Origin of the sequence: Pantoea sp. R13S299 (assembly GCF_048515925.1) — a bacterium.
Lineage (GTDB): Bacteria > Pseudomonadota > Gammaproteobacteria > Enterobacterales > Enterobacteriaceae > Pantoea.
This window is the reverse complement of sequence record NZ_JBLYEF010000002.1, coordinates 346030-403700: the sequence shown is the minus strand read 5'-3', so window position 1 is coordinate 403700 and position 57671 is coordinate 346030. Positions and strand designations below refer to the sequence as shown.

53 protein-coding genes, 3 tRNA genes and 1 other annotated feature (2 of these 57 only partly in view) are annotated in these 57671 nt (G+C 57.0%); of the genes, 27 read left to right on the top strand and 29 right to left on the bottom strand.

From position 1 onward, the window contains the following. Both ileS and ribF read right to left on the bottom strand, forming a co-directional pair. Window positions 1-2004, bottom strand: partial view of an isoleucine--tRNA ligase gene (gene ileS / locus ACN1CO_RS12820; RefSeq protein WP_419139260.1) — the 5' portion only. The gene continues 813 nt to the left of window position 1, outside the view; only the first 2004 of its 2817 coding nucleotides appear in the window; it begins with the start codon at window positions 2002-2004; its stop codon lies beyond the left edge, outside the window. Window positions 2005-2033: 29 nt separating this feature from the next. Further along, a complete protein-coding gene (gene ribF, locus ACN1CO_RS12815; RefSeq protein WP_419139259.1) occupies window positions 2034-2963 on the bottom strand; it encodes a bifunctional riboflavin kinase/FAD synthetase in 930 nt (309 codons plus the stop codon). A gap of 306 nt (window positions 2964-3269) precedes the next feature. On the opposite strand from ribF, the gene rpsT reads away from it, so the two are divergent. Further along, entirely contained in the window at window positions 3270-3533 is a 264-nt protein-coding gene (rpsT, locus tag ACN1CO_RS12810; RefSeq protein WP_008925553.1) for a 30S ribosomal protein S20, read from the top strand. Between the two features lie 36 nt (window positions 3534-3569). Here the strand turns inward: rpsT and nhaR are convergent, their stop codons facing one another. The 4 genes from nhaR to dnaK all read right to left on the bottom strand — a co-directional run bounded on the left by nhaR (window position 3570) and on the right by dnaK (window position 8985). Continuing rightward, window positions 3570-4478 carry a transcriptional activator NhaR gene (gene nhaR, locus ACN1CO_RS12805; protein WP_419139258.1) on the bottom strand — a complete coding sequence of 303 codons (909 nt, stop codon included), beginning with the start codon at window positions 4476-4478 and terminating at the stop codon, window positions 3570-3572. 8 nt (window positions 4479-4486) lie between these two features. Beyond that, a complete protein-coding gene (nhaA, locus tag ACN1CO_RS12800) occupies window positions 4487-5659 on the bottom strand; it encodes a Na+/H+ antiporter NhaA (protein ID WP_419139257.1) in 1173 nt (390 codons plus the stop codon). 165 nt (window positions 5660-5824) lie between these two features. Then, a complete protein-coding gene (gene dnaJ, locus ACN1CO_RS12795) occupies window positions 5825-6970 on the bottom strand; it encodes a molecular chaperone DnaJ (protein WP_419139256.1) in 1146 nt (381 codons plus the stop codon). Between the two features lie 104 nt (window positions 6971-7074). Further along, complete coding sequence (dnaK, locus tag ACN1CO_RS12790) at window positions 7075-8985, bottom strand: molecular chaperone DnaK (protein ID WP_419139255.1); 1911 nt, start codon at window positions 8983-8985, stop codon at window positions 7075-7077. Between the two features lie 302 nt (window positions 8986-9287). On the opposite strand from dnaK, the gene satP reads away from it, so the two are divergent. Then, the gene (gene satP, locus ACN1CO_RS12785; protein WP_419139254.1) at window positions 9288-9857 is read left to right on the top strand and encodes an acetate uptake transporter; all 570 of its coding nucleotides are present in this window, start codon (window positions 9288-9290) and stop codon (window positions 9855-9857) included. Window positions 9858-9907: 50 nt separating this feature from the next. Here satP and ACN1CO_RS12780 read toward each other — a convergent pair whose 3' ends face one another. The 3 genes from ACN1CO_RS12780 to tal all read right to left on the bottom strand — a co-directional run bounded on the left by ACN1CO_RS12780 (window position 9908) and on the right by tal (window position 12989). Then, window positions 9908-11215: an MFS transporter gene (locus ACN1CO_RS12780; RefSeq protein WP_419139253.1), complete on the bottom strand. Its 1308-nt coding sequence runs from the start codon at window positions 11213-11215 to the stop codon at window positions 9908-9910. 106 nt (window positions 11216-11321) lie between these two features. After that, a complete protein-coding gene (gene mog, locus ACN1CO_RS12775; RefSeq protein ID WP_419139252.1) occupies window positions 11322-11909 on the bottom strand; it encodes a molybdopterin adenylyltransferase in 588 nt (195 codons plus the stop codon). A 126-nt stretch (window positions 11910-12035) separates the two neighbouring features. Continuing rightward, window positions 12036-12989, bottom strand: coding sequence for a transaldolase (tal, locus tag ACN1CO_RS12770; protein ID WP_013356716.1), 954 nt, complete (start codon window positions 12987-12989; stop codon window positions 12036-12038). Between the two features lie 209 nt (window positions 12990-13198). On the opposite strand from tal, the gene yaaA reads away from it, so the two are divergent. Further along, entirely contained in the window at window positions 13199-13972 is a 774-nt protein-coding gene (gene yaaA, locus ACN1CO_RS12765) for a peroxide stress protein YaaA (RefSeq protein WP_419139251.1), read from the top strand. 69 nt (window positions 13973-14041) lie between these two features. Here the strand turns inward: yaaA and thrC are convergent, their stop codons facing one another. From thrC to ACN1CO_RS12740, 5 genes are all read right to left on the bottom strand, one after another. Next, entirely contained in the window at window positions 14042-15325 is a 1284-nt protein-coding gene (gene thrC / locus ACN1CO_RS12760; RefSeq protein WP_419139250.1) for a threonine synthase, read from the bottom strand. A 3-nt stretch (window positions 15326-15328) separates the two neighbouring features. Further along, window positions 15329-16258, bottom strand: coding sequence for a homoserine kinase (gene thrB / locus ACN1CO_RS12755; RefSeq protein WP_283546301.1), 930 nt, complete (start codon window positions 16256-16258; stop codon window positions 15329-15331). Window positions 16259-16260: 2 nt separating this feature from the next. Further along, entirely contained in the window at window positions 16261-18723 is a 2463-nt protein-coding gene (gene thrA, locus ACN1CO_RS12750) for a bifunctional aspartate kinase/homoserine dehydrogenase I (protein WP_419139249.1), read from the bottom strand. A 26-nt stretch (window positions 18724-18749) separates the two neighbouring features. Beyond that, window positions 18750-18868 (bottom strand) — a sequence feature (Thr leader region). Continuing rightward, entirely contained in the window at window positions 18807-18875 is a 69-nt protein-coding gene (gene thrL / locus ACN1CO_RS12745) for a thr operon leader peptide (RefSeq protein ID WP_090964490.1), read from the bottom strand. It overlaps the preceding feature by 62 nt. Before the next feature lie 188 nt (window positions 18876-19063). After that, window positions 19064-19768, bottom strand: coding sequence for a tRNA/rRNA methyltransferase (locus ACN1CO_RS12740; RefSeq protein ID WP_419139248.1), 705 nt, complete (start codon window positions 19766-19768; stop codon window positions 19064-19066). A 609-nt stretch (window positions 19769-20377) separates the two neighbouring features. Between ACN1CO_RS12740 and arcA the strand changes: the two genes are divergently transcribed. Beyond that, window positions 20378-21094 carry a two-component system response regulator ArcA gene (gene arcA, locus ACN1CO_RS12735; protein WP_009092239.1) on the top strand — a complete coding sequence of 239 codons (717 nt, stop codon included), beginning with the start codon at window positions 20378-20380 and terminating at the stop codon, window positions 21092-21094. A gap of 70 nt (window positions 21095-21164) precedes the next feature. Here arcA and creA read toward each other — a convergent pair whose 3' ends face one another. Beyond that, window positions 21165-21638: a protein CreA gene (gene creA, locus ACN1CO_RS12730; protein WP_090964162.1), complete on the bottom strand. Its 474-nt coding sequence runs from the start codon at window positions 21636-21638 to the stop codon at window positions 21165-21167. 194 nt (window positions 21639-21832) lie between these two features. Here creA and robA point away from each other — a divergent pair, with 194 nt between their 5' ends. After that, window positions 21833-22717, top strand: coding sequence for an MDR efflux pump AcrAB transcriptional activator RobA (robA, locus tag ACN1CO_RS12725; RefSeq protein ID WP_419139247.1), 885 nt, complete (start codon window positions 21833-21835; stop codon window positions 22715-22717). Window positions 22718-22757: 40 nt separating this feature from the next. Here robA and gpmB read toward each other — a convergent pair whose 3' ends face one another. Next, window positions 22758-23405 carry a 2,3-diphosphoglycerate-dependent phosphoglycerate mutase GpmB gene (gene gpmB / locus ACN1CO_RS12720; RefSeq protein ID WP_419139246.1) on the bottom strand — a complete coding sequence of 216 codons (648 nt, stop codon included), beginning with the start codon at window positions 23403-23405 and terminating at the stop codon, window positions 22758-22760. Between the two features lie 129 nt (window positions 23406-23534). On the opposite strand from gpmB, the gene yjjX reads away from it, so the two are divergent. After that, on the top strand, window positions 23535-24053 hold the full coding sequence (gene yjjX, locus ACN1CO_RS12715; protein WP_419139245.1) for an inosine/xanthosine triphosphatase: 519 nt from the start codon (window positions 23535-23537) through the stop codon (window positions 24051-24053). Here yjjX and trpR read toward each other — a convergent pair whose 3' ends face one another. Next, window positions 24054-24374, bottom strand: a complete 321-nt coding sequence (gene trpR, locus ACN1CO_RS12710; RefSeq protein ID WP_419139244.1) for a trp operon repressor — start codon at window positions 24372-24374, stop codon at window positions 24054-24056. Window positions 24375-24419: 45 nt separating this feature from the next. Continuing rightward, window positions 24420-26339, bottom strand: a complete 1920-nt coding sequence (gene sltY, locus ACN1CO_RS12705) for a murein transglycosylase (protein ID WP_419139243.1) — start codon at window positions 26337-26339, stop codon at window positions 24420-24422. Window positions 26340-26608: 269 nt separating this feature from the next. On the opposite strand from sltY, the gene atzF reads away from it, so the two are divergent. From atzF to urtE, 8 genes are all read left to right on the top strand, one after another. Next, entirely contained in the window at window positions 26609-28405 is a 1797-nt protein-coding gene (gene atzF / locus ACN1CO_RS12700; protein ID WP_419139242.1) for an allophanate hydrolase, read from the top strand. Between the two features lie 2 nt (window positions 28406-28407). Beyond that, a complete protein-coding gene (gene uca, locus ACN1CO_RS12695) occupies window positions 28408-32025 on the top strand; it encodes an urea carboxylase (protein WP_419139241.1) in 3618 nt (1205 codons plus the stop codon). A 9-nt stretch (window positions 32026-32034) separates the two neighbouring features. Further along, window positions 32035-32736, top strand: a complete 702-nt coding sequence (locus ACN1CO_RS12690) for a GntR family transcriptional regulator (RefSeq protein WP_419139240.1) — start codon at window positions 32035-32037, stop codon at window positions 32734-32736. Window positions 32737-32763: 27 nt separating this feature from the next. Beyond that, the gene (urtA, locus tag ACN1CO_RS12685; RefSeq protein WP_031292851.1) at window positions 32764-34032 is read left to right on the top strand and encodes an urea ABC transporter substrate-binding protein; all 1269 of its coding nucleotides are present in this window, start codon (window positions 32764-32766) and stop codon (window positions 34030-34032) included. 97 nt (window positions 34033-34129) lie between these two features. Next, entirely contained in the window at window positions 34130-35695 is a 1566-nt protein-coding gene (gene urtB / locus ACN1CO_RS12680; protein WP_419139239.1) for an urea ABC transporter permease subunit UrtB, read from the top strand. After that, entirely contained in the window at window positions 35695-36768 is a 1074-nt protein-coding gene (gene urtC / locus ACN1CO_RS12675) for an urea ABC transporter permease subunit UrtC (RefSeq protein ID WP_419139238.1), read from the top strand. Before urtB ends, urtC begins: the two co-directional genes overlap by 1 nt. Continuing rightward, entirely contained in the window at window positions 36765-37556 is a 792-nt protein-coding gene (gene urtD, locus ACN1CO_RS12670) for an urea ABC transporter ATP-binding protein UrtD (protein WP_419139237.1), read from the top strand. The genes urtC and urtD overlap by 4 nt, the downstream gene beginning before the upstream one ends. 1 nt (window position 37557) lies before the next feature. Further along, window positions 37558-38256: an urea ABC transporter ATP-binding subunit UrtE gene (urtE, locus tag ACN1CO_RS12665; RefSeq protein WP_003854882.1), complete on the top strand. Its 699-nt coding sequence runs from the start codon at window positions 37558-37560 to the stop codon at window positions 38254-38256. 7 nt (window positions 38257-38263) lie between these two features. Here the strand turns inward: urtE and ACN1CO_RS12660 are convergent, their stop codons facing one another. Genes ACN1CO_RS12660 through rbsK form a run of 3 tightly spaced genes read right to left on the bottom strand, consistent with a single transcriptional unit; the run spans window position 38264 to window position 41526 of the window. Continuing rightward, window positions 38264-39277: an aldose 1-epimerase family protein gene (locus tag ACN1CO_RS12660; RefSeq protein ID WP_419139236.1), complete on the bottom strand. Its 1014-nt coding sequence runs from the start codon at window positions 39275-39277 to the stop codon at window positions 38264-38266. Then, the gene (gene fucP / locus ACN1CO_RS12655; RefSeq protein ID WP_419139235.1) at window positions 39274-40599 is read right to left on the bottom strand and encodes an L-fucose:H+ symporter permease; all 1326 of its coding nucleotides are present in this window, start codon (window positions 40597-40599) and stop codon (window positions 39274-39276) included. Before fucP ends, ACN1CO_RS12660 begins: the two co-directional genes overlap by 4 nt. 9 nt (window positions 40600-40608) lie before the next feature. Beyond that, window positions 40609-41526, bottom strand: a complete 918-nt coding sequence (gene rbsK, locus ACN1CO_RS12650) for a ribokinase (RefSeq protein WP_419139234.1) — start codon at window positions 41524-41526, stop codon at window positions 40609-40611. Between the two features lie 379 nt (window positions 41527-41905). Here rbsK and deoR point away from each other — a divergent pair, with 379 nt between their 5' ends. The 5 genes from deoR (at window position 41906) to ACN1CO_RS12625 (ending at window position 45361) form a co-directional block, all read left to right on the top strand. After that, on the top strand, window positions 41906-42670 hold the full coding sequence (gene deoR / locus ACN1CO_RS12645) for a DNA-binding transcriptional repressor DeoR (protein WP_419139510.1): 765 nt from the start codon (window positions 41906-41908) through the stop codon (window positions 42668-42670). A gap of 180 nt (window positions 42671-42850) precedes the next feature. Continuing rightward, a complete protein-coding gene (gene ettA, locus ACN1CO_RS12640) occupies window positions 42851-44518 on the top strand; it encodes an energy-dependent translational throttle protein EttA (RefSeq protein WP_008925533.1) in 1668 nt (555 codons plus the stop codon). A gap of 63 nt (window positions 44519-44581) precedes the next feature. Continuing rightward, window positions 44582-44746: a YhfG family protein gene (locus tag ACN1CO_RS12635; protein WP_283546321.1), complete on the top strand. Its 165-nt coding sequence runs from the start codon at window positions 44582-44584 to the stop codon at window positions 44744-44746. 12 nt (window positions 44747-44758) lie between these two features. After that, a complete protein-coding gene (locus tag ACN1CO_RS12630) occupies window positions 44759-45229 on the top strand; it encodes a Fic/DOC family protein (RefSeq protein WP_419139233.1) in 471 nt (156 codons plus the stop codon). A gap of 3 nt (window positions 45230-45232) precedes the next feature. Then, a complete protein-coding gene (locus ACN1CO_RS12625) occupies window positions 45233-45361 on the top strand; it encodes a hypothetical protein (protein ID WP_419139232.1) in 129 nt (42 codons plus the stop codon). Here the strand turns inward: ACN1CO_RS12625 and ACN1CO_RS12620 are convergent. Next, window positions 45342-46238: a LysR family transcriptional regulator gene (locus tag ACN1CO_RS12620; protein WP_135910184.1), complete on the bottom strand. Its 897-nt coding sequence runs from the start codon at window positions 46236-46238 to the stop codon at window positions 45342-45344. The two genes, ACN1CO_RS12625 and ACN1CO_RS12620, sit on opposite strands and share 20 nt — an antisense overlap. Window positions 46239-46333: 95 nt before the next feature. Here ACN1CO_RS12620 and ACN1CO_RS12615 point away from each other — a divergent pair, with 95 nt between their 5' ends. Beyond that, window positions 46334-47335 carry a zinc-binding alcohol dehydrogenase family protein gene (locus tag ACN1CO_RS12615; RefSeq protein ID WP_419139231.1) on the top strand — a complete coding sequence of 334 codons (1002 nt, stop codon included), beginning with the start codon at window positions 46334-46336 and terminating at the stop codon, window positions 47333-47335. A gap of 45 nt (window positions 47336-47380) precedes the next feature. On the opposite strand, the gene nadR is transcribed toward ACN1CO_RS12615, so the two are convergent. The 3 genes from nadR to serB form a co-directional block, all read right to left on the bottom strand. Then, entirely contained in the window at window positions 47381-48622 is a 1242-nt protein-coding gene (gene nadR / locus ACN1CO_RS12610; RefSeq protein ID WP_419139230.1) for a multifunctional transcriptional regulator/nicotinamide-nucleotide adenylyltransferase/ribosylnicotinamide kinase NadR, read from the bottom strand. Window positions 48623-48697: 75 nt separating this feature from the next. Next, window positions 48698-50080, bottom strand: a complete 1383-nt coding sequence (radA, locus tag ACN1CO_RS12605; protein WP_003854897.1) for a DNA repair protein RadA — start codon at window positions 50078-50080, stop codon at window positions 48698-48700. Between the two features lie 13 nt (window positions 50081-50093). Then, entirely contained in the window at window positions 50094-51071 is a 978-nt protein-coding gene (gene serB, locus ACN1CO_RS12600) for a phosphoserine phosphatase (protein ID WP_419139229.1), read from the bottom strand. Between the two features lie 107 nt (window positions 51072-51178). On the opposite strand from serB, the gene ACN1CO_RS12595 reads away from it, so the two are divergent. Then, window positions 51179-51829, top strand: a complete 651-nt coding sequence (locus ACN1CO_RS12595) for a YtjB family periplasmic protein (protein WP_008925530.1) — start codon at window positions 51179-51181, stop codon at window positions 51827-51829. A gap of 91 nt (window positions 51830-51920) precedes the next feature. On the opposite strand, the gene yjjG is transcribed toward ACN1CO_RS12595, so the two are convergent. From yjjG to ACN1CO_RS12580, 3 genes are read right to left on the bottom strand one after another with little or no spacing between them, the layout of a single operon-like run. Beyond that, window positions 51921-52601, bottom strand: coding sequence for a pyrimidine 5'-nucleotidase (gene yjjG / locus ACN1CO_RS12590; protein ID WP_419139228.1), 681 nt, complete (start codon window positions 52599-52601; stop codon window positions 51921-51923). Window positions 52602-52619: 18 nt separating this feature from the next. Continuing rightward, the gene (gene rimI / locus ACN1CO_RS12585) at window positions 52620-53060 is read right to left on the bottom strand and encodes a ribosomal protein S18-alanine N-acetyltransferase (protein ID WP_419139227.1); all 441 of its coding nucleotides are present in this window, start codon (window positions 53058-53060) and stop codon (window positions 52620-52622) included. After that, window positions 53032-53442, bottom strand: coding sequence for a DNA polymerase III subunit psi (locus ACN1CO_RS12580; protein WP_022625367.1), 411 nt, complete (start codon window positions 53440-53442; stop codon window positions 53032-53034). Before ACN1CO_RS12580 ends, rimI begins: the two co-directional genes overlap by 29 nt. 106 nt (window positions 53443-53548) lie before the next feature. Here ACN1CO_RS12580 and rsmC point away from each other — a divergent pair, with 106 nt between their 5' ends. The 4 genes from rsmC (at window position 53549) to ACN1CO_RS12560 (ending at window position 55050) form a co-directional block, all read left to right on the top strand. After that, a complete protein-coding gene (gene rsmC, locus ACN1CO_RS12575; RefSeq protein WP_419139226.1) occupies window positions 53549-54580 on the top strand; it encodes a 16S rRNA (guanine(1207)-N(2))-methyltransferase RsmC in 1032 nt (343 codons plus the stop codon). A 151-nt stretch (window positions 54581-54731) separates the two neighbouring features. Then, window positions 54732-54818 (top strand) — tRNA-Leu (locus tag ACN1CO_RS12570). Window positions 54819-54848: 30 nt separating this feature from the next. Next, window positions 54849-54935 (top strand) — tRNA-Leu (locus ACN1CO_RS12565). Window positions 54936-54963: 28 nt separating this feature from the next. Next, window positions 54964-55050 (top strand) — tRNA-Leu (locus ACN1CO_RS12560). 142 nt (window positions 55051-55192) lie between these two features. Here the strand turns inward: ACN1CO_RS12560 and ACN1CO_RS12555 are convergent. Next, entirely contained in the window at window positions 55193-55477 is a 285-nt protein-coding gene (locus tag ACN1CO_RS12555) for a DUF1435 domain-containing protein (protein WP_419139225.1), read from the bottom strand. A 231-nt stretch (window positions 55478-55708) separates the two neighbouring features. On the opposite strand from ACN1CO_RS12555, the gene ACN1CO_RS12550 reads away from it, so the two are divergent. Both ACN1CO_RS12550 and fhuF read left to right on the top strand, forming a co-directional pair. Continuing rightward, on the top strand, window positions 55709-56806 hold the full coding sequence (locus ACN1CO_RS12550; protein ID WP_419139224.1) for a diguanylate cyclase domain-containing protein: 1098 nt from the start codon (window positions 55709-55711) through the stop codon (window positions 56804-56806). 184 nt (window positions 56807-56990) lie between these two features. After that, window positions 56991-57671 carry the 5' portion of a siderophore-iron reductase FhuF gene (gene fhuF, locus ACN1CO_RS12545; RefSeq protein ID WP_419139223.1) on the top strand. It continues 114 nt past the right edge of the window, so the window shows 681 of its 795 coding nt (coding positions 1-681); the start codon lies at window positions 56991-56993; its stop codon lies beyond the right edge, outside the window.

Below are 57671 nucleotides of genomic sequence, written 5' to 3'. Positions count from 1 at the left end.
GCCGCTGAGGTTAGCCAGCAGGAAGCGTGCGGTGTTACGGATACGGCGATAGGCATCGGCCGAGCGCTTGAGGATCTCATCAGAGACCGCCATTTCACCCGAGTAGTCGGTTGAGGCCACCCACAGACGCAGAATATCGGCGCCCAGTTTGTTCATCACATCCTGCGGTGCGACCGTGTTGCCGATCGATTTCGACATCTTGCGGCCCTGACCATCCACGGTGAAACCGTGCGTCAGTACCTGACGATAAGGCGCTTTGCCCTTCATCGCCGTGGAGATCATCAGCGAGGACATAAACCAGCCGCGATGCTGATCGGATCCTTCCAGATAGAGGTCAGGTGCATGTCCGCCAAATTCAGGACGCGCATCAACCACGGAATAGCTTGTTGAACCGGAGTCAAACCAGACATCCAGCGTATCCGGCACTTTAACGTAATGATCGGCGTCGTCGCCCATCAGTTCGCGCGGGTCGAGATCCCACCAGGCCTGAATGCCTTCCTGCTCAACGCGCTGCGCCACTTTCTCCATCAGCGCCAGCGTGTCCGGGTGCAGCTCTTCGCTCTCTTTATGAACAAACAGCGCCATCGGCACGCCCCAGGTACGCTGACGGGAGATGCACCAGTCAGGACGGTTCGCCACCATGGATTCGATACGCGCCTGGCCCCAGTCCGGGATCCACTGCACGCCTTTGATCTCTTTCAGCGACTGCGCACGCAATCCTTTCTGATCCATGCTGATGAACCATTGCGGCGTAGCACGGAAGATGATCGGCGTTTTATGACGCCAGCAGTGCGGGTAGCTGTGCAGCAGTTTCTCAACGTGCAGCAGCGCGCCTTTCTCTTTCAGCAGCTCAACGATCATGTCGTTGGCTTTAAAGACGTTGACCCCATCCAGCGTCGGATAAGTGCCTGGCAGATAGGTACCATCCGGTCCGACCGGGTTAGCGGTTTCGATGCCATATTTCTGGCCGATGACATAGTCATCCGGACCGTGGCCTGGTGCGGTGTGAACAGCACCGGTACCCGCGTCCAGCGTCACGTGATCGCCCAGCACTACCAGCGACTCCAGCGCCAGGAACGGATGCTGGAACTTCTGCAACTCCAGCGCAGCGCCCTGACATTCACCCAGTACCTGCCATTCGCTGACACCGGCACGCTTCATGACGCTTTCCACCAGCTCTTTCGCCAGGATCAGGGCGCGGCCCTCGATCTGGATCAGCTGATACTCAAATTCTGGATGCAGGGAGATGGCGCGGTTAGCCGGTAATGTCCACGGCGTCGTCGTCCAGATGACCAGTGAGATCGGGCCATTGACCTGTGATACGCCAAATGCCTGACGCACCGCGTCGGCATCGATGGCATTGAACATCACATCAATCGACGGAGAGGTTTTGTCGTAATACTCGACTTCCGCTTCTGCCAGAGCAGAACGGCAATCCAGGCACCAGTGCACTGGCTTCGCGCCTTTATGCAGGTGGCCGTTGCCGATGATTTTACCCAGCGCACGAATGATGTTGGCTTCGGTGCCGAAGTCCATGGTCAGGTAAGGACGATCCCAGTCGCCCAGCACGCCCAGACGGATAAAGTCCGCCTTCTGGCCTTCAACCTGTTCAGCAGCGTATTTGCGGCATGCTGCGCGGAATTCAGCAGCGCTGACTTTCTCGCCTGGCTTGCCGATCATCTGCTCAACTTTGTGTTCGATTGGCAGACCGTGACAGTCCCAGCCCGGCACATATGGCGAGTCATAACCCGCCATGCCTTTCGACTTAACGATAATGTCTTTCAGAATCTTGTTAACGGAGTGACCAATATGAATGCTGCCGTTCGCATACGGAGGGCCATCATGCAGGATAAAGGTTTTTTTCCCTTTTTTGGCTTCGCGGATGATGCCGTACAGGTTGTCGGCATACCAGCGTTGCAACATTCCCGGTTCGCGTTTGGCCAGATCGCCACGCATCGGGAATCCCGTTTCCGGCAAATTCAGGGTAGATTTATAGTCACTCATCAGATTCTCGATTCCGTTTTTCGCTCAGGTTAAAGCAGCCCGAAGAACTGCCGGGCCGTTACCACATCGTTCGCAATTTGTTCTTTCAACGCCTCCAGTGAGGCAAAGCGCTGCTCGTTTCGTATTTTCTGTTTCAGCACCACATCAATGTGACGACCATAGAGATCCATATTGATGTCGAGCAGGTGAACTTCAAGCTGCTGGCGTAAACCTTTTACGGTCGGGCGGGTGCCGATATTGGCGACACCTGGCAGTGGCTCGGGCGTCAGACCCTGTACTTCCACTGCATAAACCCCTTTCACCGGCGTGACGCTGCGGCGTAAAGGAAGGTTCGCAGTGGGGAAACCCAGCGTGCGTCCCAGTGCATCACCGTGCACGACGCGGCCGGAAATAGTGAAAGGATGACCTAACAGCGACTGCGCCAGCGCTAAATCATCTGCAGCCAGCGCCTGACGCACGGCGGTACTACTGATTCGCTTACCGCCATCACAGAAGGTTTCGGTGCTGACGACCTCAAAGCCATACTCCGCACCGGCTTTCTGTAATAACAGGAAATCCCCCTGGCGACCAGCGCCGAAGCGGAAATCATCGCCTACCGCAAGGTACTTTACGTCCAGCTTGTCGACTAACAGGTCACTGATAAAACGCTGGGCGGACAAGGCCGCAAAGCGACGGTCAAACCGCACGCACAGCACTTTATCGACACCCGCTTCCGCCATGTATCGCAGCTTTTCACGGAGGCGTGTCAGGCGAGCCGGGGCTTTATCACCGGCAAACAGCTCCAGCGGCTGTGGCTCAAACACCATGACCACGACCGGCAGATTACGCTTACGCCCCTCTTCACACAGACGCGACATCAGCGCCTGATGCCCACGGTGCACGCCATCGAAATTACCAATGGTCAGAACGCAGCCGCGATGCTGCTCGTTAAGATTATGAATACCGCGGATAAACTTCATGGCTGGCCCAAACCGGTGGAAATCGGCGGATTATACCCTTGAAAGCGACTCAGGTTAACCCGTCAGCACGCCTTTCATGCTTTAGGCGCTGCATTTCCTGTTGCAGATGCGCATGTTAAGAATTTTGTCGCGAAATACTGTATTCAGCGAGGGGAAGCTGGTAGAATCTTGCGCCATCAAATACGTAACCGAGTGCCGCTCTTAGGGCGACGCTTATTTGCACAAATCCATTGACAAAATCAGGTTAGAAGGGCATAGTCCTCGGCCTTTGATTTGTCTCTATAGAACACATTTGGGAGTTGGACCTTGGCTAATATCAAATCAGCTAAGAAACGCGCCGTAACATCTGAGAAACGCCGTAAGCATAACGCTAGCCGCCGCTCAATGATGCGTACCTTCGTTAAGAAAGTATACGCGGCGATCGCTTCAGGCGACAAAGCTGCTGCGCAGAACGCATTCAATGAAATGCAACCACTCGTGGATCGTCAGGCCGCTAAAGGTCTGATCCACAAAAACAAAGCTGCACGTTATAAATCTAACCTGACTGCACAGATCAACAAACTGGCTTAATCGCCTGTTGTTAATCGCTTTGTTGAAAAAGCCGGCTTACGCCGGTTTTTTTTCGTCTGTACTCTGGCGGGGAAAGAGTCCGCTGAAGTCTGCGTGACAGAGACGCTGCACCGCCGGATGCTGAATCATCCGCTCTGCGAAGAGGATGTGATATTCCTCTGACACCGCATCAAGCCGCCCGACTTCATAGATGCCCGCCTGCTGACTCATCTCCAGCGCAGGCGAGACAAAAATCGCCTTCTGCCGCGCACCAAACGCCTTCATCAGTGCCGCATCATCAAACTCACCGAGAATCTCCACGTGCAATCCCTGGGCCGTGATCCAGTTGAGGATTTTGCGTCCCAGCATGGAGCGGCGTCCCGGAATCAGCAGAGGTCGCATCTCCAGACAGGCCGGAAAAGAGCGTTCGGTGAGCGGCTGGGTGGACCAGAAACTGATCGGACACTCCCCCAGCTTCACCGAAAACAACCCTTCCTGTTGGGTGGGATCGATGGAGCAGTCAGAAATAATCATATCCAGCTTATGCTGACTGAGCTGCTCCAGCAGCATCTCGTGGGTCGATTCAAAACAGCGCAGGTGAATCTTCTCCTCTGCCACCACCGCGGTTTCCAGCACCTTGCTGACCAGTTTCTTAGAGAGCGCATCTGCCACGCCGACATCCAGCAGCAGATGGGACTCTTTGCGGTAGTTAACGATATCCAGCATCTCCTGACCCAGCATAAACATGCGATCTGCGTAGCGGAACACCAGCTGCCCCAGTTCAGTGGGCACCAGACCCCTTCCCTGACGCCGGAACAGCTTGCCCTGCAGGCGCTCCTCGAGCGCCTTAATCTGCCCGGTAATCGTCTGCGGCGTCAGTGAGAGGGCCTCTGCGGCCGCCGTAATGGATCCCGCACGGCAGGCGTGCCAGAAATAGTAGAGATGATTGTAATTAATATGCGCCATAAGATGCTCTACGCCGGACGCTGTTTCAGACGCCAGCCAAGAATGACATAGCCCAGCACCGCCGACAGAATCGAGCCTGACAGAATCCCCAGCTTCGCCAGCGTCATCAGTTCAGCGCTGATGTCGCCATAGGCCAGCGAGGCGATAAATATCGACATGGTGAAGCCAATGCCGCACAGCACGCCCACTGCCGCGATATCTTTGATATCGGTATTTTCCGGCAGCTTCGCTAAGCCGGTTTTGTCTGCCAGCCAGCAGAACAGCGTGATGCCAAGAGGCTTACCAATCAGCAGCCCGGCGATGATGCCCAGCGGCAGCAGCGAGAACAGGCTGCCAAACGAGACACCCGTCAGCGACACTCCCGCATTGGCAAAGGCAAACAGCGGCAGAATGACCCAGCGCACCCAGGGATGGAGCGCATGCTCAAGATGGATCGCCGGAGAGTGCCCCTCTTTCTTCGCCAGCGGGATCAGGAAGCCGACTACCACGCCCGCCAGCGTCGCATGAACTCCGGACTTCAGCACGGCCACCCACAGCACCAGCCCCACCAGCAGATAGAGACCGGTGTTTCGCACGTTGAGCAGGTTCATCAGCGCCAGCACGGCAATAGCAGCAGCGGCAACGCCCAGCGAAGCCATCGAAAGATGGTGAGTGTAAAACAGGGCGATAATCACGATGGCGCCGAGATCGTCGATGATCGCCAGTGCCATCAGGAAAATCTTCAGCGCGGGCGGCACGCGACTGCCCAGCAGCGCCAGAATCCCCAGCGCGAAGGCGATATCGGTGGCGGTCGGGATCGCCCAGCCGCTACGGGTGCCCGGATCGGCACCGTTAAACAGCAGAAAGATGAGCGCCGGGGCCATCATGCCACCCAGCGCCGCAATCAGCGGGAACAGCGCCTGTTCACGCTTAGCCAGCGCGCCCATCACCAGTTCGCGTTTGACCTCCAGCCCCACCATCAGGAAGAACAGCGCCATCAGCGCATCGTTTATCCACAGCAGCAGGTCTTTACTGATATCGAGACTGCCAAAGCGGAATTCCACCGGAATTGCCAGCAGATCGCGATAGCCCTGTTGCGTTGCGCCGCTATTGGCCAGCAACATCGCCAGTGCGGCAGCAATAATCAGCACCACACCGCCGGTAGCGTCGCTTTCAAGGAGTTTTTTCAGTCTGATGTTCACACGCGTTATCCTTTTCCAGAGGTCAATCAAAGTGCTTAAGAGTAACGGGAATGACAGCTCGAAAAAAACAGTTTATTTAGCGGGGATCGTTCGGAAATAACGAAGCGTTGATCGCAGGCAAAAAAAAAGCCAGCGGCTGAGCGCTGGCTTTTTGAGAAGATGAACTTAACGGGTTAAGTCATCAAAGAATTTTTTCACGCCGTCGAAGAAGCTCTTGGAGCGCGGGCTGTTATGCTCGCCGCTTGGGCCGCCAAAACTCTCTTCCAGTTCACGCAACAGCGCTTTCTGTTTTTCATTCAGGCTGACCGGTGTTTCCACCACGACGCGACACAACAGGTCGCCGACCGCGCCGCCACGTACCGATTTGACGCCACGTCCGCGCATGCGGAACAGCTTGCCAGTCTGCGTTTCTGACGGCACTTTCAGCTTCACGCGACCATCCAGTGTCGGCACTTCAATCTCACCGCCCAGCGCCGCCATCGCAAAGTTGATCGGCACTTCACAGTAGAGATTGTTCTCTTCACGCTCGAAGATCGGGTGTTTCTTAACCGATACCTGAACGTAGAGATCGCCAGCCGGTGCGCCCTGCTCGCCCGCTTCGCCTTCGCCACTCAGACGAATGCGATCGCCAGTGTCGACCCCTGCAGGGATTTTCACTGACAGCGTCTTCGACTTCTCAACGCGGCCATGACCATGACAGGCGTTGCACGGATCTTTAATTACCGAGCCACGACCATGACAGGTCGGACAGGCCTGCTGTACGGTGAAGAAGCCCTGGCGCATCTGCACCTGGCCTGCACCGTGACAGGTTGAACAGGTTTGTGGCTGCGTTCCCGCTTTCGCGCCGCTGCCGTGGCAGACATCACACTCTTCCAGCGTTGGAATGCGGATCTCTTTGGTCACGCCGCGTACCGCTTCTTCCAGCGACAGCTCCATGTTGTAGCGTAAATCGGCGCCACGGGATGCGCGCTGACGGCGTCCACCACCAAAGATGTCACCGAACACGTCGCCAAAGATATCGCTGAATTCTGCACCGCCGCCACCAAAGCCGCCGCCGCCGAATCCACCGCCACCCATGCCGCCCTGTTCAAAGGCTGCATGACCATACTGATCGTAAGCTGCACGCTTTTGCGCATCGGTCAGGATTTCGTACGCTTCCTTGACCTCTTTGAATTTAGCTTCGGCATCTTTATCACCGGGATTACGGTCCGGGTGAAATTTCATTGCCAGGCGTTTGTAGGCCTTTTTGATTTCACGCTCGTCCGCGGATTTGGCGACGCCTAAAATCTCGTAGTAATCACTCTTCGCCATGTTTATTTAGCCCTTAACATGATCGCACGGGCGTGGAGAGATCTCCTACGCCCGTGCTGGTTTCAACGGCTGTCAGGTCAACCGTCGCGCCCGGTCAGGGGCAATTATTTCTTGTTGTCTTTCACTTCTTCGAATTCAGCATCGACAACGTCGTCATCTTTCTTCGCTGACGCGTCACCGGCATCCGCTGCACCCGCCTGAGACTGCTGTGCTGCTTCCATCAGTTTGCCGGACACTTCCATCAGCGCCTGCATTTTGGCGTCGATTTCAGCTTTGTCTTCGCCTCTCAGCGCAGTTTCCAGCGCGGCCAGAGCGGCTTCGATTGGCGCTTTATCATCCGCTGACAGTTTGTCGCCTGCTTCATCCAGCTGCTTACGCGTGCTGTGGGCAATCTGATCACCCTGGTTACGCGTCTGTACCAGCTCTTCGAACTTGCGGTCAGACTCAGCGTTCGCTTCCGCATCACGCACCATTTTCTGGATCTCTTCATCGCTCAGACCTGAAGAGGCTTTGATGGTGATCTTCTGCTCTTTACCGCTGTTCTTGTCTTTCGCAGACACGTGCAGGATACCATCCGCATCGATGTCGAAGGTCACTTCGATCTGCGGCAGACCGCGTGGCGCGTTCTGGATACCGTCGAGGTTGAACTGGCCCAGTGACTTGTTGTCATTGGCACGCTTACGCTCACCCTGCAGCACGTGAATGGTCACAGCTGACTGGTTATCTTCAGCCGTCGAGAAGACCTGGCTGTGCTTGGTTGGGATAGTGGTGTTCTTGGTGATCAGCGAAGTCATCACGCCACCCATGGTTTCGATACCCAGTGACAGCGGGGTAACGTCCAGCAGCAGCACGTCTTTCACGTCGCCACCCAGTACACCACCCTGAACCGCAGCACCGACAGCAACCGCTTCGTCCGGGTTCACGTCTTTACGTGGCTCTTTACCGAAGAACTCAGTGACTTTGGCCTGAACCAGTGGCATACGCGTCTGACCACCAACCAGGATAACGTCATTGATGTCTGAAACAGACAGACCCGCATCCTGCAGCGCAACTTTCAGAGGCGCGATTGAGCGTGCAACCAGATCTTCAACCAGTGACTCCAGTTTAGAGCGGGTCACTTTGATGTTCAGGTGCTTAGGACCGGTCGCATCTGCCGTGATGTATGGCAGGTTAACGTCGGTCTGCTGTGCAGAAGAAAGTTCGATTTTCGCTTTCTCTGCCGCTTCTTTCAGACGCTGCATTGCCAGTGGATCGTTGTGCAGATCGATGCCCTGGTCTTTCTTGAATTCAGCAACCAGATAGTTAATCAGGCGGCTATCGAAGTCTTCACCACCCAGGTGGGTATCACCGTTGGTCGCCAGAACTTCAAAGGTTTTTTCGCCGTCAACTTCGTCGATCTCAATGATTGAGATATCGAAGGTACCGCCACCCAGGTCATAAACCGCGATGGTGCGGTTGCCCTGGCCTTTATCCAGACCGTATGCCAGTGCAGCAGCAGTCGGTTCGTTAATGATACGTTTGACTTCCAGACCTGCGATACGGCCGGCATCTTTGGTCGCCTGACGCTGCGCATCGTTGAAGTAGGCCGGTACGGTAATAACCGCTTCAGTCACTGGCTCACCGAGGAAATCTTCGGCGGTCTTTTTCATTTTCTTCAGCACTTCAGCAGAGATCTGCGGCGGTGCCATTCTCTGGCCTTTCACTTCCAGCCATGCGTCGCCGTTGTCAGCACCGGTGATTTTGTACGGCATGATTTTAATATCACGCTGTACTTCTTCGTCCTGGAAGCGACGACCGATCAGACGCTTGATTGCGAACAGGGTATTCTGCGGGTTGGTCACTGCCTGACGTTTAGCCGGTTGACCGACCAGAATTTCGCCATCCTGTGTATACGCAATAATTGAAGGCGTGGTGCGATCGCCCTCGGCATTTTCCAGCACGCGTGCTTTAGTGCCATCCATGATCGCAACACAAGAGTTGGTTGTACCCAGGTCAATACCAATAATCTTACCCATCTAAACATCTCCCACTTAAATTCGTTGCCAATTTGGGTTGTGAACCTTTTATGTGGGCGGGTTGTTTGCATTCAACTGCCAGCACATGCTTTTTTTCCAACGTTCACAACGCTCGATGACAAGTAAATGGGGCCGCTTCGATGCGCATCAAGGGCTAAACCAAAAAAAAATTTTTAACTCTGGCCCTGTCGTGATCAAAGAACGCGGCCACAACGCTGAATATGATGCGTCGCCTTGTTCCACTCAGGGAACAAGCGGGAATCCGTTTATTCCATCAACGATCATCTTACTGCCGAGGAACTATGGCAAATTCAACGCTGGCTAACCCTGCCCCGCTGGGCTTAATGGGATTTGGCATGACAACCATTCTGCTGAACCTCCACAACACAGGCCTGTTTGGCATGGACGTGGCGATTTTAGCGATGGGGATTTTTTATGGCGGGATCGCACAGGTGCTGGCCGGTCTGCTGGAGTTCAAAAAGAACAACACCTTTGGGCTGACCGCCTTTACCTCTTATGGCATGTTCTGGTTAAGCTTTGTGGCGATCCTGCTGTTACCGGGAATGGGTCTGGCGAAAGCACCTGACGAACGCTTCCTGGGCGCCTGGCTGGCACTGTGGGGCATCTTCACGCTGTTTATGTTTATTGGCACGCTGAAAGGTGCGCGGATGCTTCAGTTTGTGTTCGGCTCGCTCACGCTGCTGTTTCTGCTGCTGGCCGTGGCGCATCTCATGCACCTGCCTGCGCTGGTTGTCTCTGCGGGCTGGGTCGGGATCATTTGTGGTGCCAGCGCCTGCTATCTGGCGATGGGTGAAGTGCTGAACGAAACCTTTGGCCGCACCCTTCTGCCGATTGGCGCGAAAGCGCTTTAAGCCTGCCTTTGCGCATAAAAAAACGCGGAGCCAGGCTCCGCGTCATCCTCTTACAACGACTTAATCCCCTGATTCAGTCCCGGCTCGTGGCTGACATCACGCCGCAGCCAGATCCCCGTCAGCAATCCCACCACCGCCAGCGCCATCACATACCAGCACGGTGCCATCACTGAGACATTCATCAGCAGCGACACAAAAATCGGTGTCAGTCCGCCAAAGATTGCGTAGGAAAGATTGTAGGAGAACGAGAGTCCGGTAAAACGCACCTCTGCCGGAAAGGCGCGCACCATCACAAACGGCACCACACCTACGATACCAACGCTGAGTCCCGCCATGCCATAAAGCAGGAAGAGCTGCTGCGGATAGAGGACGCTCAGGTGATAAAACTGCCAGCTACAGATCGCCAGCAGCAGGCTGCCGACACACAGGGTACGACTGGCACCAAACCGATCGGCAGCGAGTCCGGCAATAATGCAGCCGATGCAAAGCATCACGGTGGCGATACTGTTGGCCTGCAGGGTCAGGGCGGGCGCGATGCCCTGCTGCTTCTGCAGCCAGACCGGCGACATCAGGATCACCACGACGATGCAGGCGGAGAGCAGCCAGGTCAGCAGCATAGAGATCACAATCGACTTTTTATGTTCCGCCAGCACGGTTTTCAGCGGCAGGGTTTCAGCCAGCGCTTTACGCTGCTGCATCTCAATAAAGACCGGGGTTTCATGCAGCCAGCGGCGCAGGAACATCGCAATCAGCCCAAAGACGCCGCCAAGGAAGAAAGGAATACGCCAGCCGCCGTCATGAATAGCCTGCTGCGACATCGAGGTATTGATCAGCGTCGCCACCAGCGACCCCAGTAAAATGCCGATAGTCAGCCCGGCCGTCAGCGTGCCACAGGCGATGCCGATACGTTTGTAAGGCACGTGCTCCGCGACAAACACCCAGGCGCCCGGCACTTCGCCGCCTATCGCCGCGCCCTGTAACATCCGCATCAGCAGCATCAGCAGTGGCGCTGCAATACCAATCGTCTGCCAGGTCGGCAGAGCGCCCATCATCAGGGTCGGCAGCGCCATCAGCAGAATGCTCAGGCTGAACATCTTTTTGCGTCCGAGTTTGTCGCCAAAATGCGCCATCACGATGCCGCCCAGCGGACGTGCCAGGTAGCCTGCGGCAAAAATGGCAAACGTCTGCAGCTGACGCAGCCATTCCGGAATATCTGAGGGGAAGAAGAGTTCGCCAATCACGGTGGCGAAGAAGACAAAGATGATGAAGTCGTAAAATTCCAGCGCGCCGCCCAGCGCGGCCAGCGCCAGGGTTTTGTAATCCTTACCGGTCAGACGCTGTGTATGAGTCGGATTCATAATATTCCAGAGGCAAAAGAGACAAGGTTGTAAAGTTACCCTTACTATATCGTCAATCTTTTGCCACACCAGCAAGGCTATAGCTTATGCCTGAAATGGGGAATATTTAGTTATTTATCTCACGTATCGCGCTTTTAGGCCGAAATGCTGCTACCACATCGGCATGCGTTTCGACGTAAGGTCCTTCCAGTAACTGTAAACAATAAGGTACAGAGGCGAAGATACCGTGAACTTTTACCTTGCCCTGCTCATCCTTCAGCCCTTCCAGCGTCTCTTTGATCGACTTCGGCTGACCGGGCAGATTGAGGATCAGCGACTGTTTGCGGATCACCCCAACCTGACGCGACAGAATCGCGGTCGGCACGAACTGCAGGCTGATCTGGCGCATCTGCTCGCCAAAGCCAGGCATCTCCCGATCGGCAACCGCTAAGGTGGCGTCGGGCGTGACATCGCGTCGGGCCGGACCGGTGCCGCCGGTGGTTAACACCAGATGGCAAAAACGTTCATCGACCAGCTCGCAGATTGCGTGCTCAATCATCGGCTGCTCGTCGGGCACCAGCCGGGACTCAATCTCAAATGGGCTGCTGATTGCGCGACTCAGCCAGCTCTCCAGCGCGGGAATCCCCTCATCCTGGTAGATGCCGTTCGCGGCGCGATCGGAGACCGAGATCAGCCCAATGCGTAATGTATTCATGATTAGCTTCGCTGTGATTTACCGCGGTGCGGTGGAGTAAAAAGGGGAATAGCAGAGAGGATAATATAAAGTGAAAGGGTCGGAAAAGGGAAAACCGTGGCAGCCTGCGCCGCCACGGTCAGCCGATTACAGCAGTTCTGCCAGCATCTTCTCAAGTTTGCCCTGATCAACGGCAAAATTGCGGATACCTTCTGCCAGCTTCGCAACCGCCATTGGATCCTGGTTGTGCTGCCACAGGAACTCAGACTCGGTCATGCGGGCCGGACGCGCTTTAACTTCGCCGCTGTAGCTCAGTTTACGCTCCAGGGTGCCTTCGCTCTCTGCCAGCTCTTTCAGCAGCGCAGGAGAAATGGTCAAACGGTCACAGCCAGCCAGCTCGATGATTTCGCCGACGTTACGGAAGCTCGCGCCCATCACCACAGTTTCATAGCCGTGCTGCTTGTAGTAGTTGTAGATTTCAGAAACAGAAACCACACCTGGATCTTCGTGTGCGGCATACTCTTTCTTATCGGTGTTGGCTTTGTACCAGTCGAGGATACGGCCAACAAACGGAGAGATCAGGAACACGCCCGCTTCGGCACAGGCACGCGCCTGAGCAAAGGAGAACAGCAGGGTCAGGTTACAGTTGATACCCTCTTTTTCCAGCTGCTCTGCAGCACGGATGCCCTGCCAGGTAGAGGCCAGTTTGATCAGGATGCGGTCATTGCTGATACCGGCATCATTGTAGAGTTTGATCAGGCTACGGGCTTTAGCGATGCTGCCTTCAGTGTCGTAAGAGAGACGTGCATCGACTTCAGTCGAGATACGGCCTGGGATCAGTTTCAGAATTTCCAGACCAATGTTCACGGCCAGCTTGTCAGAAACCAGCTGCAGCTGCTCTTCTTTGTTGCTGCTCTGCTCACGCGCCCAGCCGATCGCTTCATCGATCAGTTTACGGTATTCAGGGATTTGTGCGGCGTTGAGAATCAGAGAAGGGTTGGTGGTGGCGTCTTGCGGCTGATACAGCTTCATGGCTGCGATATCACCGGTGTCGGCAACTACGGTAGTGAGCTGACGCAGGGAGGTAAGTTTGTCCGTCATGTTCTTTTCTCTTAGTTAACTGTCAGTGTGAAAAAAGGCTGTTGCGATAATATCACGCGGCAACGGTGGCGCAAGGTCAGGGAATGCCGTTTACGATAGCGCGAACAAATAGGTGTGATTCGTCATTCTTTCCGGCTTTTTTGGTACACTGCGTAGCCTGATAAGCTGCCAATACCCTGTTAAACCAGGCATTAACCGAGGAAGCAACTATGTTGATGGTGATCTCTCCCGCCAAGACGCTGGATTATGAAAGCCCGCTGGCGACAACGCGTTTCACCCAGCCTGCGCTGTTAGAAAAGTCACAACAGCTGATTAAGATTGCGCGCGATTTGTCACCCGCCAGCATCGCCTCGTTAATGGGCATCAGCGACAAACTGGCGCACCTCAATGCCGATCGCTTTAACAGCTGGCACCCCGATTTCTCACCGCAGAATGCCCGTCAGGCTATCCTGGCGTTTAAAGGTGATGTCTACACCGGTCTGCAGGCTGAAACTTTCAGCGATCAGGATTTCGATTTTGCTCAGCAGCATCTGCGCATGTTGTCAGGCCTGTATGGCGTGTTACGTCCGCTCGATCTGATGCAGCCTTACCGGCTGGAGATGGGCATTCGTCTGGCGAATCAGGCGGGCAAAGATCTCTACACCTTCTGGGGCGATCTGATCACTGAAACGCTGAATGCCGCGCTGGCAGAACAGGGTGATGAGGTGCTGATCAACCTCGCCTCGGACGAATATTTCAGATCGGTGAAGCCGAAGAAGTTGCAGGCACAGCTAATTAAGCTGGTATTCCTCGATGAGAAGAACGGCAGCTATAAAGTGATTAGCTTCTATGCCAAAAAGGCGCGTGGATTGATGAGTCGCTATGTGATTCAGCAGCGCCTGACAAAGCCGGAACAGCTTAAGGCGTTTGATGTGGATGGCTATCGTTTTGATGGAGCCAGCAGCAGCGAGAGCGAACTGGTGTTTAAGCGCGCGGAGCAGTAACGCCCCCGCACGCTCTGTGCTTCTCACATCACAAACAGGCTTCCCGCAACCGGGAAGCCTTTCTCAGCCCTACTTCAGCAGGAACGCCCGCAATGAGGCGAAGTCACCCTTCATCTGATGCGACAGCAGCGGCAGATCGGCACGCTCCGCTAACTCCGGCGGCAGCGTCAGGGTCTGCTCAAGAATCGCTTCCACGCTTTCGCGGAATTTCGCCGGATGCGCGGTTCCGAGGAACACACCATACTCCCCTTCCTGCAGCTGATCGCGCAGCAGACGCCAGGCGATGGCAGCATGTGGCTCGGAAACATAGCCAATCTCTGCCAGTTCACGCATTGCGGCGCGTGTGGTCTCATCAGTGACGGCGCCACAGGCGAGATCGGTTAAGCGCCAGGTTTTACGACGGAACAGCTCTTCCACACGTGGCCAGTTATTAGGCTGGCTGACATCCATGGCGTTCGACAGCGTAGAAACCGTCTGGTTAGGCTGCCACTCGCCGTTACCGAGGAAGCGCGGCACCGTATCGTTCGCGTTGGTGGCGGCAATAAAGCGTTTAATCGGCAGGCCCAGCGATTTCGCCAGCAGACCCGCCGTCAAATCACCAAAGTTGCCGCTCGGCACAGAGACCACCAGCTGATTACGTTTTTCCTGCGGTAGCTGCGCCACCGCTTCGAAGTAGTAGCAGATCTGCGCCAGCAGGCGGCTGATGTTGATGGAGTTAGCCGAGTTCAGGCCAATCGTCTTTTTCAGCTCTTCATCATCAAATGCCTGTTTGACCAGCGACTGGCAGGCATCGAAATCGCCGTCGATAGCGATGGTTTCGATGTTCCCGCCCAGGGTACAGAAGAGTTTTTCCTGCAGCGGACTGATTTTGCCTTGCGGATAGAGGATTACCACGCGCACGTTCTTCATGCCGTAGAAAGCATGCGCCACGGCTGCGCCGGTATCACCGGAGGTCGCGGTCAGAATCGTAATCTGTTCATCTGAGCCTGAGACATACGACAGCATCTGCGCCATAAAACGGCCGCCGAAATCTTTAAACGCCAGCGTCGGGCCGTGGAACAGCTCCAGACAGGCGATATCTTCGCTGACGGCTTTCACCGGAGCCGGGAAGGCAAAAGCGGCTTTAACACGCTCATGCAGCTGCTGGGCCGGAATCTCGTCACCAATAAAAGCCGAGAGAATTTTGCTGCTGCGGCTGACAAAATCCATCTCCAGCATCGCATCGATGTCGGTCAGTTCAAACTCTGGCAGTTCCAGCGGAAAGAACAGACCCTGCTGTGATCCCAGACCCTGTTTCACCGCCTGGGCGAAGCTGACCTGCTCGTTGTGATCCTTAAGATTGTAGAGTTTCATGCGTTATCCCAATTGTCGTGCGCCAGCCGTGTCGAGACGGCAGATATGGACGAAGCCTTCATCATTTTGCAGATAGTGCTGGCTCAGCCAGTCAGCCATCCGCTGTGCCGTTTCCATCTGATTGCAAACGGCGAAAAGTGTCGGACCAGAGCCGGAGATACCGCACGCCAGCGCGCCAATATCTTTAGCGGCCTGCCGCGCCTCGGCAAAGCCTGGCAGCAGCCGGGTCCGGTAAGGTTCGGCAATCACATCCTGCATAAGTTTAGCTGCCAGCTGCGGCTGACGCGTATGGCAGGCGTGAATGAAGCCGGCCAGCAAACGGCCATGCTTGATGCAGTCCTCTTTGCGGTACTGCGCCGGTAAAATGGCGCGCGCTTCTGCGGTTGACACTTTAATGCCCGGATAGGCCATCACCCACAGCCAGTCGTCAAAGCCCGGCACCGCCTGGCTGATGATGTCATTTTCCTGCAGCATCAGTTGAATGCCACCGAGGAAACAGGGAGCGACATTATCATAATGCACGCTGCCGGAGATCCGTCCTTCCAGCTCGCCCATCAGCGTCAGTAACGTGCTGTCGCTGAGTGGCTTGCCGCAAAACTCGTTCATCGCCATTAAACCGGCCACTACCGAGCAGGCGCTGGAACCCAGACCGGAGCCGATGGGCATATTCTTCTCCAGGGTCATCGCCACCGGGATCTCTTTGCCTACCGCCTCGCAGAAAAGCTGCCAGCACTGATAAACGATATTCTCTTTGGGATCGGCGGGCAGCTTACTGACAAAACGTCCGGCGTTGGTCAGTGAAAACTGCTCTGCCGCTTCCACGGAGACGCAGTCACCCAGCAGGGAGCCATCTACCGGCGATACCGCCGCGCCCAGCACATCGAAGCCGACGCTGACGTTGCCAATCGAGGCTGGTGCGTAAATTTTTACCATGATTAAACTCCCAACTTCCATGACAGCGTACGCAGCAGGTCGGCAAAGACACCGGCCGCTGTGACATCATTTCCTGCACCGTATCCGCGCAGCACCAGCGGAATCGGTTGATAGTAGCGGCTGTAAAACGCCAGGGCGTTCTCACCGTTTTTCACTTTATAGAGCGGATCGTTGCCGTCAACGGCGTCGATCTTCACTTTGCAGACGCCACCCTCTTCGATCACGCCAACGTAGCGCAGAACCTTGCCCTCATTCTGCGCCTGTGCAACGCGGTCGGCAAAGGCGTTATCCAGTTCTGGCAGACGCTGCATAAACTGCTCAACATCCTGGATTTCGGTCAGGCTGGCGGGCAGCAGCGGCTCGATCTCAATATCGCTCAGCTCCAGCTGATGACCTGCTTCACGTGCCAGGATCAGCAGCTTACGCGCCACATCGGTGCCGGCGAGATCGTCACGCGGATCGGGCTCGGTGAAGCCCATCTCACGCGCCATGTTAGTGGCCTGCGACAGCGAAACCCCTTCATCCAGCTTGCCGAAAATAAACGACAGCGAGCCAGAGAGGATACCGGAGAAGCGCAGCAGTTCATCACCCGCGTTCATCAGATTCTGCAGGTTTTCGATGACCGGCAGTCCGGCACCGACGTTGGTATCATAGAGGAATTTACGACGCGATTTGGCGGCAGCGGCGCGCATCTGCTGATAGTAATTCCAGGAGGAGGTGTTAGCCTTTTTATTCGGCGTCACCACGTGGAAGCCTTCGCTGAGGAAATCCGCATACTGATCGGCAACTGCCTGGCTGGAAGTACAATCCACAATCACCGGGTTGAGCAGATGATACTCTTTCACCAGACGAGTCAGACGGCCCAGATTAAACGGCTCTTTCGCTTCGGCTAATGCCGACTGCCAGTTGCTTAAATCGATGCCGTGGACGTGGGTTAACAGCGCATGCGAGTTAGCGATGCCGCAGACACGCAGGTCGATATGCTTTTTCTTCAGCCACGCCTGCTGACGATGCAACTGATCCAGCAGCGCACCGCCGACTCCGCCCACGCCGACCACAAACACTTCGATGACCTGATCGGTGGCGAACAGCATCTGATGCACTACACGCACGCCGGTGATCACTTCGTCATTGTTCACCACGACCGAGATTGAACGCTCTGAGGAGCCCTGCGCAATCGCCACGATGTTGATATTGGCGCGCGCCAGCGCCGAGAAGAACTTGGCTGAGATGCCGCGCAGGGTGCGCATGCCATCGCCCACAACCGAGATCACCGCCAGGTTTTCAATGATATCCAGCGGATCCAGCAGGCCATCTTTCAGCTCCAGATAGAACTCTTCTTCCAGCACATGACGCGCCCGCGCCAGCTCGCTCTGTGGCACGCAGAAACTGATGCTGTATTCGGAAGAGGATTGGGTGATGAGCACCACTGAGATACCGGTGCGCGACATCGCCGCAAAGACTCTGGCCGCCATTCCGACCATCCCTTTCATGCCGGGACCGGAGACGTTGACCATCGCCATATTATTCAGGTTGGTGATGCCTTTTACCGGACTTTCATCCTGTTCACCTTCGGCTCCAATCAGGGTGCCGGGTGCCTGTGGATTGGCAGTATTTTTGATCAGGCAAGGGATCTGGAACTGGGCAATCGGCGCGATGGTGCGGGGATGCAGCACTTTGGCGCCGAAATAGGAAAGCTCCATCGCCTCCTGATAGGACATCGACTTCAGCAGACGCGCATCCGGCACCTGACGCGGATCGCAGGTATAGACGCCATCCACATCAGTCCAGATTTCACAGCAGTCGGCCCGCAGACAGGCGGCCAGCACGGCGGCTGAATAGTCTGAACCGTTACGGCCCAGCACCACCAGCTCGCCACGCTCGTTACCCGCCGTAAAGCCAGCCATCAGGATCATGTTCTGCGGTGGGATCTGGCTCGCTTCGATGCGACGGGTTGATTCGGCGATATCAACCGTGGATTCGAGGTAGTGACCAATCGCCAGCAGTTTCTCCACTGGATCGATCACGCTGACTTCATGGCCGCGTGCCTGCAACAGCGCTTCCATGATCGCAATCGAGAGCTTCTCACCGCGACAGATAATCGCCGCGTTAACGCTGTCCGGGCACTGTCCCAGCAGGCTGATGCCGTGCAGGACCTGCTTCAGTTGCGCAAACTCCAGGTCTACGCGGGTTTTAAGTCGATCAAAATCAAAGCCCGGCTGTGCGTCAGCCAGTCCCTGTAGCAGCTCGCTGAAGATGCGCTCGGCGTCGCTGATATTCGGCAGAGCATCCTGACCACTGATGGTTTTTTCAATCATCGCCACCAGATGGTTAGTGATCTTTGCTGGCGCAGAGAGCACGGTTGCAACCTGTCCTTGTTGCGCATTACTTTCCAGAATGTCAGCGACGCGAAGAAAACGCTCCGCATTCGCTACCGAGGTCCCGCCGAATTTCAGCACTCGCATGATATAAACTCTCCTGAATTTAAGCCGAAAAAAAAGCCCGCACTGGTTAGGTGCGGGCTTTTTTTCTGTTTTTCCTGTATGCGTCAGCCCGCACCGTTACCTGGGGTAATGGTGGTGGTAATAATTGTGGTGTTCAGGCTGATTTTACGCATTTAGATTTATTTTCTGTCTGTTTTTGTCTGTCCGTCTTGCTTCCAGAAGTAAAGCAAAGCGCACGTTAAGTCAACCCGATTTGTCCGGCGGACAGATTTCAACCACTGCGCACAGCCACCGGTGAAACCGGGAAACGGTGTTCGATCGTTTGCGATGCAGAAATTCCCTGCGATCTGTTGCTATAAAATCAGCTTTTTGCCGAGGATTTATCTGTGAGTTTTTTTTCAATATCGTGCAGCAGACGATGCAGCATCGCACTGTCGCGCTGTTCCAGCAGGCCCACGCGCTGATCGATCCAGTCTGACAGCTTCTCATCATCACTGACCTCCAGTTGCGCCAGCAGCTGATGGAAACGCTGACGCAGCGCCTGCAGCTGCTGCCCATCGGCAGCCGACGCGACGGGTGCCTCAACCTGATTCAGCTTCGATAGCTGGTAACAGTAAACCATTACCGCCTGACCGAGATTCAGTGAGGGATAGTCATTCGCCATCGGGATGCCGGTCAGCAGGTCAACCTGCTCCAGCTCCTCATTGGTCAGTCCGCTATCTTCCCGGCCAAACACCAGCGCCATACTGTTGACCCACTGGCGCTTCTCCAGTAGCTGCGTTTCAACCTGCTCCGGTGTGGCATAGTAGCGAAACTTTGCCCGGCTGCGCGCGGTGGTCGCCACCGAAAAATCGATATCTGCTAACGCGTCGGCCAGGGTTTCAAAGGTCTGAACGTTATCGAGAATCTCGCCAGCACCATGCGCCACCCGACGTGCAGCGGGATCCTGCCAGGCGTCGCTGGCAACAATGCGAAGCTGGCTGAATCCCATGGTTTTCATGGCACGCGCCGCAGCGCCGATATTTTCTGGCCGCGCGGGCGAGACGAGAATCAGGGGAAAAAGCATATTTATTCCATTGGTCCATTTACATAACGCCATATTAACATGGCTGTTAATGATTCAGGCGTCAGAAGCTAATAAGAAAATCTTGTGTTAACGATGTTAAAACCGGGTAAAACTCATGGCCCGAATCTTTTTATCACTGAAACCATGCTTATTAAAGAAAACATTATTTATTCATTTAACTTCAACGGGATAGAATGTGATTTCCAGCGGGTTTTATTTTGGCTTGCCTGCATTAAAAATGTAACGAAAATGGTGCTTTTTGTGAGCTAAACAGGCAATCTGCGAGAAGTTTTTCACAAAAGTGTTAACGTGCTACAATTGCATTTGATATAAGTCAACGAAGCGTTGTTTTTATGCTTATCGGTTGTAGTTGGTGCTGTTAGGTTGCTGTTAATACAGTTAGGATATGCGCCATAATCATTAACGCCCGGGGCATGCAATTTTCATCCTGACTGGCTGAGCTAATACTGTTGTTGACGTTGATAGATGGCTTATCAAAATATGATTTCGTACAACGGTTCTGCGCGGCCCACCGCTCTCGATGATGGAGAACGCCATACCGCTGTACGCCCTGTTTTCAATTTGTTGGCAAATTTTAGGTAGCTAAACATGCAGACCCCGCACATTCTTATCGTTGAAGACGAACTGGTCACGCGTAATACCCTCAAGAGTATTTTTGAGGCGGAAGGTTATGTGGTGTATGAGGCGACTGATGGTGCTGAAATGCATCAGGTGCTGACCGACAATGACGTTAACCTGGTCATCATGGACATCAACCTGCCCGGTAAAAACGGCCTGTTGCTGGCCCGTGAACTGCGTGAGCAGGCCAATGTCGCCCTGATGTTCCTGACCGGCCGTGACAACGAAGTCGATAAAATTCTTGGTCTGGAAATTGGCGCCGACGACTACATCACTAAACCGTTTAATCCGCGTGAGCTGACTATTCGTGCCCGTAACCTGCTGTCGCGCACCATGAATCTGGCGATGCCAGGTGAAGAGCGCCGTCAGGTAGAAAGCTACAAATTCAATGGCTGGGAGCTGGATATCAATAGCCGCTCACTGATCAATCCCAATGGCGAGCATTACAAACTGCCACGCAGTGAGTTCCGCGCCATGCTGCACTTCTGCGAAAACCCGGGCAAGATTCAGACCCGTGCTGATCTGCTGAAGAAAATGACCGGCCGCGACCTCAAGCCACACGATCGCACCGTCGATGTCACCATCCGTCGTATTCGCAAGCATTTCGAATCCACACCGGACACGCCAGAGATCATCGCCACCATTCATGGTGAAGGTTATCGCTTCTGCGGCGACCTGCACGAATAAGCAGTGCCAGATGCAGCGAATAAAAAACGCCCCTGCGGGCGTTTTTTTTGTCCTCATTATGACGGCAGCGTTAATGCCACGGCATAATCGGCACGGCGCTGAGCGCATTTTTCGGAGAGCCATCGACCACTTTATCGGAGTAAGTCAGGTACACCAGAGCGTTGCGCTTTTTGTCGAAGAAGCGTACAACCTGCAGCTTCTTGAAGATTAAAGAGGTGCGCTGGCGGAATACCACTTCCCCCTCCGCTTTGCCCTGCGCAATTTTATCACTCAGTTCGACCGGCCCCACCTGCTGACAGGAAATGGCGGCATCAGAGGTATCTTCTGCCAGACCCAGTCCGCCTTTGATACCCCCGGTTTTCGCCCGGCTGATATAACAGGTTACATTTTTAACGTCCGGGTCATCGAACGCTTCAACAACAATCTTGTGGTCAGGCCCGAATATCTTGAACACCGTATCAACAGAGCCAATCTGTTCGGCAAACAGCGGGCTGGAAAAGGTCAGCGTGGTCAGCGCAGCGATCATAAGACGACTTATTGTCATGGAGTTACCATTGCAAATGGAATAGATGAGAATGTAATGTACTGTTAATCGAATCAATGACCAAACCAAAACGGGTTTTAGCCCGTACTGATTTAGCACAACCTTCCCCGAGAAACGGCCCACGTCTTTTGAGCAATGAGTGCTAATATTCTTCGAATGCTTTTAGCTGTACCACCAGAGTATGAGGATGTTTTATGGACCAAGCCGGTATCATTCGCGATTTGCTTGTCTGGCTGGAGAGCCATCTGGATCAACCCCTTTCACTGGACAACGTTGCCCAGAAAGCCGGTTACTCTAAATGGCATTTACAGAGGATGTTCAAAGACGTGACCGGACACGCAATCGGCGCCTATATCCGTGCCCGTCGTCTGTCTAAGGCCGCCGTGGCGCTGCGCCTGACCAGCCGCCCGATTCTGGACATCGCACTTCAGTATCGTTTTGATTCACAACAAACTTTTACTCGCGCATTCAAGAAACAGTTTGCTCAGACACCAGCCTGGTATCGTCGCTCTTCCGAATGGAACTCGTTCGGTATTCGTCCCCCGATTCGTCTGGACGATGAGACGCAGCCGGAACCGGCTTACGTCACCCTGCCGGAAACAGTGCTGGTAGGACAAACCCAGAGCTACACCTGTATTCTGGAGCAGATTTCCAGCTACCGCGACGAAATGCGTATGCACTTCTGGAAGCAGTTCCTGCTGGAGACCGACACGGTGCCACCGGTGCTGTATGGCCTGCATCAGGTGCGAGCCAGCCAGGATAAAGATGACGAGCAGGAGATTCTCTACACTACTGCGGTACCTGCTGACAGCGCGGCCAATCTGCATTCCGGCCAGAACGTTATTCTGGAAGCGGGCGATTACGTGCAGTTCACCTACACCGGTCCGCGCGTCAATCTGCAGGAATTTATCCTGCTGCTCTACGGCACCTGTATGCCGACGCTGGGGCTGACCCGTCGTGAGGGACAGGATATCGAACGCTTCTATACCCATGGCGGTAAAAAGCTCGCTGAGCCACCGACTGAGATCCGCTGCGAATATCTGATTCCGATTCGCCGCCAGCAGGCCGAAGCCAGCTAATTTTAAAGCTGCCGTCATCGCGACGGCAGCTTTAACGCAATCAGCGCTGCAGCTCGTCGAGCGAAGGCGCATCCAGATGAGAAATATCCCCCGCCATCTCCACAATCCAGCCTTTTGCCAGCCAGGCACTCTCCTGATAATCGACCCGCGAAAGTGAGCAGTTGCGCAGACGCAGGCGACGTTCCGCATAGGCGGGCAGACCCAGAATCGTACTGACCAGCGATCCCAGCGCCATACCGTGGCTGACCAGCAGCGGACGACTGCCAGCAGGCAGATCGAGACAGGTATTCAGCGCGGCATGCATACGCGTCGCCATCTCCGTCATCGACTCCCCTTCAGGAATACGGCCGCCTTCGGTGCCGTTGACCAGCGCGGCGCGCCACTGCTCTTCTTCAGCCGTTAAGCCATCAAGCGGGCGCTTTTCCAGCACCCCCATATTCAGCTCACGCAACCGCGCATCAAGCGTCACTGAGCAACCGCAGGCATCCGCGATAATCTCGGCGGTGCGGCGCGTACGCCCCAGATCGCTGGCAATAATATGCGTGATGCCCAGATGCTTCACGCGCTCACCCACCTGCCAGGCTTGTTGCTCACCTTTTTCCGTCAGCGGACTGTCGGACTGACCCTGAATGCGTCGTTCCGCATTCCATACCGTTTCACCGTGACGAACAAGATAGACCTGTAACATGTTAGTTTCCGTTATACTGCGACAAAAATCGCTTTAGACACTGTCCCATCAGGCGTCCTTGTTGCAGGCATTCCGGACACAGACAGCGCGATGGGCCAGGCACTTAATCACCTGAGGGTTCAATCAATTATGTACCATGTTGTCGCAGCCACAACCAACCCAGCGAAGATTAACGCGATTGCTCAGGCTTTCAGCGACGTTTTCGGCGAGGGATCCTGCCATATTGAAGGGGTCGAGGTCGATAGCGGCGTTGCAGCACAACCGTTAACCCATCTCGAAACGCGAACGGGCGCACGTCAGCGCGTGATGAATGCCCGGCAGGTCCGGCCTGAAGCGGCGTTCTGGGTGGCCATTGAGGCGGGCATCGAAGATGACAGCGCGTTTGCCTGGATGGTGGTGGAAAATCAGAAGCAGCGCGGCGAATCGCGATCGGCCAGTTTTACCCTGCCGCCGGTGGTGCTGGCGGGTCTGCGTGAAGGCCGCGAACTCGGCGAAGAGATGGCGCGGTTAACCGGCATCGACAATATCAAACACAAGGGTGGCGCAATCGGGGCGTTCACGAACGGCCTGCTCAGCCGCTCCAGTGTCTATCATCAGGCACTGATTCTGGCGCTCTGCCCGTTCGTCCATCCGCTCTATCAGCAGTAATCAGGCGCGTCTGAGATGCGCTTCCAGCCAGCGTTTCAGCTCCGGCGGCGCCTCTTTAAGGCTATTCGATCCACGGGTAATCGTCGCGATGCCGACGCCGAGCTCATTTTTAAGCTCGCGCTGGCTCATCTCGCCGTTCATTAACTCTTCGATAATCCGCAGACGGGTGCCAAAAGCTTCCCGCTCATCGGGCGTCATCATCAGCTGCATCAGGGGCAGTGCATGGCCATCAGCAAAGGCCTGCTGCATCAGCACGACAAAGCGCTGCCAGCTATCTTCTGCCGGATGTGCATCGGTAGAGGGAGAATCAGGATGGGTCATGAAGAGGCTTCCGTACTCACTAAAGAGTACGGAAGCTTAGCACAGCTAGTAACGGCGATTCCACTCAGCATCTGACAGGATCTTGTCAGGCTTGCCCATGAAGTAACGATAGTAGGCGTCATACGCCAGCACACTCTTCACGTAGCCGCGCGTTTCAGAGAACGGAATGGTCTCGATAAATGCCACGGCGTCGAGATTGCCCGCACTGGTTTTCAGCCAGCTTCGCACCCGGCCAGGGCCGGCGTTGTAGGCCGCAGAGGCGAAGATCCGGTTCTGGTTGAACTGCTGATAGACATACTCCAGATACTGCGTGCCGATCTGGATATTGGTTTCCGGATCAAGCAGCTGGCTGGTGTTACTGTAGCCAGGAATGTTGTACATCTTCACAGTATGCGCCGCCGTAGCAGGCATAATCTGCATCAGACCACTGGCACCGACCGGTGAACGTGCTTTCGGGTTCCAGGCGCTCTCCTGACGCGAAATCGCCATCGCATAGCTTGGCGGAATCTGCTTCACCTCGGTGTTGCGCTCATAGACGCTCTGCCACGCCAGCGGGAAACGCTCTTTCAGGCTGTCCCACATTTTGGCGGTGATCGTCGCCTGTACGCTAAGATCCCACCAGTCCTGCTCATTGGCGTAGCGCGCCAGCATCTGCTGCTGCGTGTGCGTCCGGCTGCCGATCAGATTGCTCCACTCGCTGCGTGCCAGGTTATCCAGCCCCCAGTACATCAGCTCGCGAACGCGGGCCAGTTCTGGTCCCTGAATAGTGGCGCTGTCAGGCTTCGGCGCTTCATCAATCTGCAACGGGTAGTCAACGCCCAGCCGCTGTGCCGCCACCATGGGATAGAAGCCACGCTCCTTCATCAGCTTGCGCAGGATCTCTTCGGCTTCCTCTTTACGATCTTTCTCAAACAGCAGATCGGCCTGCCAGTATTGCCACTCATCTTTCTCTTTGGCTTCCAGCGGCAGACGGGCGATCCAGGTGTTCAGGCCGCGTCGGTCATGCTGAGAGAGCGCCAGTCGCACCCGGCGTTCCACCAGCGCGGTAGATTCACTGTTCATCACCACCGCATCGCGCCAGCGCGACTGCTCAGAGGTGAGATCGCTGCCCATCATGCGCCAGACCACAATCTCCTTCAGCGCCTGCTCATCTTCCGGTCCCATCTTCTGCGCCCGGACCAGAATCGGAATCAGGCTACGGGCATTTTCAATGTCCTGCCGCGCCACACGCGTAAAGGCGTAAATCGTGGCCTGGCGGGTGAAGTCGGTTGGTCCGACGGCGCTGGCAAATGAACTGACCGTTAACGGGTCCTGCTGCAGGGTCTGTATCGCGTCAGACATGGTCTGATAATCGGCAGGCAGCGTTTTCGCCAGATAGCTCACCAGGCTGTCGTTGCCGGCTTTCATTGCCAGCCGGATACGTTCCAGGATAGTAATAGGCGAAATCTGACCGGAAGCCTGCCAGACAGAGAAGAGCTTATCGCAGTCCGCGGGCAGCGCCGTGCCGCGCAGCCAGATCTGCTTCGCGCCGTCAAACGCGGCCTGCTGCTGACCGGTGGCCCATTTGGCGTAATACCAGTTACAGCGCGCCTGCACCGGCTTGGGTTCGGTCGGGCTGAAGTTCAGCACGCCCTGCCAGTCCTGTCGGTAAGCCAGCACGTTGATAAAGCGGGTGCTGAGCGATCGGGCCGGTGGCAACGTCGGATACTGGCGAATAAAATTCTGTACGGCCAGGGTAGTTTCCTGATCGAGATCCTGAGCCAGCAGACGATATTGCAGATAAGGATAGAGCGGATAGTCCTGTAGCGTAGGCAGCAGCTGATCCACGGTGGCCATCTGGTTACTGTCCCAGGCCTGTTTAATTTGTTGATAACGTTGCCGTTGTTGATCAATCGAATCGGCCCATGCGCTGCTGGCCGTTCCGGCCAGGCAGATCCCTATCATCCAGTTACGCCACTTCACCACGTAAATCTCCTCTGTTGCTGGGGCCGGCGAGTTGCCAGACAGTATTCATGCTAACCGGGCCATCGGACTCTTGCCATGTTCTTCACAAAATTTACGCACACAGACATTAAACGCACCGTCATCGCTCAGCGTGCGCGCCGTGATTGTGCAAATTATCATCAGAAAATCTTATCACCGAACCTATTAAACTGTTGAATCATCGCGTTAAAAAAGTGGCACAGCCTTTGCTCTGTTGAATTCCATCTTGTATACCAGCTGGAATTCTTCCTATGACTTCAACTATCGGCCTGACGCTTTCCGCCTGGCAACAGCGCTATCAGCAGGCTCCGCAACAGATTAGCGCACTGCTGAGCGCACACCTGGCGGCTCTCGACACCCGTGATAATGCCTGGATCTATCTGGCGACGCCGGAACAGTTAGCGGCACAGATTGAACCGCTGCTGGCGGACTACCAGCGCGACCCCGGCTCACTGCCGCTGTTTGGTGTGCCTTTCGCCGTTAAAGACAACATCGATGTGGCGGGCTGGCCGACCAGTGCCGCCTGCCCCGCCTTTACCTATACCGCCAGCGAAGATGCGGTTGCCGTCGCCCGGCTGAAAGCCGCTGGCGCAGTCGTCATCGGCAAAACCAATCTCGATCAGTTCGCGACCGGTCTGGTCGGCACCCGCTCGCCGTTTGGTGCGGTCAGTAATACCTTTGACGCGGATTACGTCAGTGGCGGCTCCAGCTCCGGCTCCGCGTCGGTGCTGGCGCGCGGGCTGGTCGCCTTTTCACTCGGCACCGATACCGCCGGTTCGGGCCGCGTACCGGCGGGTTTCAACAATATTGTCGGACTGAAGCCGACCAAAGGCTGGTTCTCTGCACGCGGCGTAGTGCCCGCCTGTCGCCTCAACGACACCATTTCGGTCTTTGCGCTGACGGCAGAAGATGCGTTTAGCGTTGCCAGCGTCATGGGTGGCTATGACGCCGGTGATGCTTATTCGCGAGTGAATCCGCGCACCGCTCCGGCCAGCCTGCCGGTTCATCCCCATTTTGCTGTCCCGGCGAACCCGGAGTTTTTTGATGATGCTGCCGCCGAAGCGGCATGGGATCAGGCACTGGAAGGATTACAGGCGGGCGGCGCGACGCTGCACCCTATCGACTTCACCCCATTCCGGAAACTGGCTGAACAGCTCTATTACGGCGCCTGGGTCGCTGAACGCACCGCAGCGGTAGGTGGAATGCTCGATCGCCCGGCGGAAATGGACCCGGTGGTACATGAGATCGTCGCCAGTGGCCTGAAATACAGCGCGGTCGATGCCTATAAAGCCGAGTATCTGCGGGCCGAACTGACGCGCCAGATTCAGGATACGCTGGCAAAGTTTGATGCGCTGGTGGTGCCAACCTCGCCTACTATCCACACCCTTGAGGAGATGAAGCAGGAGCCGATTCACTTCAATTCGCAGTTCGGCACCTATACCAACTTCACGAATCTCGCCGACCTCTCTGCCCTGGCGCTGCCCGCGCCGTTCCGCAACGACGATCTCCCGGCAGGCATCACGCTGATTGCACCAGCCTGGCACGATCGCGCGCTGGCTGAGTTTGGCATTCGCTGGCAGCAGCAGCTCGCTCTGCCGCTGGGCGCGACCGGCCTGCCGTGCCCGACCCGGCGCGCCACGCTGCCCGTCTCACCCGGCCATGTCCGGCTGGCGGTAGTCGGCGCGCACCTCACCGGCATGCCGCTTAATTTCCAGCTCACCGAACGCAATGCCGTCTGGGTCGAAGAGACGAAGACCGCGCCACACTATCGCCTGTTCGCCCTGCTGGAGGGCGCGATCAAAAAGCCCGGCCTGATGCGTGACGATCAGGGTGCGGCGATCACCGTGGAGCTGTGGGATATCCCGGTCGCGCGCTTTGGCGAGTTTGTGGCGGAGATCCCCGCCCCGCTGGGTATCGGCAGCCTGACACTGGCCGATGGCCGCATTGTTAAAGGCTTTATCTGCGAAGGCTCAGCGCTGAAGAGCGCGCTGGAAATCACTGAGACGGGCGGCTGGCGCAACTGGCTGGCATCACAGGGGAGTCACTGATCATGTTCACTACCGTACTGATTGCCAACCGCGGCGAAATTGCCTGTCGCGCCATCCGCACCCTGAAGCGCCTCGGCGTGAAAAGCGTCGCGGTCTATTCCGACGCTGACCGCAACGCGCAGCACGTAAAGCAGGCGGATATCGCTATCGCGCTGGGCGGCGAGAAAGCCAGCGACAGCTATCTGCGCATCGACAAAATTCTGGCGGCGGCTCAGCAGAGCGGCGCGCAGGCGATCTGGCCCGGCTATGGTTTTCTTTCCGAAAGTCAGCCGTTTGCCGAAGCCTGCGACGCGGCGGGTATCGCTTTTATCGGCCCCACCGCGCAGCAGATTGGTGAGTTCGGCCTGAAGCACCGCGCCCGTGAGCTGGCAGCCAGTGCGGGTGTCCCGATGACGCCAGGCACACCGCTGCTTGCTTCGCTGGAAGAGGCGCTGCAGGCAGCCGATAAGATTGGCTATCCGGTGATGCTGAAAAGCACGGCGGGTGGTGGTGGCATTGGCCTGACGCGCTGCGCCGACGCCGGGGCGCTCGCCAGCGCCTGGGAGAGCGTGCGCCGTCTTGGCGAGCAGTTCTTCAGTGATGCAGGCGTGTTTCTGGAGCGCTGTATCGATCGCGCCCGCCACGTTGAGGTGCAGATTTTTGGTGACGGCAAAGGCAAAGTGGTGGCGCTGGGCGAGCGTGACTGCTCACTGCAGCGCCGCAATCAGAAGGTGGTGGAAGAGACGCCTGCGCCCGGCCTCTCGCAGGCCACGCGTGACGCCCTGCTCGCCTCGGCAGTGCGGCTCGGCGAGCGGGTGAACTACCGCAGCGCAGGCACCGTGGAGTATATCTACGACGTCAGCCAGCAGGCCTTTTACTTTCTCGAAGTGAACACCCGCCTGCAGGTGGAGCATCCGGTCACCGAATGCGTCACCGGACTCGATCTGGTGGAGTGCATGTTGCAGGTGGCGGCGGGCGATGCCGTGGACTGGTCACGTCTGCAGCAGGCTCCGCAGGGCGCGGCCATTGAAGTGCGGCTCTACGCGGAAGATCCGCTGAAGAACTTTCAGCCCAGCCCCGGCCTGTTAACCGGTGTCACCTTCCCGGACGGCGTGCGGGTCGACAGCGGCATCGAAACCGGCAGCGAGGTCTCCAGCTTCTACGACCCGATGATCGCCAAGCTGATTGTGCATGCCGACACCCGTGATGCGGCGCTGGAAAAACTTCACCATGCGCTGGATGCGACTCAGTTGCATGGCATCGCCACCAACCTCGACTATCTGCGCCAGATCACCAGCAGCGACGCCTTTCGCAGCGGCAACGTCTGGACGCGCTATCTCGACAGCGTTGTCCCTGCCGCCTCCGTGGTGGAAGTGCTGCAACCCGGTACCTTCAGTTCGGTTCAGGACTATCCTGGCCGCCTCGGCTACTGGGATATCGGCGTGCCGCCTTCCGGCCCGATGGATGACTTCGCGTTCCGGCTGGCGAACCGCATCGTCGGTAACCATGAGTCGGCCGCAGGCCTGGAGTTTACCCTGCAGGGACCGACGCTGCGTTTCCACTGTGATGCTATTGTGGCCCTGACCGGCGCGGACTGCGACGCCACGCTTGATGGCGAACCGGTCAGCGACTGGCAGCCGCTGACGGTGAAAGCGGGACAGACTCTGGCACTGGGACGCGCCCGCCACGGCTGCCGCAGCTATCTGGCGGTGCGCAACGGCTTCGACGTGCCGGAATATCTGGGCAGCCGCAGCACCTTTTCGCTGGGACAGTTTGGCGGTCACGCCGGTCGTACTCTGCGGGTTGCCGATATGCTGGCGATCTCCCGGCCTGAACGGGCAGCCTGCACCACGCCAGCCCCGGTCAGCGACCCGCAGCCGCTCGATGCGGCGCTGATCCCGCACTACGGCACCGAATGGCGCATCGGCGTGCTCTATGGCCCGCACGGCGCACCAGATTTCTTCACCCAGGCCGCCATCGACGAGTTCTTCGCCAGCGACTGGCAGGTGCACTACAACTCCAACCGTCTCGGCGTGCGGCTGGTCGGCCCAAAACCGACCTGGACCCGCGCCAACGGCGGCGAAGCGGGCCTGCATCCCTCTAACGTTCACGACTGTGAATATGCTATCGGCGCGGTCAATTTCACCGGCGACTTCCCGGTGATTCTGACGCACGACGGCCCGAGCCTCGGCGGTTTTGTCTGTCCGGTGACCATCGCCAAAGCCGAGCTGTGGAAAGTGGGCCAGGTCAAACCTGGCGACACCATCCGCTTCCACCCGATTACAGCAGACGATGCGCTGGCGCGGGAAAAAGCGCAGATGCACCTGATTGAAACCCTGCGGCCGGAACATCCACCGACCTTTGCCGTGCCGTCGCTGGCCGAAACCGCCCACGGCTCCGCCACGATTCTGGCCGCCATTGAGGCCACCGGCAGCACGCCGAAAGTGGTCTATCGCCAGGCGGGCGACAAATATGTGCTGATTGAGTATGGCGATAACGTGCTGGATCTGGCGCTGCGTCTGCGCGTGCACCTGCTGATGAATGCGCTGACGGCGCAGGCGGAGCCAGGCGTGGAGGAGCTGTCGCCGGGCGTGCGCTCACTGCAGGTGCGCTACGACAGCCGCATCATTCATCAGTCCGCGCTGATGTCACTACTGCTGGCGCTGGAGGCGACGCTGGGCGATGTCAGCACGCTGAAAGTCCCGTCACGCGTGGTATGGATGCCGATGGCGTTTGAAGACAGCGCCACGCTGGGTGCGGTCAGCCGCTATCAGGAGACGGTGCGTGCCAGTGCGCCCTGGCTGCCAAACAATGTGGACTTTATCCAGCGCATCAACGGCTTAAGCAGCCGCGATGAGGTGCGCGACACCCTGTTCGACGCCAGCTATCTGGTGCTGGGGCTGGGCGATGTCTACCTCGGCGCGCCCTGCGCCGTCCCGATCGATCCGCGCCATCGCCTGCTGAGTTCCAAATACAGTCCGGCACGCACCTTTACCGCCGAAGGCACCGTCGGTATCGGCGGCATGTACATGTGCATCTACGGCATGGATTCACCCGGCGGTTATCAGCTGGTGGGCCGCACGCTGCCCATCTGGAATACCTTCCTGAAAAATCCGCAGTTCGCGGCCGATGCGCCGTGGCTGCTGCGCTTCTTCGATCAGGTGCGCTTCTATCCGGTGAGTGAAACCGAGCTGAACCAGCTGCGCGAAGATTTCCGTGAAGGTCGCGCCAGCCTGCGTATTGAAGAGACGCAGTTTGATTTTGCCGCCCACCAGCAGTTCCTCGCCGACCACGCCGTTGAGATTGCCGCGTTCCGCCAGCGCCAGGCCACCGCCTTTGAAAAGGAAGTGCAGCTCTGGGCGCAGGAAGAACAGAACGCGCCAGCGGCGGAAGAGGCGCAGGCCAGCGTCAGCGCGGAGGAGGAAGCCGGGCTGGCGGTGCAGGCGGATCTCAATGGCAACATCTGGAAAGTGCTGGTACAGCCGGGCGATGAGGTCAGCGCCGGACAGACGCTGATAATCGTCGAGGCGATGAAGATGGAGCTGGCGATTGTCGCGCCGCAGGCTGGTCGGGTAACGCGGATCGCCTGTCAGGCGGGCCGCCCGGTCAGCCCTGGCGATAACCTGCTGTGGCTGGAATAAGGAGCGCTGATGACAACCCAACCTCAATCCCCTAAAGCGCGCCCGGAAGCACTGGCCGAACGGGTCTATCAGGCGCTGAAGGCCGATATTTTCGCCTTTCGCCTGATGCCGGGCGACCGGTTCAGCGAAAGCGAAATCGCCGGACGGATGGCGGTCAGCCGCACGCCGGTGCGCCAGGCGCTGTTCCGGCTGGAGCGCGAAGGCTTTGTCGAAGTGTGGTTCCGCAGCGGCTGGCAGATTAAAAACTTCGATTTCGCCTGGTTCGAATCGCTCTATGACCTGCGCACCGTGCTGGAGTGCGAGGCGGTAAAACGCCTCTGCGCCCTGCCCGCGCCACAGTGTGCCGCGCTGTTACACGAACTGAATCAATTCTGGTGTGAGGCGGAGGCGCTCACCGAAGGTCTGGTGGTATCGCAACATGACGAAGCGTTTCACATGGCGCTGGTTGCGGCCGCAGGCAACCCGGAGATGGCGCGCATTCACGCCGAACTCACCGAGAAGATCCGCATTATCCGTCGGCTCGACTTCACCCGCGACGACCGCATCTGTGCGACCTATCAGGAACATGCCGAAATTTTACAGGCGATTTTCAAGCAGCAGACAGGCGAGGCGCAACGCATCCTGACCGATCACATCGCCGTCAGTAAGGCGGAGGTCAGGAAAATCACCCTGCACCGCCTCCAGCAGGCCCGGCTCCAGCTCACCGAATAACATAACAACCACTCAGGGGTTTAAATGATGAAAAGACGTTCGTTGATCAAAGCTTTCGCCCTCTCCGCTACCGTTGTCAGTATGGGTTTTGCCTGGAGTGCGCAGGCGGCTGACACCATCAAAGTGGGGATCATGCATTCGCTCTCGGGCACCATGGCGATTTCTGAAACGCCGCTGAAAGATGTGGCGCTGATGACCATTGATGAGATCAACGCCAAAGGCGGCGTGCTGGGGAAAAAGCTGGAGCCGGTGGTGGTCGATCCCGCCTCTAACTGGCCGCTGTTTGCCGAGAAAGCGCGGCAGCTGCTGACGCAGGATAAAGCGGCGGTGGTATTTGGCTGCTGGACCTCGGTGTCGCGCAAATCGGTGCTGCCGGTGTTTGAAGAGCTGAACGGCCTGCTGTTCTATCCGGTGCAGTATGAAGGTGAAGAGATGTCACCCAACGTCTTCTATACCGGCGCTGCGCCTAACCAGCAGGCGATTCCGGCCGTAGAGTACCTGATGAGCGAAGATGGTGGCAGCGCAAAACGCTTCTTCCTGCTGGGCACCGACTACGTCTATCCGCGCACCACCAACAAGATCCTGCGCGCCTTCCTGCACAGCAAAGGCGTGGCCGACAAAGATATCGAAGAGGTCTACACGCCGTTTGGTTATAGCGACTACCAGACCATTGTCTCCAACATCAAAAAGTTTGCGGCAGGCGGTAAAACCGCGGTGGTTTCGACCATTAACGGCGACTCCAACGTACCGTTCTACAAAGAGCTGGCGAACCAGGGCATCAAAGCCACGGATATTCCGGTGGTCGCCTTCTCCGTGGGCGAAGAGGAGCTGCGCGGTATCGACACCAAACCGCTGGTGGGCCAGTTAGCGGCCTGGAACTATTTCGAGTCGATCGATAATCCGACCAACGCGAAATTCGTCGCCGATTACCGCGCTTACGCCAAAGCTCACAACCTGCCGAACGCCGCCACCGTCGTGACCAACGACCCTATGGAAGCGACTTATGTCGGCATTCATATGTGGGCGCAGGCAGTGGAAAAAGCGGGCACGACGGATGTGGACAAGGTGCGCGCGGCGATGGCCGGTCAGACCTTTAAAGCGCCGGATGGCTTTACCCTGACCATGGACCAGACCAACCATCATCTGCATAAGCCGGTCATGATTGGCGAAGTGGAAGAGAACGGCCAGTTCAGCGTGGTGTGGCAGACCGATCAGCCAGTGCGTGCGCAGCCGTGGAGCCCGTACATTGCCGGTAACGACAAGAAGCCCGATCACCCGGTGAAGACCGCGCAGTAATCGCGCGTTGCTGATGAGACAGCGTCACCCGCTGTGAAGCGGCAGCACGCCAGGTCATCCGACTGCCGTGCTGACCTCCCCAAACGAGGCTCTTTTTATGAATCTATGCCGCTGCTTTTTCAGCCTGCTCCTGCTGCTGCCGCTGTTTGCCAGTGCCGGACCGGCGGCAGACTTTGCCGCCGCCAGCCGCAGCCAGCAGGCCACGCTGCTGCAACAGTGGGCCGCCGCGCCGGACAGTCATCGCCTGCCGCTGCTGGAAGCACTGAATGCCGAAACCGTAGTCATCGACCAGAACAAACAGCCGTTCAGCCAGCAGGGTTCGACGCTGCAGCCGCTGGATGCGGTGGCACAGCCCACGGGCAACCTGAAAAAGCTGTTTATGAACAATCGTCTGCGCGTGCTGGTTAACAACGCGCTGGCCGCTCACCAGTTGGTGAGCAGTGATTCTGCCCTGCGTCTGCGCGCGGCGCAGCTACTGCAAAATGAAGGTGCCGCCGACCAGTTGCCGCTGCTGGAACAGCGTCTGGCCGCCGAACAGGACAGCCGCGTTCACGCCGCATTAGCGCTGGCGCTGGCGAATCTGCAACTGGCGGATGGCGAGCCAATGGTGCGTCTGCGGGCGGTGAAACTGCTGGGCGAATCCAGCGATCCCAATACCCAGGCCAGTCTGCAACGCCTGACCCAGCCGGCGAATGAGCCGGACGCCACGGTGCGTGCAGCCGCGGCGGAGAGCCTGCAGCAGATTCAGAAGCGACTGATGTGGGGCGATCTGCTGGGACAGGCATTCAGCGGCCTGTCGCTGGGCTCCATCCTGCTGCTGGCCGCGCTGGGCCTGGCGATCACCTATGGCTTGCTTGGGGTGATCAACATGGCGCACGGGGAAATGCTGATGCTCGGCGCGTACGCCACATGGTGGGTCCAGAGCCTGTTTCAGCAATTTGCACCGGACTATTTAGCCTGGTATCCACTGCTGGCGCTGCCGGTCGCCTTTATGGTCACCGCCGCCATCGGCATGGCGCTGGAGCGCACCATCATCCGCCATCTCTATGGCCGTCCGCTGGAGACGCTGCTCGCCACCTGGGGGATCAGCCTGATGCTGATCCAACTGGTGCGGGTGCTGTTCGGGGCGCAAAACCTGGAGGTGGCGAATCCGTCGTGGCTCTCCGGCGGCTTACAGCTGCTGCCCAATCTGGTGCTGCCGTGGAACCGCATCGCGGTGATCCTGTTTGTGGTGTTTGTGCTGGCGCTCACCTGGCTGCTGTTGAACCGGACCCGCCTTGGCATGAATGTGCGCGCCGTGACCCAGAACCGCGCCATGGCGGAGTGCTGTGGCGTGCCGACCGGGCGCGTCGATATGCTGGCGTTTGGCCTCGGCTCGGGCATTGCCGGACTGGGCGGCGTGGCGCTGTCGCAACTGGGTAACGTCGGACCCGAGCTGGGCCAGGGCTACATCATTGACTCGTTCCTGGTGGTGGTGCTGGGTGGCGTCGGCCAGCTGGCGGGCACCGTGGTTGCCGCGTTCAGCCTGGGCATTCTGAACAAAGTGCTGGAGCCGCAGATTGGCGCGGTGCTGGGTAAGATCCTGATTCTGGTGATTATCGTGCTGTTTATTCAGAAACGTCCGCAGGGCCTGTTTGCGGTTAAAGGAAGGGTGACTGACTGATGACGCAACCTATCACGCTTCGCGTGGCGCGCACCGCGCCGCGCCTGACGATCAGCATTGGCCTGGCGATTACCCTGGCACTACTGGTGATGCCGTTTCTGGCGCTGCTCCCCGCCTCGCATCCGCTGGCGATCTCCACTTATACCCTGACGCTGGTCGGCAAAATCCTCTGCTATGCGGTGGTCGCGGTAGCGCTCGATCTGGTGTGGGGCTACGCCGGACTGCTGTCGCTGGGTCACGGCCTGTTCTTTGCATTGGGCGGTTACACCATGGGCATGTACCTGATGCGCCAGGCCGCCGGTGAGGGCTTGCCCGCCTTTATGTCCTTTCTCTCCTGGCGTGAGCTGCCCTGGTTCTGGACCGGCACGGAATACTTCGCCTGGGCGCTCTGTCTGAGCATGCTGGTGCCGGGCCTGCTGGCGCTGGTGTTTGGCTTCTTCGCCTTTCGCTCGAAGATCAAAGGCGTCTACTTCTCCATCATGACTCAGGCGCTGACCTACGCCGGTATGCTGCTCTTCTTCCGTAACGAAACCGGTTTTGGCGGCAACAACGGCTTCACCGGCTTTACCACCCTGCTCGGCTTTTCGGTGACGGCGACCGGAACCCGCATCGGGCTGTTTATCGCCACGGTACTGCTGCTGTTGCTGAGCCTGGTGATTGGCTTCGCCCTGGCGCGCAGCAAGTTTGGCCGGGTGCTGACGGCAGTGCGGGACGCCGAAAACCGCCTGATGTTCTGTGGTTACGACCCGCGTGGCTTCAAGCTGTTTGTCTGGACGCTCTCCGCCGTGTTGTGCGGCCTGGCCGGGGCGCTCTACGTGCCGCAGGTGGGCATTATCAACCCGGGCGAGATGTCACCGGCTAACTCGATTGAAGCGGCGATCTGGGTGGCGCTGGGCGGACGCGGCACGCTGATTGGCCCGCTGCTGGGCGCAGCGATTGTTAACGGCGCACGCAGCTTCTTCACCGTCGCCTTCCCCGAATACTGGCTCTTCTTCCTGGGACTGATGTTTATCCTGGTCACGCTGTTTCTGCCGCACGGCGTGATTGGCCTGCTGCGCCGGAGGAAAAAATGAGTGATGCCCTGTTTACCCAACCCCAGCTGGCGGATCGCCACCGGGCGCAGCGCGATCCGGTGCTGCAACTGGAGAAGATCAGCGTGTCGTTTGACGGCTTCCGGGCGCTGACCGATCTGTCGCTGCAGATCGGCGTCGGTGAACTGCGCTGCGTGATCGGTCCCAACGGCGCGGGCAAAACTACGCTGATGGATGTGATTACCGGCAAAACCCGGCCCGACGCCGGCCGGGTGATCTACGACCAGAACAGCGATCTGACCCGTCTTTCACCCGTCGAGATCGCCCGCGCCGGCATTGGCCGTAAGTTCCAGAAGCCCACGGTGTTTGAGGCGTTAACCGTGTTCGAGAATCTGGAGATCGCGCTCAAAGCCGATAAATCGGTCTGGGCCAGCCTGCGCGCCCGCCTCAGCAGCGAACAGCGCGATCGGATTGATGAGGTGCTGAAACTACTGCGGCTGGGCGGCGAACGCCAGCGGCGCGCGGGTCTGCTATCGCACGGCCAGAAGCAGTTTCTGGAGATCGGCATGCTGCTGGTGCAGGAGCCGCATCTGCTGCTGCTGGATGAACCGGCCGCAGGCATGACCGACGCAGAGACGGCCTACACGGCCGAGCTGTTTCGCAGCCTGGCGGGCAAACATTCACTGATGGTGGTGGAGCATGATATGGGCTTTGTGGAGACCATCGCCGACCATGTCACCGTGCTGCATCAGGGACAGGTCCTGGCCGAGGGTTCGCTGCGCGAGGTTCAGGCTAATGAACAGGTTATCGACGTTTATCTGGGGCGCTGAAATGTTACAGGTTACTGAACTGAATCAATATTATGGCGGCAGTCACATTCTGCGCGGCCTGTCATTTGAGGTTAAGATTGGCGAAATTACCTGTCTGCTGGGGCGCAATGGCGTGGGGAAAACCACGCTGCTGAAGTGCCTGATGGGGCTGATTCCGGCGAAGTCAGGCGAGATTCAGTGGCAGCAGCAGCGAATGAATGGTCGAAAGCCGCACCAGCGGGTGCAGGCGGGCATCGCCTATGTGCCGCAGGGGCGGGAAATCTTTCCGCGTCTGACGGTGGAAGAGAACCTGCTGATGGGCCTGTCACGCTTTCCGGCTGCGCAGGCGCGTGAAGTGCCGGAGGAGATCTATCAGCTCTTTCCGGTGCTGCTGGCGATGAAGTCACGCCGGGGCGGCGATCTCTCTGGGGGTCAGCAGCAGCAGCTGGCGATCGGCCGTGCGCTGGCCTGTCGGCCCCAGCTGTTGATCCTTGATGAGCCGACCGAAGGGATCCAGCCCTCGGTGATCAAAGAGATCGGCGCGGTGATCCGCCAGCTGGCGCAGCGCGGCGATATGGCGATCCTGCTGGTGGAGCAGTTTTATGACTTCGCAGCGGAGTTGGCGGACAGCTATCTGGTGATGTCGCGCGGTGAGATCGTGCAGCGTGGCCGCGGCGACACCATGGAAGCAGAGGGTGTGCGCGGCCTGGTGGCGATTTAAACCCGGCTCAGAGCAGGCCGGTCTCGACAGAGAAGTGGCGCTGTTCGCCGCTCGCCAGGGTGATCAGGGTACCGGCCTGCTGCGCGGCAAGAAAGCCCTCTGGCCGACAGGTGGCGGGCAGAATGTAGGCCGCCACCTGCTGATCGTGGTTATGCAGTAGCCAGCGGGTCGCGTGCGGGAACTGCGCGGTAGAGAAGCGCGTCATCAGCGCATAGCCCTGCGGCGAATGCAGCTCAAACTGCACGTCATCGCCATAGTGCGGCAGATCGTCCGCGAAGAAGACGATCTCCGGATCGCAGAGCTGTGGCTGATCGAGCTGCTGTAACGCCTGCGGATCGCGCGCCAGCTGATCCGTGTAATCCCGCCAGGCGGGCGTTGGTCTCAGGTGCGCCGGGATCGAGCGTCGCAGCTGAAATGCTCCTTCAGGAATCGACTGCCGGAAGCGTCCCTGATCGATCCACGCGCTGTTGAGGTGACACATATACTGCAACGGCATCGGTGCACCGGCGAGATTCGTCACCGTCATCTCTATCGTCAGACGGGGCCGATCGGCCTGAATGCGGACGGCAGGTGCCGCAAGGTAGTGATGGCCGAAGCCTTTAACATATTCACACTCTCCTTCCAGCGACAGCGTCTGATCGTCCAGCACCAGCCAGGCGCTATCCATGCGGGCGCAGGCCATTTCACCGTGCAGCGGATGATCGTCCTCTGGCGCGGGACAGCCGTTAGCCACCAGCCCCGAATGAAACGCAAAACAGCCATAGGTGTCGATGATCGAATTTGCGGGCAGCGGCTGTTTAAAGCTGTGGCCCATGGTCAGGTTGTGATCGTCGAACTGCACGTCCCAGATCATCTGTCCGAGAAATGGCAGCACGGTCACGCTGCCGCGCCGGTTGTGAATGCACACCGCCTCAATGCCCGCCGGATAGCGAAACAGCTCAACCCGGAAGTCATCGCTCTCTAATAGCACCCATGGCGTGGCGTGAAACTGGTCACGCGCTAAGGGTAAACGGGTTTTCATGGTAACTCCTCCACCAGACGACCAGCGGCAACCGGCTGTTTTTTATGGCGCAGTTCGCCATAGAAGTAGAATCCGACCCAGGCGAAACAGAGCAGCGAAACGCCAAACGCCAGCTGCATTGAGCCCAGAGTGTCAGACACCAGCCCCTGCAGCGCCGGGATAAAGGCCGCGCCGACAATTGCCATCACGATAAACGCGCCTGCCACTTCGGTGTATTTATTATCGACCGTCGCCAGCGTCCCGGCGTAGATCGTTGCCCAGCAGGGGCCAAACAGCACGCTGACAAAAACAGCGGCGTATACGGCGGTAAAGTTCGGCACCAGCATCACATAGGCCAGCGTCAGCACGCCCAGCACCGAATAGGCAATCAGCACTTTCTCGGCACGGAAGCGGGTCATCAGGAAGTTCGCCACGAACTTGCCGATAAAGAAGCAGACAAAGCTGTAGATCATAAAGTTAGAGGCGTGACGTTCATTGGCCGCCCCGAGTGTCAGCGCCAGACGAATGGTAAATGACCAGACCGCCACCTGCATGCCGACATAGAGGAACTGGGTCACAATGCCGCGCTTAAAGTGACGATTAGCGGCCAGATAGCGGAAAGTCTCGCCCAGCGATGGCCGGGATTTCTCATTACTCTCAGGTTTGCAGCGCGGATAGCGGGTGAACATAAACAGCAGCATCACAACCACCAGCACCATCACCAGATATTTGTAAGGCTCCAGCGTGTGCTCCAGCATTGTCAGGCGGAAGGCATGTGCCTGCTCTGCTGTCATCGTCGCCATCTGACTCTCCAGGCTGTCGCCGTCCTGGAACACCAGATATTTACCCAGCACGATCCCCATCAGCGCACCAATCGGGTAGAAGGTCTGGCTGACGTTGAGGCGCAGCGTCGCATGGTCGCGATGACCAATCATCGAGCTGTAGGTATTGGCTGCGGTTTCCAGGAAACTCAGGCCGATGGCGATGGCAAAGATCGCTGCCAGGAACATGGTGTAGGTCGCCATGTGCGAGGCGGGATAAAAGGCGATGCAGCCCGCAATATAGAGCGCCAGGCCGATCATAATCGCCATCTTGTAACTGGTTTTGCGGATCACCAGCGAAGCGGGGATCGCAATCAGAAAATAGCCGCCATAAAAGGCGCTCTGCACCAGCGCACTGGCAAAGTCGCTCAGAGCGAACACGCTTTTAAACTGGGTGATCAGGATATCGTTGAGACTCGCCGCACAGCCCCAGAGCGGAAAGAGGCACGACAGCAGAATGAACTGGAACAGCGGCGTTTTATTCAGATAGCCATCAGATTGCTGAACAATTTTCTGTTGCATAGCAGAACCTCAGTTACGGTTGAGAAAACGCTGGAAAGCCTCGGCGTCGGGATATGCACACTGCGTGCCGCGCCCGGTGACGCTGCAGGCGGCATAAGCAGAAGCCTGAGTCATGGCGGCGGCGACATCGCCGGTTTTCACCAGCAGATACGCAAAGCAGCCGATAAAGGCATCACCCGCGCCGCTGGTATCGATCGCCTGAACCGGTGTTGCTGCCACGCGATGCACCTGGTCACCACTCATCCAGACCGATCCCCGGCTGCCCAGGGTGATGATCAGATTTTTAAGGCCGCGCTTCAGCAGCGACTGTCCGGCGAGAATCACCTCTTCATCGGTGCTGACCGGCAGGCCAGTGAGGATCTCCAGCTCTGTTTCGTTGGGCATAAAGAAGTCGCATTTGCAGGCGTAGTGAATATCGAGCGTGGCAACGGCCGGCGCCGGATTGAGGATCACTTTGATCTGATGCTGGCGGGCAAAATCAATAGCGTAATAGACCGTCTCCAGCGGGATCTCCAGCTGCAGGATGATCAGTTCACAGGCTTTCAGCGCCTCTGCCGCGTCGTCGATATCGGCGGGTTTCAGCTGCTGGTTGGCACCTTTGATAATCAGAATGCGGTTCTGCGACTGGTCATCGACAAAAATCGGTGCCACGCCGCTGGAGGTGCCCGATGCGGTGGTGACATAGCGCGTGTCCACGCCCTGCTGCTGCAGATTAGCCACGGTGTTAGGAGCAAAGAGATCGTCGCCGACCTTACTGACCATCATCACGCTGCCACCCATCTTCGCGGCCGCAACCGCCTGGTTAGCGCCTTTACCGCCGCAGCCAATGGCAAAGTCGGGCGCTTCAAGGGTTTCGCCCGCTTTCGGCAGGCTGTTGGTATAGGTAATCAGATCGACCATGTTTGAGCCGATGACCGCAATTGTCATGACGAACCTCCCCGATGTTTTTCGCACTTAAAATGTTATTAAAGTAACAATAACCTTTCCTAAAGGTTAAATATGTGACAAAAACCACATCCTGAAGCGGTGAGAATTCGCGGTAAGCGGTATGAGAGGCGATTTGAAGTGTTACTATTATAACAAGATAACATCATGGGCCGTGGCGGCTGAGAGACGTGATCGCCTGTGGGGATGGGCGGGATCACCGCACGGCGGAGGTTTGCGGCCCTTACAGATTGCGGGTAAGATTGACTGCCAGCCTGGCGGATGAGACGCAACTCATTCAAATCTGTGAGGTTTGTCGCGTATTGACGTCGATTCCGGCGTTCTTGCTCCGCACTGCAGGATAGGTAACAGAGAGATGACCATGGAAACCCGGCGCGACGAACGCATTCACAAGCTGACGCAGGCGCTGAAACGCACCGACAAACTGCATCTGAAAGATGCGGCCCAGCTGCTGGGTGTCTCAGAGATGACGGTTCGCCGCGATTTAACCGAGCCAGGTTCCAGTGTGGTGCTGCTGGGCGGCTACATCGTCAGCGACCCGAAAAGTCATGCCGGTCACTATTTTGTCAGCGATCAGCATGGGCAGAATGCCGCCAGAAAGCAGCGGCTGGCACAGGCGGCGGCGAGCCTGATCAACGAGAACGATACGGTCTTTTTTGACTGCGGCACCACCCTGCCCTACGTCGTTGATGCTATTCCCGACACCCTGTCATTTACCGCCATCTGCTGCGCCATGAACACCTTTCTTACCCTGAAAGAGAAACCGGCCTGCAACGTCATCCTCAGCGGCGGTGAGTTTCATGCCGACAATGCGCTGTTTACGCCGATTGGCGTGCACACCATCCTGGACGATCTCTGTCCGACGCTGGCCTTTATCTCTGCCGCAGGCATCGACAAAGATCAGGGTGCCACCTGCTACAACACCAATGAACTGATGATGAAACATCACGCTATGCTGCGTGCCCGTTCGTGTGTGCTGGTGGCAGACAGCAGTAAATATGGCAAGGTGCTGCCTGCCCGCATCGCCGAGCTGCAGCGCTTTGATCTGCTGGTGAGTGACAGCGCGCCCGATCAGGCGTTGCAGAACTGGCTGGCACAGCAGGCGATACCGCTGCGCCTGCCCTGAGGCCTGCCTCTGCCTTATTGTCAGCGATTGAGCGCGGAAATCAGACAGTTATCCCACACGTTGTCCGGCATCACCGCCGTCAGGGCATTATTCGCCGCCCCCCGGCTGGGATTAAACGGTGAAAAAGGCTAAACTTCGACATCATTCCAACGACCAACAGACCCAGAGGCTCAAACCAACGTGGCTCAATTCGTCTATAGCATGCATCGCGTCGGCAAAGTGGTTCCGCCGAAGCGACATATCCTGAAAAACATCTCCCTCAGCTTCTTCCCTGGCGCAAAAATCGGCGTACTCGGTCTGAATGGCGCGGGTAAATCTACCCTGCTGCGCATCATGGCCGGCATCGATAAAGACATCGAAGGGGAAGCGCGTCCGCAGCCAGGCATCAAGATTGGCTACCTGCCGCAGGAGCCGCAGCTTAACCTTGAACACACCGTGCGCGAGTCGGTTGAAGAAGCGCTGTCAGAAGTGGTTGGCGCACTGAAACGCCTCGACGAAGTTTATGCGCTGTATGCCGAAGAGGACGCTGACTTCGACAAACTGGCCGCTGAGCAGGGCCGTCTGGAAGAAATCATCCAGGCGCATGATGGTCACAACCTGAATACTCAGCTGGAACGTGCTGCCGATGCGCTGCGCCTGCCAGACTGGGACGCAAAAATCGCCACCCTTTCCGGTGGTGAACGTCGCCGCGTTGCCCTGTGCCGTCTGCTGCTGGAAAAACCAGACATGCTGCTGCTGGACGAACCGACGAACCACCTTGACGCCGAATCTGTCGCCTGGCTGGAGCGCTTCCTGCATGACTTCGAAGGCACCGTCGTCGCGATTACGCACGACCGTTACTTCCTGGATAACGTGGCAGGCTGGATTCTGGAACTTGACCGCGGTGAAGGTATTCCGTGGGAAGGCAACTACTCCTCCTGGCTGGAGCAGAAAGATGCGCGTCTGGCGCAGGAAGCCTCTTCTGAAGCCGCTCGTCGTAAGTCAATTGAGAAAGAGCTGGAGTGGGTTCGCAAAGGGCCAAAAGGTCAGCAGTCTAAAGGCAAAGCCCGTCTGGCGCGCTTTGAAGAGCTGAACAACACGGACTACCAGAAGCGTAACGAAACCAACGAACTGTTCATTCCGCCAGGTGCCCGTCTGGGTGACAAAGTGCTGGAAGTCAGCAATCTGCGTAAGTCCTATGGCGACCGTGTGCTGATTGACGATCTCTCGTTCTCTGTGCCAAAAGGCGCGATTGTCGGGATTATCGGTCCGAACGGCGCGGGTAAATCAACACTGTTCCGTATGATGTCCGGTCAGGAACAGCCTGATTCCGGCAGCATTGTGCTGGGTGAGACCGTTAAGCTGGCCTCAGTCGATCAGTTCCGCGACAGCATGGATAATTCCAAAACCGTGTGGGAAGAAGTTTCCGGCGGTCAGGACATCATGCGTATCGGTAACACCGAAATGCCAAGCCGTGCCTATGTCGGCCGCTTTAACTTTAAAGGCGTCGATCAGGGCAAACGCGTGGGCGAACTGTCGGGGGGTGAGCGCGGTCGTCTGCACCTCGCGAAGCTGCTGCAGGTTGGCGGCAACATGCTGCTGCTCGATGAGCCAACCAACGACCTGGACATTGAAACCCTGCGCGCGCTGGAAAACGCCCTGCTGGAGTTCCCGGGCTGTGCGATGGTGATCTCGCATGACCGCTGGTTCCTGGACCGTATCGCGACGCACATTCTGGATTATCAGGATGAAGGCAACATCGAATTCTTCGAAGGTAACTTTACCGAATATGAAGAGTACAAGAAGCGTACCCTCGGCGCCGACGCGCTGGAGCCGAAGCGCATCAAGTACAAACGTATGACGAAGTAATGGTGTCAGAGGAGGCCCAGGCCTCCTCTCACTTCACCTGTTACGTTTTGAGGTCTGAACGCAATGAAGAAAAAAGCTGATCGGCCAGTAGCTAAAAAAGCGGAAGCGATTTATGAAGCGACTAAAGTCGCGAACTTTGCCGCAAGTTCACTGCTTGAAGGGATACGTATCTCAACAGATGCTGAATTTTCGACCCTGGAACAGGTTCGACGCCGCTATAAGCAGTAACAGGAGCCGAACGTGAATCGTTATCTTGTCTGGCGAGATCACTACTGCTATCCCGATTCCGATGTTCTGATTAATCGTTACGATATCCGTGATCAAACCCTGCTTGATCAGGCTGAGTGTGATGTTACCGCGCTGACCATTCACACCATTAAGCTCTCTCATCCCCCGTTTGCTCTCCAGTCTCTGTGCCACATTCATTACTGCCTGTTTAACGAGCTATATAGCTGGGCGGGAAAAGTGCGCGATATCTCAATCAGCAAAGGACAGACCCGATTTTGCCAGCCGACTTTTATTGTGAGTGAAGCGGAGAAATTATTTGCAAAACTGGCCTGCGAAAGATGGCTGGAGCAGGCTGACCATGAATCTTTTTGTCATCAGGTTGCCTGGAATTACTGCGAGCTCAACATTCTCCATCCCTTTCGGGAAGGAAATGGTCGGGCATTACGCATTCTGTTCGAACATATTATTCTTCATGCGGGCTAGCAGGTGAGCTGGGAAGGCCTGAGTGCCAGCGACTGGTTAGCGGCAAATATCGCGGGTTACCAGAGTGGCCCGGAAAAAATGGCGGCACTGTTCCTGCGCCACATTATGCCGGTCAGCGATAAAACTCCCTGAACACCGGTGACTGCAGCGCAAACTCAATAAAGCGCGCCAGCGCAGGTGAGTTCAGCTTACGGCCCGGATAGACCAGCCACAGCTCATTTCCCTCGATTTCCCATTCCGGCAGCACCGGCACCAGCCGGGGATCCGCCATCGCCCCATCAGTCAGAAAGTGCGGCAGCAGCGTAATGCCCGCATCGCCCAGTGCAGATTCGCGCGCATAAAGTAAATTGTCGGTGAGATGGCCCGGCGGCAGCAGCCAGCGGTAGAACTCGTCATCGCGCTGCAACACCCATTCATTCCAGGCGCGATGCGCAATACAGCGGTGGGCCGAGAGCTGCTGTGGGTGAAGCAGCGGTGGATGCTGATTAAGATAGTGCTGAGAAGCCACCAGCAGTCGCGGGCAGTTGCCTATCCGGCGGCCAATCAGCGAGGACTCCTGAGGCTGACCGGTGCGCAGCGCCACATCAAAGCCCTCCTGCACCAGATCGCGCATCTCATCGGAGATCGAGACATCCAGCGTCACATCGGGGTAAAGACGTAAAAATTCCGCGTTACAGCGCGCCAGCAGCGTAGCGCCAATGCCTGCCGGGCTGGTGATGCGCAGACGCCCGCTGGGATTTTCCCGCAGGCTGGCGATCGCCTGATCGGCGCGTTCACTGGCCTGCATCATCTCCTGGCAATGCAGCAGATAGCGCTCCCCGGCAAAGGTCAGGTTGAGCTGGCGGGTGGTGCGGTTCAGCAGACGAATCCCCAGCCGCTGCTCCAGCTGACTGATGCGCTGACTGACACTCGATTTGGGCAGACCCGCGCGTTCTGCCGCGCCGGTAAAGCTGCCGCATTCCGCCACCAGCGCAAACAGCGCCATATCCTGCCACTGACGAAATGCCATTGTTCACCTCAGACGAACACTCTATGAAAGATTGTCCATCTTATCACCGCTAAAATCAGGTTCTACACTTAAGACACTTACCAAGGAGAATCTTTATGTCTATTCGCGCTATCGCAGTTAATCCCGAAAATCCGGAAAACTTTACTGAAATTTTCCCTGAAACCCCAACGCCAGGTGAGTATGACCTGCGCGTTGAAGTCAAAGCCGCATCGGTCAACCCGGTCGATACCAAGGTACACAAAGGGGCGAAGAAGAACGGCTTACAGCAGCCACGCATCCTCGGCTGGGATGCCAGCGGCGTTGTGCTGGAAGTGGGCAGCTCAGTCAGCAACTTTAAGCCGGGCGATGAAGTCTTCTATGCCGGCGATCTGACCCGTCCCGGCAGTAACAGCACCGAGCAGCTGGTGGATTCACGCATTACCGGTCACAAGCCAGAGAGCCTGGACTGGGCGCAGTCAGCCGCGATCCCGCTGACGGCCCTGACCGCGTGGGAAGGATTGTTTGAGCGGCTGAGCCTGGAGACAGCAACGGAAGATCAGACCCTGCTGATCGTCGGCGGCGCGGGCGGTGTCGGATCGCTGGCGATCCCGCTGGCGAAACTGCGCAGCAAAGTGAAGATCATTGCGACGGCCTCGCGTGAAGATTCCGCCCAGTGGTGCCGTGATCGCGGAGCCGATCTGGTGATTAACTACAAAGATATGATTGGTGAACTGGAGAAACAGGGCATTAAGCAGGTCGATTATATCTTCTGCCTGAATGATACCGACGGTCACTGGGAAACGATGGCGAAGCTGATCGCTCCACAAGGCCATATCTGCACCATTGTAGAAAACGAACATCCGCTGTCGATGGATCAGCTGAAGCTGAAGAGTGCTGCACTGCACTTCGAGCTGATGTACACCCGTAGCATGTTCAACACGCCGGATATGGCGCGTCAGGGCGAGATTCTGGATGCGGTATCGGCGTTGCTGGATGAAGGTAAGCTGCAAACCACACTGAGCGAGACGCTGCACGGCCTGAGCGTAGAGACTTTAACCACCGCCCATCAGCGCGTGCTGGAAGGCCACATGCGCGGCAAAGTGGTGATGGTCTATTAATGCGCTGACCCGGCTGCCCTTCGGCTGGCCGGGTCACAGCATGCGTTACGGCTGGGCGTTTTTCTCGCCCAGCATCGCTTTGACCAGCTCAATGCAGCGCAGGAAACGCGTGTCATAATCATCTTCCTGCACGTGCAGGAATTCGATGTTGTTTTCACGCAGCATCGTCACCAGCATCGACTGAAACTCCCGTCGATCCACTGAGCTGCCCAGGCTGCGCAATCCATCCGCGACCCAGGGCACGTTGTTTTCCAGCAGAATCACCAGATCAAAGCGATATTCATCGATCAGGGCCTGCACAAAGGGATGTTCACGCCCTTCATACTTCAGACAAAACGCCTGCGTAGTGACAAAGTCGGTGTCGATAAACGCCACTTTATTGGCATATTTGACGGCAAAATCGATGTACTGCGCCTGACCCAGCGCGATCTTGTCGTAGTCAGAATATTGCAGCGCCATTTCGTCACCGCCCAGGTGGGAGAAGACATAGTCGCGGCCATATTCCCAGGCACTGGTGGTGTTAAAGATGTTGGCGAGTTTATTCACCAGCGTCGATTTACCGCTCGATTCTCCGCCGAGGATCGCCACGGTGCGCACAAAGAACGGTTTCACTTCGGTGGGAATGTAATCCCAGAAGCGGAACGGATCCTGACGAATCTGCGCGCCACTGATGCTCATAAAGGATCGGTTCGGATCGACCAGCACGGTCTGAATGCCAAGATGCTGCTGATACATCTCCGCGTCGGGCGCTTCGCTGGTATAGATGCAGTCCGGCGCAATACCATGCTCACTGAGGAAAGCGCTGACGCCTCTGCTCCAGACATCCCAGCCGTGCGGATAGGGCTCAATCCCCTCTTCATCAAAGGCGTGAATGCGGATATTTTTCTGATACTTAAAGGTCTGCAGCAGCCAGCGCAGGCGATCGCTGACCGTAGGCTGCTGTGACATCGCGCTGTTCTCAAACAGTTCGCGGTCACGCGGCTCGTCGTAACCCATGATGATATGCAGCTCATCGACCTGGCTACAGGCGCGCTGAATCAGATAGATATGGCCGGTGTGCAGCGGATAGAACTTACCAAACACTACGCCTACGGTTTTATCGCGGCGCGGAAACTCCAGCCCCAGAAAACGGTGCAGTGCCTCCAGCTTTTGCGCGCTGGGGCTTTTGATTTTGGCATTGAGCAACTGGCTCAGATAGCCTTTGGTCATGCCGCTGGCATCAGCGACCTGTTGCAGCGTATGGCCCTGCTGGCGAATAGCCGTTTTCAGATAATCAAACGACGACATGTCGTGCCTCCTGCATCAATGCGGTTAAAGTGGGAGCGGCCTGCCCGCGACTAAGGCAGACAGGCCACAGGCGCATTACAGATCGTCCAGAATCGCCAGCGCATCGGCCAGCTTCTTCGCGCTGAAAACCTGCATCCCGGCAATCGGTTTTTTCGGTGCATTTCCTGCCGGTACAATGGCGCGTTTGAAGCCATGCTTCGCCGCTTCAGAGATGCGCTCCTGACCGCTGGGCACCGGACGGATCTCACCGGCCAGTCCCACTTCGCCGAAGATCACCAGATCCTGCGGCAACGGACGATCGCGCAGGCTCGATACCATCGACAGCATCAGCGCCAGGTCAGCACTGGTTTCGGTGACTTTAACGCCGCCGACCACGTTGACGAACACATCCTGGTCCGCCATCTGCAATCCGCCGTGACGATGTAAAACGGCCAGCAGAATCGCCAGGCGGTTCTGCTCCAGACCTACCGCCACACGGCGCGGATTGCCCATCATCGAGTGATCGACCAGCGCCTGAATCTCCACCAGCAGCGGACGCGTCCCCTCCCACAGCACCATGACCGAACTGCCTGAGGTGACCTCTTCGCCACGCGACAGGAAGATAGCGGACGGGTTGCTGACTTCACGCATGCCCTGCTCGGTCATGGCAAAGACACCCAGCTCATTGACCGCGCCAAAGCGGTTTTTATGACTGCGCAGGGTGCGGAAGCGGGAGTCGGCATCGCCATCCAGCAGGACTGAGCAGTCGATACAGTGCTCCAGCACCTTCGGTCCGGCCAGCGAACCATCTTTAGTGACGTGACCGACCATGATGATCGCCACACCGCGCGTTTTGGCGAAGCGCGTCAGGTAAGCGGCGGTTTCACGCACCTGAGCGACGCTGCCCGGCGATGACTGGATCTCTGCCATGTGCATGACCTGGATCGAGTCGATCACCATCAGTTGCGGCTGCTCCTGTTCGGCGATCAGACAGATCTGTTCAATGCTGGTTTCCGACAGCATATTCACATTTTCGGTGGGTAATCCCAGACGATGGGCACGCATTGCGACCTGTTGCAGTGACTCTTCACCGGTGACGTAAAGGGTTTTCATGCCCTCTGACAACCGGCACATCACCTGCAGCAGCAGCGTGGATTTACCCGCGCCGGGGCTGCCGCCAATCAGAATGGCACTGCCCGGCACCACCCCACCGCCCAGCACACGGTCAAACTCTTTGAAGCTGGTCGAGAAGCGCGGTAACGCCTCCAGGCTGATTTCAGAGAGCTTCTGCACCCGGCTGGTTCCGGCACTGCCGGCATAGCCACTCAGGCGCTCGTTACGCGCAGCGGCGGGCGAGGCGGCAATGCGCACCTCGGTGATGGTGTTCCAGGCGTGACAGGCGCTGCATTGCCCCTGCCAGCGTGGGTAATCTGCGCCACATTCGTTACAGACAAATGCGCGTTTTGCCGCTTTGGCCAAATCAATACCTCAGTTAACGCTCTTCGTGGATCAGGCTGCCGGTGAGGATGCAGAACACCCCCATTAAATCGGCGTGGCGAATGGTGACCGCAGTCTGCTCATTCACCTTAGGTTTAGCATGGAACGCAATGCCCAGCGCTGAGGCTTTGATCATCAGCAGGTCATTGGCACCATCGCCGATCGCCACCGTCTGTTCTGGCGCGATGTCAAAACGCTGCGCCAGCTTCTTCAGGGTATCGGCTTTGTATTGTGCGTCGACAATCGGACCCAGCACGTTGCCGGTCAGTTTGCCGTCGCGAATTTCGAGTTCATTAGCCGCCACCGCCGACAGATGCAGCTTGTCGCGCAGGTAGTCGGCGTAGTAGGTAAAGCCGCCGGACGCGATGGCAATCTGCCAGCCCAGTGCCTGCAGTTTCTGCGTCAGCGTCGTTAAGCCTGGCATTAATGGCAGAGCATCACGTACCTGTTTCAGAATATTGGCGTCCGCGCCCTGCAGCGTGGCGACGCGCTGACGCAGGCTGGCGGTGAAGTCGAGTTCGCCGCGCATCGCGCGTTCCGTCACTTCCGCCACCTGCTCGCCGCAGCCCGCCAGTTTGGCAATCTCATCGATGCATTCGATCTGAATCGCGGTAGAGTCCATATCCATCACCAGCAGGCCTGGCGTTTTGAGATGCGGGATTTTGCCCAGCGGCGCCACATCCAGCCCGGCATCGTGCGCCAGTTTGCTGGCAAACGGCGTCAGCGATCCCGCCAGGCGAATCACCTGATACTCATCGACGTTCCAGGCGCTGACGATCACCATCGCAGCACCCAGCTGGTGCTGGTAATCTGTCAGCCGTTGCTTATCCAGCCCGCGGCCATACAGCAGCCAGCCGGTGCGGCCAGCGCGATAATCCAGCGGCATCACTTCATCACCGCTAAGAGAAAGGGGCAAACCCGGCCAGAGGGAGACATCGGCGGGAAGATCGCACCAGGTTAAACGATTTGGCATCACAGCTCCTGTAGGGACAACAAAACCACGCAAGAGGCTACCTTGTCTGCGCCGCTTCTGGCAACATAATCTCCAGGCTTTCTGTTGTGATATGACCCGGATGATTAATGGCTAAAACCGCACTGAAATTTCGCTTACATCGTACCGTGATCGTTCTTATCTCGATGGCGCTGCTGGTCGTGCTGATGCAGGGCGCATCCTGGTTCAGTCTCGGCCATCAGGCGGCGCGCTCTGAACAGGTCGAGGAGCTGGCGCATACGCTGACCAGCCAGGTGGCGTTTAGTCTTAAGCCGTTGATGGACAACAGTGAGAATAACCGTACGCAGATAGAAGCCATTCTTAATCAGATGACGGCCAACAGCCGTATTCTGGATGCGTCGGTGTATGACGGCGACGGCAGCCTGGTGGCGCACAGCGGTGAAAACATCAATGTGCGCGATCGGCTGGCGCTCGATGGTCAGCGCGCGGGCAGCTATTTCAACCATCAGATTGTGCAGCCGCTGGCCGGAAGCGATGGCCCGCTGGGCTTTTTGCGCGTGACGCTGGATACCCACGTGCTGGTCACCGACTCGCATCAGGTCGATAACACCACCAATATTCTGCGTCTGATGATGCTGCTGGCGCTGGCGATCGGCATTATCCTTTCCCGCACCCTGCTGCGCCACCGCCGCACCCGCTGGCAGCAGTCGCCGTTCCTGCTCACCGCCAGCACCCCGGTGAAAGAGGATCGGGATGAGGACGACGAGAAGAAAGAGTAGCGCGCCTGCGCTGCGGTAAAGATAAAACGAGAAAGGCCCGCGGTGCGGGCCTTTTTTATGGGGAAGTTGCGGATTTGCGAGGCAGCTTCCGTCAGCCGATCAGCAGCGCTTCCAGCTCACCCAGCGATTTGACCTGCCAGGTCGGCCTGATGTTTTCCGGCAGCGGCCGGGTGCCATGATCGAGCCAGCAGGTTTTCAGGCCAGCGTTCATGCCGCCCAGAATATCGGACTCTGGCGTATCCCCCACCATCAGCACCCGCTGACGATCCGGATTGCCCATCAGCTCCAGCGCGTAATCAAAGATCTCTTTCGCCGGTTTTGGCAAGCCAACCTGCTCAGAGATCACCAGCACCGGGAAGTAATCGCGAAAACCGGTGCGCTCCAGACGCGTCTGCTGCAGCGCGGTAAAGCCGTTGGTAATGATCCCCATCTTTACCTTGCCATGCAGCTGATTCATCAGGCTGACCGCACCCGGCAGCGGCGTGCAGATCTCGCCCATCGCGCTGAGGAAGCCGCTGTTGAGGATCTCTGGCGCCACGCTGAGCTTTTCGCTCCAGTGGTTAAAACGCTGAGTCTGCAGCTGTAACGCTGAGATGGTGCCGTTCTGATAATCGACCCACAGCGGCTTGTTGATCGCCTGATAATCGCTGTAATCCTGGTCGGTGAACTGCACATCATAACCGGCGAACAGACGCTGCAAACCGGCATAGGCGTCGAAATGGAACAGGGTATCGTCCGCATCAAACAGGATGCAATCCCAGTTATCTATCATTAAAGCTCCTTAACACCACTACGGCGTCAGGGCCATGAGAATGGCATCTTCACGGCCGCTGGCGGTGGGATAATAGTTGGGACGACGACTGACCTGATTAAATCCAAGCTGCTCATAGAGCGCGATGGCGGGCAGGTTCGAGGCCCGCACTTCCAGCCACAGCGTCAGCACGTCGCGTTTGATCAGCTCATCGATCAGATGCTGCAACAGCTGGCGGCCAAAGCCCCGGCGCTGAAAGGCAGGATCGACCGCGATGTTAAACAGCGAGGCTTCGTCCAGCACCACCTGGGTAATGGCAAAGGCGACCATTTGGCCATCGACATCGAGACGTAAATTAATAAAGCGCTCGCCCTGATTGCTGGCAAACGTCTTTTCACTCCAGGGAAACGCGTGACTACGACACTCAATGGCGAAGGCCTGCGCCAGATCGTCAGGGGTGAGTAAAGAGATGGCTGTCATGGTTACACATCTGTTGCCAGAGCGCGCGTTTGGCGACGCCGCTGCTGATCAGTTCATTGAAGGAGGCGCTGGTTAATGCCACGCCATTGAAAGTCTGTTCGCTCTCTACGCCGAGCAGCCAGCCCGCGCAGTTCAGCGTCTCCGGCAGCATTTGCAGCTGATCCGGCGTTACGGTCATTACCTGAGCGGGTTGCAGATTGAGAGCATGCAGCACGTCGCGCATCAGCGGCTCATGCAAACCGGGCGGCGCGTCAGCGACAATAATTAACTGCGTGTCCGGTGCCAGCGTGACGGCAATTTCGCCCTGAAGCACGCGCGGGCGGCGCAGTTGGTACTGCGTAATTCCCATTTGCTGTAAAAGCCAGTCGCGCCTGGACGTCATGGTGTTACCTGTTCTGCTGCCTGAATGCGACGCTATGCTAGCAAACCCATCGAACATGCGCCAACAAACCACTATAATCCCCGCTCAGATCTTACAGGAGCCCTACATGTCTGCTTTTACCCCGGCCAGCGAAGTCATTCTGCGCCACAGTGATGAATTTACCGCCCGCCATGTTTTATTTGCTGGCGATCTGCAGGATGACCTGCCCGCTCAGCTGGAAACCGCCTCGTCGCGCGTTCACACCCAGCAATATCATCACTGGCAAAATCTCAGCCGCCGTATGGGCGAGCAGGCGCGTTACGGAATGGTTGCGCAGCCGGAAGATGTGCAGGGATGCGATACCCTGGTCTACTTCTGGACCAAGAATAAGCCGGAAGTACAGTTCCAGCTGGAGAACCTGCTCTCTCTGCTGCCAGTGGGCTGCGACGTGTTCGTGGTCGGTGAAAACCGCAGCGGCGTCCGCAGTGCCGAAGGCATGATGGAGTCTTGGATGAAACTGGAGAAGATCGACAGCGCGCGTCGCTGTGGTCTCTATCACGGTCGCCTCGACAAACAGCCTGAGTTTGATGCCAGCATTTTTGGTCATCAGTATGAGCTGGATGGTCTGACGATTCACACTCTGCCTGGCGTCTTCAGCCGCGACGGTCTGGACACCGGCAGCGCCCTGCTGCTGTCGACCTTTACCCCGCACACTAAAGGCAAAGTGCTGGATATGGGCTGTGGCGCGGGCGTGATTGCCGCCTCCCTGCCTGCCCGTTCGCCTAAAGTGCGTCTGTGGCTATGCGACGTGCATGCCGCTGCCATTGAAGCGAGTAAATTGACGCTGGCCGCCAATGGCATCGAGGGTGAAGTCTTCGCCAGTAACGTCTTCTCTGACGTAACCGGCCGTTTCGACATGATTATCTCTAACCCGCCATTCCACGAAGGCACCCAGACCAGCCTCGACGCAGCACAGGCGCTGATCCGTGGCGCGGTGAAGCACCTGAACACCGGCGGCGAACTGCGTATAGTTGCGAACACCTTCCTGCCTTATCCGCAGGTGCTGGATGAAGCCTTCGGCAGTCACGAAGTCATCGCACAGACCGGTCGCTTCAAAGTTTATCGCGCCGTCTATGGTCGCGGTGCCAAAACGCGCTAAGGGTTTTTACCGTCGTTAACCGCATTGCCGGGCTGAAAACGTTGCTTTTTACAGCGATCGTTTCAGCCCGACGAAATAGTTGTTGACGCAAAGAGTAAAATCTCTAGAATGCGCCTCCGTGGTTGTAACATTCTCAAGGTGTTACGGGTATGCGAAGGTGGCGGAATTGGTAGACGCGCTAGCTTCAGGTGTTAGTGTCCTAACGGACGTGAGGGTTCAAGTCCCTCTCTTCGCACCAAAATCACATGTTTCATATCGCGAGCACTGCGCGAAGGTGGCGGAATTGGTAGACGCGCTAGCTTCAGGTGTTAGTGTCTTAACGGACGTGAGGGTTCAAGTCCCTCTCTTCGCACCATTGCGGTGATATGAACAGACAACTCGATGCGAAGGTGGCGGAATTGGTAGACGCGCTAGCTTCAGGTGTTAGTGTCCTAACGGACGTGAGGGTTCAAGTCCCTCTCTTCGCACCAACGTTGTCATCCTCAGGCTTTTCCCGCTCGTCTCTTCTGCTCTCATTGCAGATTCGTTTTCTCCCCTGCTCAGTTTAATTTCCCGGTTGCTTTACGTTTTGCAGTCGCTTCGACCTGCAAGCCAGTTTGAACTCTATCCCGCTCAAATCAGATGAAAATTCACAGAGACTGCCGCCAGTCCACCCGCTAATGCCAGACACGATGGCAGCAGCAGATAGTGACGCAGACGCTGGTTAAACAGCATCACCACAGTCAGCAGCAGCGCAACCGTCATAACCAGCCGCCACTGGCTGAAGCTCGGCTCCCATAAAGCGAACAGCGGCAACGCAATACACGGCAGCAAAACCCCCCACGCACTGTCCAGTTTTTTACCCAACGCCCAACTCACTCCCCATAGACCGCAGGCCGCGATAATCGCTATCCCCATGACGCCAACCTCAAATGATAAGCATTCCCATTATCATATGACAGTTTTGTCCGCCGTGCAGCCTGTTTTTGTCTCGCCCGGCAACGAAGATGACAGACCAGTTGGAAAATGCTAGATTGCGGCCGATAACACCTTTAATAACAGCACCAGCAATAATTTGCTCACTGTCTGGCATACTCTTTTTATGCCGGCTTGCGCTTTGGTATTCCAGGGTCGTCACGAGTATTTATAATGAAATTACAATCATATGAAGAACTGAAACAGAGTAAATACCGGCTTTCAGTGATGCTTTTTCTGTTTTTAAATATCGCCGTTTCGCTATTTTATCTTCTGCCAATAATGAGCACTGAGACAAGCGATACCACCCTGCCGGTAATTTGCGTCGCGGCTTTTAGCGGTGTAATGCTAATTACCCATTTAATATTGCCTAAAGTAAAACTCCCACTTTTAAATCCTGTGGCGCTGGTGCTGGGAATGCTCTGGGCGTGGCACATTAATTATCGCTTTCATGAGGTATTCTATTTTGATGGCGGCTTTCTTATTATCAGTTTGATCAGTGTGTTATTTATCAGTGCCATTGCCCTCAGCGATTATCTGGGCGCTTTTTGTCTGCATGTCGCCCCGCCAGTGCTTACCGTATTACTCCTCGACAATGCGCAACATCTGCCGCTGATCCTGCTGACCATTACCCTGCCGCTGATTGGTTTTTCACTTCAGCACCTGATGCGCCGTCGTGCCGATAACTTTACCCTGCGCCTGATGCATCAGCTTTACGAAGAGAAAGAGACCTTCAGCGATCTCAGCATGCTCGACCCGCTGACCGGGCTTTATAATCGCCGTGGCCTGAAGAACCGGCTCGATACTATTCTGGAAAACCATGCTGGCAGCCACTATGTGCTGCTGCTGGATATCGATCACTTCAAGTCCTACAACGATAATTATGGGCATGCGATGGGCGACCAGGCGCTGGCGCGGGTCTCTGTGGCGATTCGTGATGCGGTACGTTCGCGCGATGTCGTCACCCGCTATGGCGGTGAAGAGTTTCTGGTGCTGATGACCAATGTGAACAGCTCCATTGCCATGAAACTGGCCGAGCGAATCCGCCAGTATGTGCTGGATTTAGAAATTCCCCATCTTTTCAATGAGACCGTTTCAACCCACGTCACTATCAGCGCGGGCATCGCGCCTATTTACGATAATGACTTTGAACTGGCGGTCGCCAATGCGGATAGCGCATTGTATGTGGCTAAAAATCAGGGGCGGAATACCATTCTCGCCTGGGAAGATTTACCCCGAAAACAGCATCAGACTGTCAGCGAACATGCCTGATTCAGCCTGACACGGTCGATACTCAGCCGCGCTAAGCCCGGTTCTGTGCGGCTCGGCCCGGTCAGATAACACACCTTAACGCCTGCCATTTTCCCGCCAGCAGCGATGATTTTTTACGCGACTTGTAGAGTTAATCAATAACGATTATCATTTGCTTTCTTATCTACACTTTTCGCGAGTCGTCATGGCAACCGTTTCAGCTCAGGAACAGCGTTTCAACGCTCAGTCGATGATCTTCCGGCAGAATGACCGTCCACTGGCGGAAAGTCTGCACGAGCGGCTGCAACAGCAGCGTAGCTATCTGCTTGATTCGACTAAATTTAGCCAGCCCGCTCCGCGCGACACGCTGACTCTCGCCGCCTGGTCACAATCAGAGGCCTTTGCCCCGCTTATCCAGCGCTACAGCGATTATCTCTATCGCGATCATCCTGATGCAGTTCGTGAAGCAAAGCCCGTGCTGTCACTCTGGGCGCAGTGGTATTTTGGCCTGCTGCTGCCACCGCTGATCATGGCGTTGTTACAGGAGTCACGCGCGCTGGACTGTTCGCCAGAACAGATTCGTGTCGGTTTTCATGAAAATGGTCATCCGGCCACGTTCTGGATTGATGTGCAGGAGGATGAAGAAGCCCGCTATCTTAACCCTCACCAGCGCATTGATCGGCTGATTCAGCAGCATCTGATCCCGGTGGTGAAGGGTATTACGCAGCATGGTGATATCAACGCCCGCCTCATCTGGAACAACATGGGCTACTCATTCCAGTGGTTCCTCGGTGAGCTGAAAAGCCAGATCGATGAGACGCTGGTGCTGCAACTGGAGCAGTCGCTGTTCTTTAACCAGCGACTGCTGGATGGCAGCGAAAACCCA

Coding starts and splice junctions, on each gene's coding strand:
- ribF (WP_419139259.1), bottom strand. CDS start 2,963: ATGAAGTTTATCCGCGGTATTCATAATCTTAACGAGCAGCATCGCGGC.
- nhaR (WP_419139258.1), bottom strand. CDS start 4,478: ATGGCGCATATTAATTACAATCATCTCTACTATTTCTGGCACGCCTGC.
- dnaJ (WP_419139256.1), bottom strand. CDS start 6,970: ATGGCGAAGAGTGATTACTACGAGATTTTAGGCGTCGCCAAATCCGCG.
- dnaK (WP_419139255.1), bottom strand. CDS start 8,985: ATGGGTAAGATTATTGGTATTGACCTGGGTACAACCAACTCTTGTGTT.
- satP (WP_419139254.1), top strand. CDS start 9,288: ATGGCAAATTCAACGCTGGCTAACCCTGCCCCGCTGGGCTTAATGGGA.
- ACN1CO_RS12780 (WP_419139253.1), bottom strand. CDS start 11,215: ATGAATCCGACTCATACACAGCGTCTGACCGGTAAGGATTACAAAACC.
- mog (WP_419139252.1), bottom strand. CDS start 11,909: ATGAATACATTACGCATTGGGCTGATCTCGGTCTCCGATCGCGCCGCG.
- tal (WP_013356716.1), bottom strand. CDS start 12,989: ATGACGGACAAACTTACCTCCCTGCGTCAGCTCACTACCGTAGTTGCC.
- yaaA (WP_419139251.1), top strand. CDS start 13,199: ATGTTGATGGTGATCTCTCCCGCCAAGACGCTGGATTATGAAAGCCCG.
- thrC (WP_419139250.1), bottom strand. CDS start 15,325: ATGAAACTCTACAATCTTAAGGATCACAACGAGCAGGTCAGCTTCGCC.
- thrB (WP_283546301.1), bottom strand. CDS start 16,258: ATGGTAAAAATTTACGCACCAGCCTCGATTGGCAACGTCAGCGTCGGC.
- thrA (WP_419139249.1), bottom strand. CDS start 18,723: ATGCGAGTGCTGAAATTCGGCGGGACCTCGGTAGCGAATGCGGAGCGT.
- ACN1CO_RS12740 (WP_419139248.1), bottom strand. CDS start 19,768: ATGCTTTTTCCCCTGATTCTCGTCTCGCCCGCGCGGCCAGAAAATATC.
- arcA (WP_009092239.1), top strand. CDS start 20,378: ATGCAGACCCCGCACATTCTTATCGTTGAAGACGAACTGGTCACGCGT.
- creA (WP_090964162.1), bottom strand. CDS start 21,638: ATGACAATAAGTCGTCTTATGATCGCTGCGCTGACCACGCTGACCTTT.
- robA (WP_419139247.1), top strand. CDS start 21,833: ATGGACCAAGCCGGTATCATTCGCGATTTGCTTGTCTGGCTGGAGAGC.
- gpmB (WP_419139246.1), bottom strand. CDS start 23,405: ATGTTACAGGTCTATCTTGTTCGTCACGGTGAAACGGTATGGAATGCG.
- yjjX (WP_419139245.1), top strand. CDS start 23,535: ATGTACCATGTTGTCGCAGCCACAACCAACCCAGCGAAGATTAACGCG.
- trpR (WP_419139244.1), bottom strand. CDS start 24,374: ATGACCCATCCTGATTCTCCCTCTACCGATGCACATCCGGCAGAAGAT.
- atzF (WP_419139242.1), top strand. CDS start 26,609: ATGACTTCAACTATCGGCCTGACGCTTTCCGCCTGGCAACAGCGCTAT.
- uca (WP_419139241.1), top strand. CDS start 28,408: ATGTTCACTACCGTACTGATTGCCAACCGCGGCGAAATTGCCTGTCGC.
- ACN1CO_RS12690 (WP_419139240.1), top strand. CDS start 32,035: ATGACAACCCAACCTCAATCCCCTAAAGCGCGCCCGGAAGCACTGGCC.
- urtA (WP_031292851.1), top strand. CDS start 32,764: ATGAAAAGACGTTCGTTGATCAAAGCTTTCGCCCTCTCCGCTACCGTT.
- urtB (WP_419139239.1), top strand. CDS start 34,130: ATGAATCTATGCCGCTGCTTTTTCAGCCTGCTCCTGCTGCTGCCGCTG.
- urtC (WP_419139238.1), top strand. CDS start 35,695: ATGACGCAACCTATCACGCTTCGCGTGGCGCGCACCGCGCCGCGCCTG.
- urtD (WP_419139237.1), top strand. CDS start 36,765: ATGAGTGATGCCCTGTTTACCCAACCCCAGCTGGCGGATCGCCACCGG.
- urtE (WP_003854882.1), top strand. CDS start 37,558: ATGTTACAGGTTACTGAACTGAATCAATATTATGGCGGCAGTCACATT.
- ACN1CO_RS12660 (WP_419139236.1), bottom strand. CDS start 39,277: ATGAAAACCCGTTTACCCTTAGCGCGTGACCAGTTTCACGCCACGCCA.
- fucP (WP_419139235.1), bottom strand. CDS start 40,599: ATGCAACAGAAAATTGTTCAGCAATCTGATGGCTATCTGAATAAAACG.
- rbsK (WP_419139234.1), bottom strand. CDS start 41,526: ATGACAATTGCGGTCATCGGCTCAAACATGGTCGATCTGATTACCTAT.
- deoR (WP_419139510.1), top strand. CDS start 41,906: ATGGAAACCCGGCGCGACGAACGCATTCACAAGCTGACGCAGGCGCTG.
- ACN1CO_RS12635 (WP_283546321.1), top strand. CDS start 44,582: ATGAAGAAAAAAGCTGATCGGCCAGTAGCTAAAAAAGCGGAAGCGATT.
- ACN1CO_RS12620 (WP_135910184.1), bottom strand. CDS start 46,238: ATGGCATTTCGTCAGTGGCAGGATATGGCGCTGTTTGCGCTGGTGGCG.
- ACN1CO_RS12615 (WP_419139231.1), top strand. CDS start 46,334: ATGTCTATTCGCGCTATCGCAGTTAATCCCGAAAATCCGGAAAACTTT.
- nadR (WP_419139230.1), bottom strand. CDS start 48,622: ATGTCGTCGTTTGATTATCTGAAAACGGCTATTCGCCAGCAGGGCCAT.
- serB (WP_419139229.1), bottom strand. CDS start 51,071: ATGCCAAATCGTTTAACCTGGTGCGATCTTCCCGCCGATGTCTCCCTC.
- ACN1CO_RS12595 (WP_008925530.1), top strand. CDS start 51,179: ATGGCTAAAACCGCACTGAAATTTCGCTTACATCGTACCGTGATCGTT.
- yjjG (WP_419139228.1), bottom strand. CDS start 52,601: ATGATAGATAACTGGGATTGCATCCTGTTTGATGCGGACGATACCCTG.
- rimI (WP_419139227.1), bottom strand. CDS start 53,060: ATGACAGCCATCTCTTTACTCACCCCTGACGATCTGGCGCAGGCCTTC.
- ACN1CO_RS12580 (WP_022625367.1), bottom strand. CDS start 53,442: ATGACGTCCAGGCGCGACTGGCTTTTACAGCAAATGGGAATTACGCAG.
- rsmC (WP_419139226.1), top strand. CDS start 53,549: ATGTCTGCTTTTACCCCGGCCAGCGAAGTCATTCTGCGCCACAGTGAT.
- ACN1CO_RS12555 (WP_419139225.1), bottom strand. CDS start 55,477: ATGGGGATAGCGATTATCGCGGCCTGCGGTCTATGGGGAGTGAGTTGG.
- ACN1CO_RS12550 (WP_419139224.1), top strand. CDS start 55,709: ATGAAATTACAATCATATGAAGAACTGAAACAGAGTAAATACCGGCTT.